Here is a 57,671-nt window from a genome sequence, read left to right as displayed (position 1 = left end):
CAGGAATTAATAGCAGATCTGCAGCATGAGCTCGACCTTCCCTTCGAATACCGTGCACTTGGCAGTATTCTTGTCTGTGACAATGAAGACGAAGCAGAAGCAGCAAAAAAATGGGTGGACACTCAAAATGAAGGTGGTTTGAAGTTTAACTTCCTTAGTAATGCGGACATACGTCAGGAATCGCCTTATTTCGCACATGATATTCCTGGTGGGCTGGAAAGTGAAACTGATTCACTCATAAACCCGTACTTATTTTGCTATTCACTCATTGACAAGGCGAAGCAATATGGATTGAAGTTACAAACCCAGGCTGAGGTCACAGGGCTTTCAAAAAAAGAAGACTTTACTATCGAAACAACAAATGGAACATTTACCGCAAAAAAGGTAGTTAACGCAGCTGGGGTATGGGCTCCTTTTATTGGAAAAATGCTGGATCTTGATATCCCGATTATTCCTAGAAAAGGACATATTATGGTTGGAGCAAGACAAAAACCAATCATGATGCGTAATGTTATGGAATTTGGCTATTTAATGAATAAATTTGGCCGTGCCCGTCAAGTAGACGAACTAACCGAAAAACACGGTGTAGCTCTTGTACTTGAGCCTACAGAAAGCCAAAACTTCTTACTTGGAAGCAGCCGTCAATTTGTCGGATATGATGGCAGTGTCGACATGAACGTGGTTAATACAATGGCTAAGAGAGCCATGCGATTCTTCCCTGCTTTGAATGATTTTAATATGATCCGTACATATACCGGATTCAGACCTTACACAGATGATCATTTACCAATTGTTTCCGCTGTAGATGAAGTACCAGGTTTCTATATCGCAGCAGGTCATGAGGGTGATGGAATTAGTTTAGCAACAGTGACTGGAAAACTAATAGAAGATTTAATTCTTGAGAAAACAGAAACGATTATTCCTGGTGAATCGTTACGATTTGACCGTTTTAAGAAAGTACAAGTTTAAGGTCAGCAGATAAATAATACAAAAGCGGCCGTCTTATTCCTTCGCACGCTGTAATGGGACTTACTATAAGGCGGTTCAATTTTGGTGTGTTCAATAGTAATAGGTCACAATAAAGGAATAGACAATTGTTAATTTGACGAAAAATATCAGTTCATTTATGATGTAACAGGTGATCTGCTAAAAGTAACGAAGTAAGGCATACTAACAAAAACAGACAACTTGGAGGAACTTATGTTTAAAATATTAAAAATTGGTAGCGCTTTTATCGGGATCATCGTCGGAGCAGGATTCGCTTCGGGGCAGGAAGTTTTACAATATTTCACGAGTTTTGGTCACATGGGTACCATTGCAGCAATTGTTGCAACAGCATTATTCGCATACCTTGGTATGACACTAACGTGGCTTGGGAGCCGCATGCAAACAATTTCTCATAAAGATGCTATCTATAAAATAAGTGGACGCTATCTTGGAATTGTAGTTGACGGAATCATTGTATTTACGTTATTTGGTGTCGGTGTAGTAATGATCGCAGGTGCTGGATCCATCCTGAATCAACAGTTTGGATTAAGTCCCTTTATTGGAAGTATGATTTTGACAGTTTTAATTATTTTAACGGTGATGCTTAATGTACAAAGGATTATTGCAATAATAGGAAGTATCACACCAGTTCTTGTACTTGTATTAATTATGATCGGAGTCTATAGCTTGTTCACTATGGACATGTCATTCTCTGAGCTTGATCCAATTGCAAAAGAGCAGGAATCTTCGTTACCACATTGGTTCATTTCAGCAGTCAATTATGTGTCATTTAATATCGCAGTAGGGGCCGCTATGGCGCTTGTGATGGGTGGAACTGTGAAAAATGAAAAGATAGCTGCAGCCAGTGGCTTAGTTGGAGGACTTGGAATTGGGATCCTTATCATTCTTAGTCACCTTGCAATCTTCTCTAAAGTAAACGTAGTGGCAAACTTTGATATGCCAATGTTGAAAATTGTTGATGATATTTCACCCGTTCTAGCCATTTTAATGTCCCTGGTCCTATTCGGGATGATCTTTAATACTGGTGTCAGCATGATCTACGCATTTATTGCCCGTTTTGTTGAAAGAAACACGAAGAAGTTTAACTACGCTACCCTTATAACAGGTGTAGTTGCATTCTTTGCAAGTTTTGCGGGTTTCACAAAGCTCGTTGCATTCTTTTATCCGCTAATCGGATATATTGGTTTGTTTCTTATCGGAGCCCTTATCTATGCACCGTTTAAACTTGCCAAAGATAAAAGAGATGCCCAAAAAGCTACAGGGAACTAGCCAGATTAGAAAAAGAAAAGATTATCCCAAAACGCTTGGATTCAATTCTCATATAAGAGAATTGAATCCAAGCGTTTTAGTTTATATTCTGTGGTCCTTCTAAAATATCTCCTGTTTATTTTAATACACAAAATTAGGAATCAATTTTGTGAAAATGGACAGGATATTTTCTAATAGAGTAAATTAAAGGAGGCTTTTGACTCATGTCTGAAGAAAATAAAAACCGTAATAAAGATAAAAATAAACAAAATAATAAAATTTCCCATAACAGAGAACGAAATAATGCGGAGTTTGGTGTGGAAAATGAATTCAAGGATTTAATTAATAATCGACCGAACCGCAGGAATAACCAAAAGGAAAAATAGTAAAGGCTGTCTCCATGACAGCCTTTACTTAATAGTAGAATAAAATAGGTTCTATAATATTCCGTTATTATTTTGTTGTGCTTCCTGTATATCTTGCCGGGTATCATGCAGTTGCTCATAGGCCTGTTGAAATTGAGAATTCTCTGTTGCTGCTGTTCCTTCCAGGTCTTTCGTTTGCTGCAGCTCCTTTTCTGCCTGCTGAAGCTGTTCCTGCGCTTGGAGCAGGAGTTGCGGATCTGACCCTTGTGCCAATCTAACAGCCTCTTGCGCCTCGGCTATATGTTGACTAATTTGCTGTAATTTCCCGTGTAAGTTAGTTTGTTCCATAGGTTTCTCTCCATTCGTGAAAATCTATAGATATTATTCCTAATATCTTTTGGATTATGTATTCTTAACAAATTATTCACCGCCCCATGTATGTTATCAACGTACTTAATACAATTCTCTTGAATAAAAGTCCTATTTATTTCTCATCCTATAGCTTGAGGTGAGCTAATGTTAAATCGTTCCATACTAACAGCATTAATAGGGATAGGTGCTGCTCAATTTTTAAAGATACCATTGAATTATTTGGATAAAGGCAAATGGGATTTGTCAAGGATCGTTGGTACTGGTGGTATGCCCAGCTCTCATTCATCAGCTGTCGCAGCACTTACCACGTATGTAGCTCTGAAGAAAGGCGTACCTTCGATAGATTTCGGTGTCAGCACGATTTTTAGTTTGATTGTCGTATACGATGCTATGGGTATTCGTAGGCAGGCAGGAGAAATTGCAATGGAAGTAAACGAATTAAATGTACAGTTAGAGAAACTGTCCGACGAACATCCTGGTATCTATCACAAAAAAAGAAAAGAAAAATTAGAAGAGCTGCTTGGACATTTGCCAATCGAGGTAGCTGGTGGTGCGGTGTTAGGTGCAGCAATCGGAGTTGTCAGTTACTTGAAAGAAAAAGAGTAGCACAATGTAGTTGTGACTGAATCTGTAAGAGGTTGGGACAAAAGAGGAATTATTCAGGAAAATCCGAACATTAACGCCTGAGCAAATGTAACGCTTCGATTGTTCGGATTCTCATTCTTCCCATTTAGTTATGTCCCAGCCTCTACCTCTTATCTATTTGCCACATGTTACCTTGTCTGGTCTTCCACTGTAATACTACCGTTATCTGTACTTAATTTAATAATATTATCACCATTACCAACCAACGTATCCCAATTGGATGATCCGAATATAGAGGTTTTTCCATTTCCCACTCTTACATCAAATAATGCGTTTGTTGGCTCTTGTTCCGTTTGTATTTTAATACTTCCATTATCAGTTTCGAAGTCAATTGAACGGTCTAAATCTTTCGTTGTAAGTGATATTGATCCATTATCTGTTTTCCCGGTAATTGCGCCTTCAACCTGATCAAGCACTATTTTTCCATTGTTTGACTTTACATGCAGCGTGTCAGTAGTAATATTATCCATCGTTATGCGCCCATTTTTTGTTACTGCATCTATATTTTTAATAGTAACTTGTTGAGTTTCTAAGCTCCCATTATCAATAGCAACATGTAATGTTTCGTATACTGCTTCTGGTAAATAAACCTTTAATGTTACTGAACCAGTAAAGAAATTAAAATTGAATAATTTGTTGTTTTGGTTAACAGTTTGAATGAATAATGTATTCCCGTTTTGTTCAACAGACAATTTTTCTTTATTATTTTTAATACCTTCTCCTGTAAGTTCTACCCTGGTCGTGGAGCCTTCCGCAGACATAATTTCCACTTTCCCATTGTTTGCTTGGACTTCAACTGCAGTAATCGTTGTACTATCAATTTCTTTCGCTTCAGCAACAGATACAGGTTCATTTAGGTTAAAAATGAGTATGCTTCCGATGCCCCCCACTAGAATGAGCAGAATTGCAATAAGCGCAATTTTTTTTACATTACTCATGTTTCAGACCTCCTTTCACAAGTTTTGCATTAAAGTTTAAATAGCGAATAAATCCATTGGAAACAGCCCGTGTTGCAAATAGCATACCAATTGCAATTAATAGTCCAAGCCCTGTCAGGGCAATCGAAAAGAATAAATCAAAAAACTGAAATGTCCCCGGATAGAGTACAAGGTCAATTAAAACCAGCAGGGGTGAAATAATAAATGCAACACCAGATACCCAACCTGCAAAAATAACGGATACTAGTGCAATAAATGGTCCAAGCACAATAACTAAGTTAAAAAATCCCAAACCTATAACTGCCCACATTGCCCGCAGGATATTACCTGCTGTAGAAGTATCCTCCACCTTTTCCAAATAATGTGCAGCCATTAATTCTTTCGCAATATGATTGGGTGACCCAAGTGAATCCGAAATTTCCTCTTCTGTTTTCCCCTCCACCCTGCCTATCTCAAAGTGCTCCTGGAAATCTTGTAATATATCCTTTCGTTCTTCAGATGATAGGCTTTTTAATGACAGGTTTAGTTTTTTAAAAAACTGATCTTTATTCATCGTTTACACCTTCCTTTATTAAATGATTAACACCGTTAGAAAATTCCCGCCACTCATCAGATAGCACGTGAAGATATTCACTGCCTTTAACAGTAAGCTTATAATATTTACGAGATGGTCCCTCTGTTGATTCCTGTAAATAGGTTGTAACGAAATCTTCTTTCTTCAACCTTCTTAACAGCGGATAAACCGATCCCTCTGAGATGGCAATCTGGTCGGAAATCGTTTGAACAAGTTCATATCCATACCGATCCTGCTTATCCAGTAATGCAAGAACACACAGTTCTAATGCGCCTTTTTTAAATTGTATATTCACGATTTGATCACCTTCATTCTTCATTTTCACTATTATATTATGAACAGTACTATAATATTACAAGTACCTTATTAATGTTACTTTATCATAAACTACTGTTTAATGCAAGGTACTGTAAAAATAGAAAATCATACGCAGAAAAAGAACCCACCTGTTCTTGTACGTATGACCTTCTATAGATTATCATTTTCTTCTAGAATCCATAATATTCTCCTAGGAAAAGACTATAACGGTAATAAGAAATTGAGCTCTCATTATGTGTAATTATAATAAGATGAGGTTTAGACCTAGAGTGAACCCGTGGCTCCAAGGAGATCTTCATTAAATGTTTAAATGATGGCCTTACTACTAAATTTGTCAAATAGGCTGATTGTGAAGCTCCCGGTTTTCTTGCACGATTTAATGTTTCGATGATTTGATCAGCGCTGGCTATTCCAATCCCATGCCCGAAATAAGTGTCTTCTCCCAACACAACAGCATTTTCCCCTCTCCAATGCGAAACGCGTGGATCAACCTCGGGATTCATGAAATAGACAACATCCCCTGGAAGAAAATAGGTTGAGTATGTAGAATCTATTCCAAGATCAGGATCTGTATGCCAGCTGTATATGTAGATATTTTGAAATAATTGATTAAATGAGGTCTCGCCAATTACTTGAAGAACTGCATGATAGTAAATGATGACCTTAGCACCTGCACATTCAAATGCATATAGAGAGCTATTTATGAAAATATCGTTAATTGCTTCAGATGGTTTAACACCTTCCTGCAGTTGAAATCCTCCAAATTCTGTCAAATGCCAGTAAAGAGGATTACAACGGGATAAAGCAAATGTTGCAAACTGAGCATCACTCTGATTCATTAATCTTGCACTTAACATAATATGCTCTCGCAACTTAACTTCAAACAACAATTCTTCTGCAGATTGGTATGAATAAACAACCGGGGAATCCTGCATCACCTGAATAATTCTATATTCCGTACTATCAGTTGGCCCCATATCACTTGAATCAAAAGGTTTTCCTGCTATCTCAATCATGCTGCACCCTCTTTCTATTTTCAGAAGAAGTTGTTCAGTGATATTATAGTCTATTCCAACATTCAGGAAACTTGTTAAAAAGTTTTAAGCGCTACTGATTTGCCATACTCAGTAGCGCTCAGTACCAGGTAGATCCAGGAGTTGCTCACGCCAATAAGAGGTCAGTTACTCGCTGTCTCGTACCTTATATGATTAAATTAATGGAATTTATGTTATTTTGTCGCTTTATCAAGTATTTCTAAATTATAGTTCATTAGAGAAATATAATCCTCCTTATTAGCCAGATCCTCCTCCGTTAACACAGTTATATTGTGAATAATTAACGTCTCTGCTCCAATTTGTTCCTGAATAATTTCTGATAATCGATTTGTACTATTTTGTTCATACAGAATATAGCTTAGATCATATTCTTTCGCCTTTTTAACTACTTGAGTAAGATCCTTTTGTGATGGTTCATCACTCGATGATAAACCACTAACTGCTATTTGACGTACTCCATATCTTTCTTCCCAGTATCCAAATGCTGCATGCGGTACAATGATATGTTTATTTTCTTTTGTTTCCAATAGTTCTATATATCTTTCATCCAATGCCATTAATTCCTTTTTTAATTCGTCAAAGTTCTGAGTATACAAGGCTTCTTGCTCAGGATTTAATGCGATTAGTTCTTCCTTAATAATTTCAGATGCTTCCATCATGCGTAGTGGGTCTATCCAAATATGCGGGTCATAATCGCCGTCATGATCATCAATCAAAATGGTTACAACTTCAGACTCAGCAACCGTATTATGATCATCGTCTAAAAAGGCTGCTTTAATCTGTTGACCATGACTAGTAGCTTTACCTTCATATTTATTCGTTTGTTGATCCGATATAGTCTTCCATTCCTCATCTCCAGGCTCTAATGTATGCCAACTCCAATGACCATGAGTGAGTTCTTCACTAGGAATAGCTGTTAGCTGTACAGCCTCCCCCGAATGATAATGTTTTGACATACCTTCAATTTCAACTGCATCTGTGTCTGCACTGGTTTTATCATCATCGTGATGCACTTCTTCTCCATGGGTATCCTCTTCATGATCGCCATGGTCATGCGCTTCCTCTCCATGGGTATCTTCTTCATGATCGCCATGGTCATGCGCTTCCTCTCCATGGGTATCTTCTTCATGATCATCATGGTCATGCGCTTCTTCTCCATGTCCCTCACGGAAAAGTTCTTCATGCTTACCAATTTCAATTAATTTTACTTTCTGTGATGCTAGTGCAGCAGCTGCACTCTGTGCAAAACCTTCCATTCCAGCTCCTAAATAAATGAATGCATCCCCTTTTGCTATAGCTGTCATGTCTTTTGATGTAGGTTCATATGTATGAGCATCTACTCCAGGTGGATATACCGTCTCAACTGAAACAGTGTCTCCTCCAATTTGTTCAACTGCATATTGAAATGGATAAATTGTTGTGTACACTTTAAGCTCTGAATCCTCCATACTGCTAGAAACTTGTTCTGAGGGTGTACATCCCCATAAAATAAGCCCCGCAAAAAATAAAGTGATAATTTTTTTACCTATACTCAATTCTCGTCTTCCTTTCTATATGTCTTTTAAACTATTTTTATCATATCGTAACTATTACGATTTGTAAATAGTAATAGTTACGATTTATTCTTTATTTACTAAAATTGAATAGGATTGGTTCGACAGGTATCACAGTTTGCACCTGAAACTATTGTTATTTCAATAAAAAAAGCACAGTTCCTTAACAGAACTGCACCTGTTATTGGTAAATAATTTATACCTATATTATTCACCAGCTAATCTACAATTACATGTATGCTATGATTAATTACATAAGTAAAAGCAATCGTTTCTACTTTATTAGCTGGTATGATAATTTCAAATTCTATATGGCTTGCATCCCTTTTTCTATATTCATGAGATGTTTCGCTCATCTTCCAATGTTTCCGATAAATGGGATGTGTTATTATCATAGTAGCAGCTTCATCTTTTTGGTTTTTTAATACATATTCGAATTCATAGTATTCATGCTTGCCCTTCTTATACGTATCCGAACCTCTGCTTTCACACACTATGTCAAACGCATCTCCCAGATATAATTTTATATCTTCTTCCTTCGGTGTATGGTTAATGGTGTCCTCGCCGATGAACTCCAGGCTCGCATCCTCTTCATCTTCACTGTATACTTTCATCTTTCCTTTTGGAAAAGGCAAACCCAACTGATTTGCTTTTGTATTAGAAAAATCTATCATTATACGAGCCTTCTCATCTTCAAATCTGTACTCGTAATATCTTTCATAACTAACGTCGGTGGCAGTCAAAAGACTGATTTGTTTTTCCTGTTGGTTTTTTAATGTAGTTTTTCCTTGAAGACTGTATAAGTGGTAATCATTGAAGCTTTTTTCCTCAAATTGGTTCTCCGAATAGACAATAGGACTGTCTGCTAACATCTGTCGCTCATATACAGGATCAAGATCTTTAACACGGTTGACTTCACCTGCAATCAGTTTAAGCCGTGCATTTTCAAAAGTGGTTCCTGAATTATTCGTTAGCAGGACCCATCCGGTAAGATCCAGTGTTTCTTTGCTTAAATGAACCACGTAATTTGCTTCCCATTTCAAACCTCCCGTAGTATAGGTGACATCAATCTCATCTACTTTCTGGGGCTTTACCTTCCAAATGAGAGACGGCTTTGTTATAAGACCTTCCGGCAATTTTGGCAAAATCAATTCTTCTTTTGGATCAATTACAATTTCATTTGTTTTTAAGTTTTCCAGTACTAATCCATGACTAACACTCAATAAACGATACTCCTTTTTAGTATTTTCTTTCTGATCATAAAGGAATACATTCTGGTCAATATACTTTTTCAACAGCTTAGTCTTATCAACCAAATCATAGTCATAGTTAAGCTCCTGGATTTCCAGCCCTTTTATAATAATAGAATCTGTTTCAATCATTTCCGAAACATCCATGTACTGAACGGATTCCTGCCTGTTATAATCCTTAAACGCTCTTTTCTCTTTCACAACCGCAAAGTCTTCATTATACACCGTAAGTGCTAGATCCGAAGTAGTCTTGCTTGTAGACTTAAATACCATCATTATCTCTCCTTGTTAATAAATGTTAGAATCCTCTACATAATGACTTCGTTACTCGAAGATGGAATTCCCTTTATTTCTCCTTGATTATAGTTTAGTTCAAAAGGTATACATAAATCTGTATCTGAATGCAGAAATCTTTTTTAAACAGATGCCAAAGAAAGCAATGTATTATTATAAAATATTCTTATTATATAATTCCACTAAAAAGATAACAATTAATACCGCCAATGAGATGCCATAAAAAATTGATTTAAAGCTGTAACTCAATGTATCCATCGTGCTTACCATAGCAGATCCTAAAACAATCGATAATACTACCACTAGTATTTATTCTGCAAGATCTTTCCTCCCATAACCTTTATCTATATCTATTTTAAAAATACAATATATTACCATTGCCCAGGGAACATCATCCGCTCCATTACAGCTACAATGATTGTAGTTAGGATATTGACAGATAGGATTATCCCCAACAAATTCCGCTTATTATTTGTGTATTTACTTAAAAAAGAGTAAATGATAGGTAGCTCTATTGCTATTGTGAAAAATAAATAGCCAGATAAAACGATATAATAAGGACCAGATGCGAATGCATCATACCAGGCATTTCCCCACCCTCCTGAAACACCAAGGTGTTCTATTGCTCTAAAGAAATATGGAATTATAAATGAAACGAGGTTGGCTATTGCAATGATACCTACTGTTTTTCCACTTAAAGATAAATCCTTTTTTAGTTTCCCTAATACTAAAATTGCAGTTACTTCTATTCCAATTGTTAGAACTATTGCAAAAGGTAATAATTGCTTTGGACTTGAAGTAAGCCATTGCCAAGATGAATTAGCATAAACGGTCTGTTGATAAAAAGCAGTAAGTAAAAGGAAAGTTATCGGGATAATAAGAAATTGTTTTTTCAACTAATGCCCTCCCCTAACTAGTCGTGAAAGAAGTGAAAGATGAACACTATCATCTCCATTCACTTCTATATTAACATATTATACCAATCGCTTGTGCCAGTATTTAAAATTTTCCGACATATAAGCCCGGAGAAAGTTCTGCAAATTTATTCATTTCTTATTTTATACTACTTCATTCTCTTCCAGATAAAACTTTTTCTTAAGAGACTTAATTACTGCTGCTGAAAAGACTAGTGAAGCAGCAAACATTGAAATTGCGGAAACTGCAATTGTTATCCGCAAAGGAATAATATCAGCTGTAATACCGATACCAAGTATAAACAAGACTTGAAACCCTCCTTGAACCAACTGAAAAACACTTGTCACACGACCCATGATCTCAGTCGGGACATTATTTTATAAAATGTTGTAATTCCTGCATTTAAATAAATAGAAAAAAACCTAAGATAATAAACCCAGTTGCAATAGAATAAAATGTCCATGAAAATGCATAAATAATGTAACCAACTAGATAGGGAGGAATTTATTTGGTAATGAAACATAATTATTACAAAAATAGGTTTCGACGACGCACTAAGGGGTTGAATGAGGAATATAAGTGGTGTTGACTTTATGGAAAGTCATCGTCCAGCTTTAAAATCTGCCGCTAATAAACTAGCGTAGAAAACTATTTGCGGCAGATATGTCAGTATGTAGTTTAGTTGTTAAGTTAATAGGAAGGAAATCGTATGTAAAATATAAAAATCAGATAGCAAACCAGTACAGAATGCTGCCCGGTTAAAAGAAGGGTATTTATCTATAACTCTTGTATCATATAGTCTGGTATTGTAACTTCATTCATCATATCAATAAATATACTCACTAAATTCCCATCAAACTGAGTCCAGGAACATCGCTGTAATTCATTGAATGCCTCTTCATAGCTTAATGTACTACTCTTGTAATTACGTTGGTCAATTGTCATTGCATCAAAAGCATCGCAAATAGAAATGATCCGTCCCTGAACCGTAATTTCATCACCTAACAGCCTTCTTGGATAGCCTTTTCCATCCCATCTTTCATGATGATCGCGAATAAATTTTGCCGCTTTGGTAAGACCTAGATGCTTCCGAACAATTACATTCCCTACATGAGAATGACTTTGAATAATCGTGTATTCCAATTCACTTAATCTTTCTGGCTTCAATAATATATTTCTGGATATACCCATTTTGCCTATATCATGTAACAAAGCAGCTACACGTAAGTCCTCGTCATAGCATCCCATTTTTTTGGCTAATGTACTTGCAAGGAACATAACCCGAAGTGAATGATATTTAAATATGTGAATAATCTCATTATCCTGGGCTATTTCATAAAACAGACTTTCCGGGTCACGCCCCAAGCTATCCAATGTACCCTCTTCTATGGTTGAGAACTCCCTTTGTGAATTTTCTTCTTCTATTAAAGAAGATTCCTTTTCAGTCGGAATTTCTTTTCGTTTAAGAGAAAACTTTTTCTCAACCATATTAAATATATCTTTAAACGATCTTTTTTCTTCTCTTTTCTCTGCAATATACGAGGCTATTTTCTGATCTTCTTCATCATAGATCTTATATCCATTTTCTTCCGGTATATAGTGCCCTATACTCGCTTCCATTTCTTCAAACCATTGGTCTACTATATTAGCATTCTTCTCTATAGTAGCAGCTAATTCCTCTAAACTGTATTTAGCCAATAAGTCCCACCCCCTATATATTGTAAAATCACTAAATTAGACATAAAGTAATGATTTTTTTAAAAATTATACCATATAAATTGTATTTTTTCTTGAATTAAGACTACTTATCGGCTCGATGCTTGTTTTAATGAGGCTGGGACATAAAGAACAAGAATCCGAACAATCGGAACTTAGCGTAAGCAAAATACGCAGATTCCTGTGGGAACAGCACGAGCTGAAGATCCACTGTGTGAAGTGCTCTTCTTCACACAGTTAGCTGAAGCCGTGCCCACTAAAAAGCGAAGTATTTTGCCGAAGCGGTACATTTGCTCAGGCGTTAATATTTTGATTTTACTGAATAATCCCTCTCTTGTCCCAACCTCATTTTACTTTTATTACTACAAGCAATTATTCCTTCTTATTTACTCTATTGGTGCCCCAGTGTTAATACGGCAGCACATAAGGGCAATAATAAGTAGCATAATAAGGAAGAACTAAAACCTTACCATGTATGGGGAGATAAAATGTATAAAGATATAGTAAACAGTACACAGCATCGAAAAAGTCCTTTACCAGAAGGCCAATGGTTGATGGCACAAAAATGGGATCATCTATTATTTATGCATCTGCCAGTTCCACCAGAAATTATGAAAAGACAGCTTCCTAAGGGTTTGGATCTAGATACTTATGACGGCGTTGCCTGGCTGACGATAATTCCGTTTCGAATAAGTGATATGCGCTTTCGCAACATGCCACCAATCCCCTTTTTACATTCATTTTTAGAACTGAATGTTCGAACTTATGTATGTAGAAACGGCATCCCTGGCGTTTACTTTTTTAATTTGGAGGCGGATAAGCTTCTTGCAGTATTAGGTGCAAGGCTTGCTTCATTACCTTATTTTCATGCAAAAATGAAAATGAGAGAGACCAACGGAACTTTCCACTATAGCAGTATTCGTAAAGGGAATTCAAATATCATGTTCCTGGGAAGCTACCACCCGATTTTTGAAGCATATTACCCGAAAGAACGGAGTCTTCCTTATTGGTTATTGGAAAGGTATTATTTATGGACGTCTCGAAACAACTCTTTATTCCTTGGAGGCATTCATCATAAACAGTGGAAAATCCATGACGCAAAAGCTGACATTGTAAAACAAAACATGGCAAATTTCCTACCTGATATTGTTCTGAATGAGAAACGACTTTTCCATTACGCGGTCACATGTCGAGCTCTTTTCTGGCCTATTAAAAAAGTCGATTAAAAGAGCTTCCTACCTATTATAAGGCTACGGAAGCTCCAGGAATTAACGGGCATATTATTCGGTGGATAGGTCAACTACAGTATCTGTTATAACACCTTGTTTAACATATTTTATGAGTTTTGCAGATTCTCTATCCACCCGCTTTCTTCCATAGGGATTCATAAACCAGTTATCTTCTCTTGTTGTCTGATCATTAACAGGACACAAGGAGTATTCAATCCAATTGGGCATATAGGTCTGAAGTGTTAAGTGAAATCTGCGCATATGGATGAAGGCAGTAACCGCAATTATCCGTTTTATATTATGCAAATAGAATGCTCTATCCAATACGATCAACGAAGCAAGTACATTTTCTTTCGTATGCAGTGATATATTCTCAATTAAAATGTCTTCTTCTGGTATTCCTTGCTCAACAGCCTCTTGTCTTAATAATTGAGACTCAGAGAGCTCACTGCCATCCCAGATTACTCCACCTGAAAACAGAATTTTTTTTGCCCTCCCTTCCTTATAGAGTTGTATCGCTTTTGGCAAACGATATTGTACAGCCTTACTGCTTCCTGGAACAAAAATACAATCACCATGCTTATTATCATCTGTTAAATTTTTAAAAAGCAGCTCTGTCTTCTGTAAGTCGGTCAGTTTAACCGCTTCTAACTGAGATATATTTAATAGCATATTTTCACCCCATTCCTAATCATTTAAAGTCACATGACTTCAGGTAATATAATGCTTGTTCTGCATCAAACCTATCATATGTACTGATCAGTCTCATCCCTACTTTTTCTAAGAGCTTCCTAGAGGGGATATTAGCAACTTGTGTTTCAGCAACTAATCTTGGTAACTTCAGAATAGTAAATGCAAAACCAATTATTTCCGTGATTACCTCTGTTGCATAACCAGCACCCCACCATTTCGGGATAAGTTGATAAGATACTTCCATGTCTTTTCCTGTATGGTGAGGATCCAATGAAACTAAACCTATAAAGTCATTTGTTTGTTTATATCTAACACAAAAATACCAAGAGTTTCCATCGCTGTTTAGCATGATGTCTAATACCCCGTCAATTGATTCTTCCCTGACTGTCCCTCCAAGGTACTGCCTTACTTTTTCGTTTAGGTAAACTTTTTTTATGTCCTCATAATCTGACTCTTGAACAGCAGTGAGTATACACCTGTTAGTGATAATCATATAAAGTTCCTCCCAGATTGTTGTATACATAAGTAAAGAAGTTTAGAAAAGTAATTTAAATAATGTCGAGAATATGAAATAGGAAAGAAAGCCTGCCGTGAATATGATTATAGTTCTTTTGTTCACATACCTTTTCATCTGTCTGTAATCACTCCTTGTTCACTTTATCCACATCTTGTATTGATTTTTTATACGTGTAGATTAATTGACTTAGCCAAAGCACAAAAAGAAATGTAGGTACAATTATTTTTTCCCTTACTGTAGGTGCTAAAAATACTATTATTAGGCTTGTTATTATTAACATTGGAATTCCGGCGGATATAGTTCTTCTGAATTTCTGTTAATGGCATTTAAAAAATGTACCATTTGGCAATCGGGCGTATGCAATAAATCCTGTATAAATACAACTTTACATGGAGAAGTGGTGGCGGTAGGCTAATTTGCCAAGCAAGACCAACCCTTGCCCTATTGCCCTTGACCTTTACCACAGAGGCTCCATGTCAAGTTACTTTGGGTATGAATATATATACTGCCATACTTATAATGCCGATTGCCATTTCATACAAAAACTAAATGCCAAATACATGAATTTCTCTTTGTAACTTAAATTGTGATAAAATCTCATATTTTTATATACACCTACTTTTATCAAATTATATATACGATAAGATGGTTAATAAAAAATAGGAAGGTGTTATTTCCCAATTAACTTATGTGAATGTATAGCCATACTCTTATCGTACCAAAGTTCATGACTAAAGAAAGTGAATATATCAATAGTTTCTGAATTTGAAAAATAAATTAGATACATCAACAAATAAAACCACTATTGCTGGTTAACTGAATATGTGTACGTTTTATTGTTAACCATTATATTTTATAGTTGACAATGTTTCTGTCTTTCATTTATTCTTATCTACGAGGAGGAAAAACTATGAAACCAAGAAACTACTGGACACCACTAGATCTTACTGTTGGCAGCATGTTTGTTGCATTAATGGCTGTAGGAGCAAACATTACGTCTATTGCTCCTTTTATGGTAATCGGCGGTGTACCAATCACGTTACAAACCTTTTTTGCTATTTTGTCCGGGCTTATTCTTGGAAGTAGATTAGGGGCTCTATCTATGTTTACTTACATGGTTCTTGGGTTAACTGGAGTGCCGGTCTTTGCACAGTTTAAAGGTGGTGCAGCAATCCTATTGTCTCCCACGTTTGGTTTTATCGTGTCATTTATTTTAATAGCTTACGTAGCCGGTAAAATGGTAGAGAAAAAACGCAGCTTTCCTAGGTACATATCAGCCGCACTAGTTGCAATGGTTATCAACTATATTTTCGGTACGAATTGGATGTATGCTGCTTACATTTTCTGGTTTGACGCACCAGAAGGACTCACTTACAAAATGGTTTGGTATTGGATGGTTTTCCCTCTTCCTAAAGATATTATTCTATCAACATGCGCAGGTGTAGTAGCTTATCGCCTTGAAAAAAGACTGATTGCAAGGAGTAATTTTCGAAAAATACAAAATACAGCTTAAAGGTGTGAGAATATGACAAATTGGAATCTGTTAGCTGAAAAAGTACTGCAAGGAAAAGAAATAAGTGATCAGGAGGCACTTGATGTCCTGGAATGTCCAAATGATGAACTATTGCAACTGTTACATAGTGCTTACCAGGTCCGCAAATATTATTTTGGCAACCGGGTAAAGCTGAATATGATTATCAATACCAAATCCGGATTCTGTCCGGAAAACTGTGGGTACTGCTCTCAATCAAGAGATTCTTCCGCTCCAATCCAAAAGTACCGGATGATGGATAAAGAAACCATTATCAAAGGAGCCGAGCAAGCTCACCGTCTGCAATCAGGTACTTATTGTATTGTGGCAAGCGGCCGTGGACCATCAAAGCGGGAACTGGATATTGTAACGTCAGCAGTTGAAGAAATCAAAAGTAATTACGATATGAGAGTATGTGCGTGTCTGGGTTTACTTAAACCTGAACAAGCGGAGCGATTAAAGAAAGCCGGCGTTGACCGCTATAACCATAATATCAATACATCCGAACATCATCATGACAACATTACTACAAGCCACACGTACCATGACAGGGTAGCTACTGTAAATCATGCTAAGGAGGCCGGAATTTCTCCGTGTTCAGGGGTAATTGTAGGTATGAAGGAGAAAAAGGAAGATGTCATTCAAATGGCAAGAGCCTTGAAAGCACTCGATGCCGACTCCATACCTGTTAATTTTCTACATGCAATCGATGGGACTTTATTAGAAGGAACGAATGAGCTAACACCAGCATACTGTTTAAAAGTTCTCTGCCTTTTCCGATTCATTAACCCGATGAAGGAAATTCGAATTTCCGGCGGAAGAGAGGTCAACTTAAGAAGTCTTCAACCACTAGGTCTATACCCAGCGAATTCAATCTTTGTAGGAGATTACCTTACAACAGCTGGTCAGGAAGGGTCTAAAGACCATATTATGATTGAAGATCTTGGTTTTGAAATAGATTATGTGAATGAAGAAGATTTGGTATAGTGCTATTAAAAAGCTTAAGGAAGCGAAAACTCAGAAGAGCATCGAATCTCTTCTGAGTTCCTTTTTATTTGCAACTTATTCACAGCTGAAGTTCACTGTAGACCGGGAAAATGTCAGGGACAGTTTAGACGACTTTCACCGCCTTTGTCGCAATAAATGTTTTAATATAGTTGTCCAGGACTCTGCGCCCTCCAAAATCATCTTCATAAAATCCGCTAATTACAAAACCTGCGTCTACTTGTCCTTGAATCTGATCTTCTAATGTATGTGCATACTCAATTGTTTGTTTTTGACTAAGGTAGCCCTCTATATCCTCTTTAGCTAAATAATCTAATGTTGACGAAGGGACAGAATGCTTCACCTCTAAATTACCTTTCCTTTCTTCAGCATCATCGAAAATAAAGAGAAGCGGATTGGTAAACCCGGATATAAGAACTCCTTTATTTTTCATTACTCGAGATGCTTCCTTCCATACTGGTAAGACATCTTTTACAAATACATTTGATACAGGGTGAATGATCATATCAAAATAGCCATCCTCGAAATCGTTGAGATCCATCATATCTCCGTGAACCGTCTTCAGTGTTAATCCATCACGTTCAGCCACAATTTCATCTTGTTCCAGTTGTTTTCTTGAAATATCTGTAACCGTTACATCTGCACCGGCCGCAGCGAGAACGGGACCTTGCTGCCCGCCTCCCGAGGCCAGGCAAAGTATTTTCAATCCTTTTAATGTTGCTGGAAACCATTCGCGTGGTACTGGTTTACCTGTTGTTACTGTAATCTCCCATTCTCCAGCTCTGCTTTTTTCAATAATTTCTTTACTGACTGCTTTCGTGTAAGCAGCCCCCTCCTCCACCTTTTTATCCCATGCCATGCTATTATGTTTCGATATATCCATTAGTACGTATCCTCCTGAAATAAACAGTCGATTTAGCCCCATACTATTCCTAATTCGACAACCCAGAATAAATTCCTGCATGTTTATTTCTTTCTAAAGGAGTTCCTGCATGTCAGCTCCCTTAGAACTCCCAACCGACTTTTTTACGAAATTCTTCTTTTCGCAGCTTACTGCGAACCTGCTTTCCCCAGCTTTTCACGGCTTCTGCAGTTGTGTTCTCCTGGATGGCAATGTCCTTTAGTGATTGCTCGCCAATAATATAAAAATATACCCATTTCCACTGGTTTTCAGTAAGTTGAGACTTAAGGTTTCTCCAAAGGTCAGTATCTTCTTCCAGACAATCCGTTAGAGAAACTAGTGGTAATGGCTTTTCATTCCGTCCCACGCGATTGCCGGTATCTGCATGAGATACAACTTCATCAAACAGCTTTTTTTCAGCTTCATTTTCTTTCGTTGCTTTTCGCAGATGATCAATCAGCCGATTACGTATCGTATAATTGAAGTAAGTAGCCATTGTCCCCTTATCTGGTTGATAGGTTTCATAGGCGTTCCACATCGCACATAATCCTTCCTGAAAAAACTCTTGCTGTGGATCATTAATTTTCAGCTTATGTATGTAGAAATGTATGCGTCTTTCATTTTGTTTGTATATCTCTTCAAATGTTTGGTTATTTATTGTTTTCATAGGAAAAGCCCCGCTTCTATAAAGTAGTGAATAGTACTATTCACTACTACTATCGAAAACGAGGCCTATTCAGGGGGCATCTTTTTAAAACTTTTTTATTTTTTTGGTTGATGAAAGGGATATCACATGAATTGAAAAAGAAAAGTTTATCCCGATCGACAAAATTTCACCCAAAACCGGGAAGTGACACCTCCATTTAACTAATTCTCATCGAATCTCCCTCATCTAATCGCACAGGCTGTTTTCGAATTGACTTAAAAGGCTCAATCCCTCGCCTTTGCTGAGTAAATAAAACCAAAATTAATAGTGCTATACCAACTCCATCGGATAATAAACCAGGGTACATGCCCATAAAACCAGCAGCAATCAATACGATCCGTTCTAGTAATACGGTCCTTATTAGTAACCAGCCAATTAAACCTGCTGCCAAAGTAACAACACCTATCAATGCCGTGATGAAAGAAATTATTACTTGTACTAGTGATCCGTTCATAAGTAATGAAGGTTCTAATACAAACATAAACGGAACAATAAAACCAACCGATCCCAACCGGAAAGCCTCTAATCCCACCCGATTGGGATTACTTCCGGCAATCCCAGCTGCCGCAAAGGCTGCTACTGCAACCGGAGGTGTTATCGCTGAGAAAATGGAAAAATAGACGATAAATAGATGTGCAGCCATGTTAGAAACACCTAATTCGATAAGTGCTGGTGCTGCTAACATTGCTGTTAAAATATAAGCTGCCGCTACAGGCATTCCTATCCCGAATATAATACAAATAAGCATGATTAAAAGTAATGTAGGGAGGAGCATTCCTTCCGTCAAACCAAGAACAATACTGGTTAATTTCCCTCCAAGGCCGGTGGACATAATACCAGCTATTACTAGCCCTGCTGCCGCACAAGCAGTTGTAACGGCTATGGAAGATTTTGCTCCTAAAACCATTGCACTGACGATTTCTTTTAGTCCCATTCGTTTGCTTTTACGGAACCAGCTCACAATTACAATGGACAGGATGCCATAAAAAGCAGTTCTCGAAGCACTGTAACCATGTACTAGCAAAAATACTAAAACAATTAAAGGAATAAAATAATACCATCCCTCTTTCAGAACTTGAGTCATTCGTGGAATATTTTCTTTAGTGGCACGCGGTAAATCCAATCGCAATGCCTCAAAGTGAACGAGGGTTATTAACGACACATAATATAGAATACCTGGGATTATTGCAGCGATAACAATGGACCCATATGGCATTTGTGTTACTGCAGCCATCAAGAATGCTGACGAACCCATGATTGGCGGCAATATACTTCCTCCAGTTGACGCAGCAGCTTCTACTGCTGCAGCAAACGATGGCTTATAGCCTGTTCTTTTACTTACAGGAATCGTAAAGGAACCAGTTGTAACAACGTTAGCTGTTGGGCTTCCAGAAATAGAACCAAAAAAAGCACTCGCAAGAACTGCTACCTTAGCTGCTCCACCTTTCGATCTTCCAGCAATGGCTGTAGAAAGTTTGAAAAAAAACTCCCCAGCACCTGCTTTTTGTAAAAAAGACCCAAACAACATGAACATGAATACAAATGAAGCCGCAACTGAAATAGGGGAACCCCAAAGACCATTAAAACTGAAAGCAAGTTCATCCAAAAATTCGATGGGTGACATTTTCCGATGACTCCATAAACCAGTAAGATGATGCCCCCATAAAGCATACGAAATACCGATTAGGACAATACCTATAATAGGAAAACCAATAGTTCTGCGCGCCGCTTCCATACTTAAAAGTACAATTATCAATCCAAAAAAGATATCCAAATTTCCTAATGGATTCATAATAGGGATTCTTTCTGCAATACGCTCTGCATGGATTGTAAAGTATATACCTGCTGCAAGCGCAAGGAAAGCGAAACTATAATCAATACTAGTTGGGAAATTACCTGAGCGATTCTTCTTGGTTTTTTTAGGATAGCCATATAATAAAAAAGTTAGAACTAATATAAACGATAAATGAATTGCCATTTGGTTAATTGGATCCAATTTCCCCCAGACGACAGACCATATCTGGTAGACTGATAATGCAAATGCAACAATAGTAAATAATGGTAAATGAATCCCTGATAATTCACGACGGTTACCTTCTTTGAACCAAGGTGCTAACCTATTCATAATGCCCATAAATCCACATCCCTTCCAAGAACCTACAGTTTGGATTTTAAATTTAATGAACCAATCCTTGATCCTCGAAATACTTCTTTGCACCTGGGTGAAGTGGTACATTACCAACGTTTATCATACTTTCAACCGTTAAATTTTTAAATTCCTCGTGCACCGTACCTAGGTAATCAAGGTTTCCATGAATTGCTTTAGTAACCTGATAGACTTCTTCTTCTGGTACATCCTTATGCACAATTAAAATAGCTGGCGTGTTAACTGTATCTACATCTTCTTCTAAAAATTCATAACTACCAGCTTCAATCGTACCTGGTACCATTCCGAGATCTTCTGATACAGCTTGAATAATTTTCTCATCTATCGATAAAATTTGCAGATCTAGTGTTGTTGAGGCTTCGATAATGTCACTTGAAGGAACAGACACAGCGTCCCCGGTAGCATCGACACGTTTATCACTCATTAATTCAAACGTTTTTGCTCCACCTAAATGATCAACAGATCCGCCCCAAGAAATAATATCTTCATACGTAACACCATACCCCTGTAAAATACTTCTTGTGATCTTTTCACCTGCTGAACCCTTTTGATCGACAGCCAGGCGTAGTGGCGCCTGATTTTCCATCATCGCATCCAAAGAATTATATTCCATATCTGCCCTTACAATAAACTGATAATAATTAGAAGGTATAACTACACTTATTGCCCGAATATCTTCATAAGCCTGATCATAAGGTTCATCCCCACTATAAGCAGCGTAGCCAGTCATTGCATAGGACAAACCATACGGAATTTTACCCGTACCAACAGTAAGTGGATTTTCGACAATTCCACCTGGTTCTACAGTTACAAGTGAATTATTGTTATCCCGACGAATGGACTCTGCGATACCCTCCGTAAATACAGACCATGCTCCTCCTGTACGCCCGCCTATAATCGTTGTTTGAATGGAACCATTTACAGTTGATTCTACTGATCCGGATGCTTCACCGGATACGTCTGTCTTGGAAGGTTTTTCTTCTGGGCCCTTACAAGCAACCAATATTACTAGACCGATCAGCATTAACCCAAGTAGCAACCTAATTCTATACTTACGACTAAGCTTTTCTACTAATCTCACTTTTTTCTCCCCTCTTTCACTTGAAAACTAATATCCAATGCTTGAACAGAATGCGTTATAGTTCCCAGTGAAATATAATCCACACCTGTACCAGAGTAAGCAGCTAAATTATCCAGCGTTATTCCCCCGGAAGCCTCTGTCACAATCGAATCTGGTACACACTCAATAAATTCCTTAATTTCTATTGGTGTACGATTATCAAACATGATTACATCCGCCCCCGCTTCGACTGCCTCCATCACCTCTTCCTTCGTTTCTGTTTCAACCTCTATTTTAACCATATGACCAATTGTTTCCCGAACAGATTGAATAGCTTTTTTAATTGATCCAGCGAAAGAAATATGGTTATCCTTTATCATCACACCATCATATAAACCTTGCCGATGATTTTTACCACCACCTGTTATCACGGCATATTTATCAAACATGCGCAGCCCCGGAATTGTTTTTCTTGTATCACAGATCTGGATGGAAGGATCATTTAGTGCATCCACACATTTAGTAGTGATCGTGGCGATCCCACTCATTCGTTGGATTAGATTTAAAATAACACGCTCACCTGTGAGCAAATGTCTAATTGGACCTTCTACTTCTGCAATTGTTTCACCAGCAGATATCCAGTCCCCATCAGCAAAACATAAGCTAACCTGAATCTGTGAATCAAGTAAATGGTAGGCCTCTTTAATAACCTCTAAACCGGAAATAATTCCTTCTTCCTTAGCAATAAACACACCTTTACCCACTTGGTCGTGCGGAAAAATAGCCTGGCTGGTAATATCATTATCTCCAATATCCTCAAGTAAAAAGGACTGAATTTGAGTTCGTAATTTTAATTGATTCATTTTCTTAACCCCTTTAACGTTTATCATTTGTATTATTTTAAAAATCAACATGTGAAAATATTCACATTAAAATAAATAATTAATGCCTTAGCATTTGTGAACTCACCATCCGCCTCTTGGAACGGTTGATTGTGTAAATCCCTTTATGTCCATCCCTTCTACGTTGATTTAAAAAACTTAGGTATATTCAGTTGTCTTGACATCTATATTTACATAAGACTATTATAATAGCAAGTGAATTTTTATGTGAATTTGACTCTACTGTTGTAACATCATAGGATAAGGTATACAAGATCATAGTATAGATTAGTATTTTTTATACATAGAGGAGTAGATAAACGTGAAAGATCAAGATAAAATGTCTTCGATCAAGCGCCAAAATCTTATCATGAACATGTTAAAAGAAACGGAAAGTCCCATTACTGGTAGTGAATTTGCCAATAAAACGAATGTAAGCAGACAGGTAATCGTTCAGGATGTATCCATTTTAAAAGCAAAAAATGAACCAATCATTGCAACAAGCCAGGGCTATATGCTTATCAATCAGCAACAAAACGAAGATTTACAGAAATTGGTTGTTGTATGTAATCACACACCAGAACAAACGCAGGAAGAATTATATTGCCTAGTTGATCATGGTGTACTCGTAAGAGATGTGATCGTCGAGCATGCAGTGTATGGAGATTTAACCGCGTCAGTTATGGTAAGTAACCGAGCAGAAGTTGACCAATTTGTAAAACGAATAAAAGAAACGAATGCCACCTACTTGTCTACTCTAACTGAAGGAATTCATTTGCATACATTAGAAGCTGATACAATGAATAAAATCAATGCAGCATGCAACGATTTAAAAAAAGCAGGAATCCTGGTACAATAATAAAACCCAATTAAAACTCACGAAAAAATAGGGATCAATGAAAATAATTAGTACAGTCCTTTGTGTAGAAGAACAAAGTGCAGGGCGCCCGGTTATTGCCGTACGACCTGCGCCTGCACATTGCCGGTGGGTCGACGTTGCCGCGCGAAGCGGCGCAGTTAGTCGATCTTCCACTGCCCGTATGAGATTCACTCCAGAGTATTATATTTACTTGACTTTCGCCATTTCTGGCGATAAATCAAGTTCATCCAAAAGAAAAAATGCTCACTTCTGTGGGTATACCGACGCCTGAGCACAAGCCCGGCTTTAATCAGCCTTCCTTATCCCGTAGCGATTCGATGTTGACTTACCGTAAGGAGGGGCCATCCCGTTCGACAAAATTCGCCAAAAACCGGGAAGTTACAAAACTTATAAGGCTCCCATACCACCGTCAACTCTATACTGAACTCCTGTGATAAATGTGCTGTCATCAGAAGCTAGGAATAAAACTAAATTTGCAATATCACTTGATTCTCCATAACGTCCTAATGGAATACTTTTTGCTAATGTTTCTTCTTCTACATTCATTCCCTCTTCTAAAGAACGCATCATTCTTGTATTAACAGGTGATGGATGAATAGAATTTACTCGTACATTTGCGTTAGCTACTTCTATTGCTGCTGCTTTTGTTATTCCCACTACAGCGTGTTTAGATGCAATATAAGGTGAAACGCCTGGACTACCGTTCAATCCCGCTACAGAAGAAGTATTGATAACACTACCATCACCCTGTTTAGTCATGATTGGTAGAACGTATTTCAATCCTAAATATGTTCCACGTACATTAACGCTCATAACTTGATCGAAGTCCTCCATTTTTTGGTCGACAAGAGGAGCTACTTTCCCTTCAATTCCTGCATTATTAAAGAAAACATCGATTTTACCAAAATGTTCAACTGCTTTTTTAACATAATTCTCTACTTCAGATTCTTTTGAAACGTCCGCTTGGACTGTAAGTATTTCACCAAATGAAGCCAGTTCTTCTTTTGCTTTACTAAGTGACTCCTCAAACAAGTCTACTAAAACAACTTTAGCGCCTTCTTTTAAAAACCTTTCTGCTGTTACTTTACCGATGCCACCTGCTCCACCTGTAATTACTGCAACTTTTCCTGATAGTCTTTCCATTGTGTAATACCTCCTAAATTTTACTCTGAATTAAATTATCTTTAATTCATATTAATTATAACCCTACTTTAAAGATTAATCAAAGAAAATGCTTTCGTTGTATCTTTCCCTTCACATACCAGTTTTATTGCTTTTTAAAAATTTGTAAACCTACGTGTCCCTATTGAACAGAGACGTCAAAAATTCATGTCTTACACTCCAAACAGCAGTAGTTAATCAGCCTCTGTTTTAATCAAGGTACAGTTAAAAATAGTAAAGACACCATTTACTAGAATGGTGTCTTTACTATTTTCTCAGTATATTGTTTTGTACTACTTAATTAGAAACAATCCTCTACGCAAGTCCTTTAAACATGTTTCCACTAGAATGCTGTATCTGGTAAAAATAATGCAATATTAGGAAAGATATAGATAAGTGTAATCAATAAAAGAATAGGGATAACGAATAGGAATGCTCCCTTAAAAATATCTACTAGTGATAATTCATCTGTTACTCCCTTTAAAACAAAACAATTCATCCCAATTGGAGGCGTAATGAGTGCCATTTCGATGAGTAGCACAACAATTACCCCAAACCATACTAAATCATATCCCATCATCTCAACCACTGGTAGTACGATAGGTATAGTTACAACAAGCATAGCTACCGTATCCATAACAGCTCCCAAAACAATATACATACATACTATTAGTAAAAAAATCATAAGTGGTGACAGGGCTGATGAAAATAAAAAGTCTGCTAATGAGGAAGGAAGACGAGTAATCGTCAAAACGTAATTCAATACAAATGCTCCCAGTATTACTGCGAATAAAAAACCGGTAGTTTTTATTGTTCCTAATACCGCTTCAGCAAAGTTCTTTTTATTTAATTTCCGACTACCTATTCCAATTAGAAATGCTCCAAAAGCTCCAACAGCAGCTGCCTCGATAACTGTAAGAAAACCTATGTATATTCCACCAACTACTATTATAAACAATAAAATAATTGGTACGTTACTTTTCAGGGAGATAAATTTTTCTTTCCAACTAACGTTGCTTTCCATATCCTGGGGTTTAGATATTAAACCTGGTTTTACTAGTACACTAATATAAATGGTAAGCATAAAAAAAAGCGTTAATAAAAGCCCGGGAATAATTCCTGCTAGTAGAAGTCTACCAATTGACGTCTCTGTTATCATCCCATAAATAATAAATGTAGTACTGGGAGGGATTAGTATGCCTAACGCTCCACCCGCGACAATCGATCCGCCAGTTAAACTTTTACTGTAACCTCCCCGCAACATTTCTTTGGTTGCGATTACCCCCATTGTCCCTGTAGTCGCTAAACTCGAACCAGACGATGCCCCAAACATGGCAGATGATCCAATCGTAGCTAAACCCAAGCCACCTTTAAACCTACCAAACCAATTCCGAAAAGTTTTAAACAAATCGGAACTGATTCCTGCGGCGTATAATAGTTGTCCCATTAATACAAATAAAGGTATCGTACTTAATGTATAGTTAAAACTTTGCGTCCATATAATACTGTTTATAACTGTAGAAAGCGTTTCCCATCCCCTCAAATATAGTATTCCTATGCAGGCAGGAATTGCCATGGAAATTACAATTGGAATACGTAAAAACAGTAAAGTAAACACAGAAAGGATTACTATTAAACCAACCATTTCATTGTACAACTTAAATCCCTCCATTTACTTTAGTGAATTAGTTTCTTTATAGATTCTAAAAATTTAAGTATGGCCTCTAGTCCCCAACCGGCGAAACCAATTACAATGAGTATATAGAAAGGGTAATAAGGAATCCCCAGCAACATGGAAGACTCCAAAAAATTCATTTTTATAATAAACACCCAACAAATAATAAAACAAAAAGCAATAGTAAGGGATTGAGCAATAATATCTATAATTGTTTGAAAAAAAGATGGTAGTTTATCAACTATGATCCCAATAGAAATATGTGAATTTGTTGATTCAGTAAATGCTAAGGAACCCATAATTATAAGAACCATGGAAAATTGAACAAGTTCAACATCTCCTAAGACTGGGTATCCTAGACTTCTTGATATCGCAAAAAATGTTACTAGGGGCATCAATAGTACCAATGTAGAAAAAACTACCCATTTATTAATTTTAGTAATATAGTGAGTTAAGTTAATAAAGAAACGCATTGCTTTTCCTCCTCACAATCCAGCAAATACAAACGTTTTATTTATCGATAGAGTTTTATAGTTTTCAATTACTCAAACGGGATATCCATTTCTTCCTCTTCTAGTAATTCTTTAAAATAGTTCATCATTTCTTCACCAGGATATCCTTTCTTATTTGCTTCCTCTACCCAATTCTCCCATACCACTTCTGATGAATCTTTAAATTCTTGTAAGTCCTTGTTTTCTAAAGTTGTTACATTACCTCCCTGGGCTTCAAACTCCTCGAAGGCCTTTTGCTCTTCATTGGTATACATCTCAGCTGTTAATTCTGCTAACTTCGGACTTAACTTTTCTAAAAAAGTTTCTCTTAAATCTTCTGGCAATTGATCCAAAGACTGTGAATTTACCATATAAACAAAATTCATAGCACCCATATCTAATTTCGTTAAATTTGGAGCAACTTCGAATAACTTGTACCCCACTGCCCCAATTCCCAGATAAATTACTTGGTCAACAGTTCCTCTCTCAAGGGCTTCATACATTTGACTCAAGCCTAAGGTTACAGGGGCCCCACCCCATGCATCAACCAAATCAGCCCTCTCGTTTCCAATTGCATTTATCTTTTTACCTTCTACATCTGAGAATGACTCGACAGGTTTTTTACTAACTAATTGATAGGAATCTGATGAGACAACAGACATAAAAGTGGTACCCTCATAACTATCTGATACGTACTTTTCATTAAATTGCTCCAGTATTTTCCTCCCTTTGAACGAATCATTGATAGCGAACGGTAATTCCCCTATTGTTAATGGGAAAAGCTCGGTATCACGCTGAAGACTTGGATTAGCATAACCGATATCATATACTCCACCTTTGATATCTTGTAAACTTGTTTCATATGCACCGAGAGCTCCACTGGAAAAAACATTTATCTTGATTCGACCATTCGTTTCCTCTTCTACAAATTCTGCCCACGGTTCTACAGTATCTGTATTGAATTTATGATTGGGTGGGGCCTGAACATTAAAATCAAACTCATATACTTCTTTACCACTAGTACTTCCTTCTTTACCACAGCTAGCCAATACTAGTACAGCTACGATGATAGTAACTATCACTACACTATTTTTTTTCATATTATTTTTCTCCTCCTTTAAAATAACGATCGACTTTTCTTTCCTCATCTACTATCCTCGTAATCTTAGTGTCTTCTCTTGTGCCTAGATAGTTATTTCAAAAAAGATGGTTACTTTTGAGCTCGTTTCATAAACTTATCTACTTTTTCCTTTGTTTCTCCTGATGTTATTACTCTTTCTGCTAATTCGGGTTCATTAATGAAAACATCACCTACGTTTGCCATAATAGAAGCATTCACCAACTTTTTTGTCATCCGTATAGAATAATATCCTTTCCCTCTAATTTTCTCGATGAGCTGATCCACCTCATTATCCAGTTTTTCTGTCGACACAACTTTATTAACAAGGCCCAAGTGACTGCATTCGTCGGAGGTAATATCTTCACACAGCATAATTATTTCTTTAGCTTTTAAAGCCCCAACAGCCTTAACCAGCCTTGGCGTACATCCCCAATTTAAAAACAAACCTACATTGGTTTCCGGCAAGTTGAATACTGTCCCATCCGCCATTAGTCGAAAATCTGTAGTCATTGCTATAGCAACGCCACCACCATAAGCGGAGCCACGTAGTGCCGCAATTGATATCTGTTCAAGATTTTCTAATTTCCTCATCAATTCCTGCCCTATAATTGACATGGATCTAATAAATTGAGGAGCTTCATCTTTATTTTCAATCTCTTCATTAAAATTATATAAGTCAAATCCTGCAGAAAATAGTTTCCCTTTATTTGTAAAAACCACGAACTTTATCTCACTTTCTTCTCTTAACCAATCTGCTAATCCAATTAATTCCTTCATCATTTTTAGGTTAATTGTACTAACTTTGTTTTCCCGATTTAACCATACCCATAAGACGTCATTCTTTTTCTCTAAATGAATGGTTTCAAAGTTCATTTTTTTTCACCTAACCTCATTACTAAATTTGTCTTACTGCCGAATCCCAATATGGTGCTCGAATTACTTTTTTATCCACTTTCCCATATGGTGTCAAAGGTAAAGATTCAACTAAATGTATTACTTTTGGTTTTTTATACTTTGAAAGTGTCTGATTGCAATATTCCTGTATATCTTCAACAGTTACACTTTCATTTTTTGGAATAATAAAAGCTGTTACCGCTTCTCCCCAATCACTATCCGGTATTCCAATAACTGCAACTTGTCGGACACCGTGATGCTCTTGAATAACATTTTCTACTTCGGAAGAATAAACATTCATTCCTCCGCTAATAATCATGTCTTTTTTTCTGTCTAATAGATAAAGGTATCCTTTTTCATCCATAACACCCATATCGCCAGTGTATACCCACCCATCTTTTAATGTCTCAGCCGTTTCGATAGGCATATTATGATACCTAATCATATTTGTAAGAGATTTGACTGCAATTTCACCTTTTACGCCACGAGATACCTCACAACCGTTCCCATCTACAATTTTAATCCGGCTAAAAAATGTTGATTTCCCGCAGCTTGACAACAGATGTGAATATTCTTCATCCGTTCGATGATCTTCTTTTTTAAGCCATGTCACGACATTTTGTGTTTCCTGCTGACCATATGCTTGAATAAAAACCTGACCGAATATATCTAATGCTTGCCGTAGACGCCCAACTGTTATAGGCGCAGTTCCATATTGAATGGTACGTATTGAACTGACATCAACATTCTTTCCTTCCATGAAATCAAGCACTCGATAAATCATTGTCGGAACTAAGCTAAGAAAAGTAATTTTGTTTTTTTCAATATGCTCCAGCAACAATTTCGTATCAAACTTACTTTCAATAAAAACTTCAGCTCCTCTTACTAATCCAGCCATTAAATAGAGTCCTGCAGCGTGTGGTAATGGAGTCATTAAAAGGATTTTCTCATCTTCCCGTATATTTACTTCATCCATCATTGAAATATAAGTTAAAAAGGTTGTTTTGTGACTGTCCACAACGCCCTTCGGCAACCCAGAAGTTCCTCCACTATATATAATTTTTGAGTTGTTTTCGGGAGTAATAGAGATATCTATATCATGATCTGGTTGACTACTTTGAAAATCGTCCCATGTAATAAAATTAGTAGAAGTAGTTTTTTCCGAATTAGTAATACCTACAATTGTTGTTAGTTCTGGTAGATCTGATTTGATATGTTCAATATTTGAAAAGAACTGTTCTCCTACTAGTAACACTTTAGCCCCGGAATCCTTCAAAATATGGTAAATATCTTTCTCACTCAACATGTCATTCATAGGGACAAGTGTTCCTCCGGAAAAATAGATTCCCAACTCGCTGGCCACATATTCAAGACTGTTAGAAAGCAGTAGAGCTACTCGTGTATTTCGTTCTACCCCATGTTCTATCAAAGCATGTGCCACCTGATTTGCTGCACGATGTAATTCACGATAGGTCATTTTTTGTGACCCAAAATGTAATGCTGTTTTTTCGCCGTGATTACGAAATGAATTCGTAAATAATTCGTTTAAAGTTAAAAGAGATTGACTCATACTGATACCTCCGACTAATACGTTATGTAACTTTCAAAAACTTACTTAACACGCCATAATTTCCCTTGTTTATTCAGCTGTCATTCCATGATATAACGCCTCCTATTGTTAAAACTCTCCTGAATAAACAATTAAACACATAGGAATACTTCAATATAAACAAAAATAAAACCTCTCCTAAGTAAGAAGAGGTTTGAAGTACATTATATACTTTCTCTTCTTATCTTCAAAGCTTTCGCTTTCTGGATTTGGCACAGTACTAAATAGTCTGTTGCCGAGGTGTCATAGGGCCAGTCCCTTAACCTCTCTTGATAAGAAATAAATATGATATTGACAATTACATTACCTTATATAATTTTAATTGTCAATATTATTTTCTGGTGTTTTCTAAAAAATAATAAAAATTTGATAGTTATTAAGAAAAGAATTTAAGAAGCAATTCTGTTTAACCCGGTTGATGGAACATGGAACACGTCAGCTTTTTTTGTGGTTTTATAACCATTCCATTTCCGGCAATTACTTCCCCAAAATCTCTCTTGTTCTTTCTAGTATTTCTTCGTCTTTAAGGCGGAATTTGAATTCTACTCGGCGGGAGTCCTCGGCACTGTACTCTCCGTTTTCATCGCTTCGGAAATCGGAAAAGGACTTGCTGTTTACTGTTAATTTTTCTTCTAAATGGCTTTGAATATTTTTATACGGAAATTCCTCACTCAGAATATAAGAGGCAACACTGTATGACCTTTCTTGAGAAAGCTGCAAGTTGTATAAATAGCTGCCGTCCCGATCAGTATGTCCTTCAATAATTATCTCGGCAATATATTCTTCGTATCCGCTTTGCAGCAGGATGTCCAAGTATTTAGGTATAAACTCATCCAAAAATTGAAAAGACTCCGTCTTCAGTTCAGCATTATCATATGTGAATAATATCTCCGTGCTGAATATGATTGCACCTGTCTTATCATCCACCTCAACCCCCAAGGAAGAGCCACTGAACTCCTCTTTTAACTCGCTTACAAGCTCAGCTCTTACTCCCATAATTTGATCGATTGTTCGTTTCATCTCTTCTATTTGCAGTGATTTAATGATCATCATAATAATGAATATTAACATGAAGCATAGTAGGATGACTGTCAGCAAGTCGGTAAAAGAAGGCCAGAAATGTCCTTCCTCTTGATCATTTTTAAAAAGTCGCTGGTATTTAGTATTCATTTTGATTCAACCTTGGTCCAGTATTCCATTTACCCGCCAGCTGACCAAGTGAATTCAGCTGCTGATTTAACGTTTGAATTTCCCGATTGAGCTCCTGTAACATTTGTTGCGTATACCTGGCATTGCTTTGCTGGGTTTCCTCGGTTACTCGGCGTATTTCTCTGAATTCCTTAGCTATTCCCTCATTTGTTATTTCAACGGAATTTGCAATCTTTCCAGCCACTATATCCAGCTTCCCTCCGAGCGTTCCTTCGAGGTTAGCTACGTAATTTGCAAGCGTATCTTTCAAGATACCTACGCTGGCTTTCATCTGGTTTTCCCGTTGAGTAAACGACTGAGTCATTTGCGATATTGCTGCATTTATCTCATAGATCAGCTGATTATTTTTTACTCCTACCTGTTCGTACGAGTTTGCAGCATCCTTCACTTGTTTTTCAAATGCCTGTGAATCTTTGCTGTGGGCATGGAGGTGATTACTAAATGTTCGGTTGAACTCCTTTAGCTCCTGAAAACGATCCGACAAGAGGTGCTTGTATTCGGCTTGTGTTTGATTAATAACATCCAGTGCTTGGGGCAGTTTAACAATCGAATCGCCCATCTTATCGAAATCACCTGAAAGCTCACGTAAATAAGTCATAATTCCAGCAAGCTTTGAAGTAAGGTCATCACCGAAAACCTGTCTGAACTCCTTATTATGTGATTCCATTTTCTCCACGAGATCATTGCTTTTTTCGTTAATTTTCTCAAATGTAGTCTGAACCGACTCTTGGCTATCCAAAAGAGAAGAGGTGAAATTTTTTAAATCGACTACAGAGTTCTCAAATTGATGAAGTGTTTCCATTTGCGTATTGGAAACCTCCTGCATTTTCTCATAGGTATTTTCAAATGCCTTGGCCATCCGCTCATTTCTTCCATCCATTTTTTTAAAATAGGTAAATAGCGCATCAAAGTTTTTGTTTAGCTTGGCGGTTCCTATTCCAAACCCATCTGTCACTTCTTTCATTGAATAGAACAGCTGGTGAAATTCCTGCAGATTATCAGAAAGACCTTCATTGAACAGTGCCAAATCCTTGGCCGACTCCTGTAATCCTGCTGTGTATTCCTGAAATCCTGTAAATGCTGCTTCAATTCCCTGTAAAGATTGCTGATTCGTTTCCTGAAGATGAACGATGGACTGATTAATCGTTTCCGACACATCAATCAGCCGACTGATACCGTTTTGTTCTTGTCCTTCTAGCAATGACTCTGTTTTCAACATAATATCGGTCAGCATATACTCTGTATTAAGTGATTTAATGAGTACGGTCATAATTAATGAAAAGCCCATCCCAACAATACTTGTATAAAAAGCGACATCAATCCCCGATAGTACACCAGCTACATTTTCAACCAATTGATCTCCATCAGAATTAATACTCCCCAAAGATATTGTCAGGCCAATAAACGTTCCAAGTACACCGATCAATATGAATATAGATACAGTCATTTGTATCATTTTAATCAGACTGACGACAGGCATATGATACACGCGCCAGCTTGAGAACTTCTCCTGCACGAAGGTCTCCACTTTCACGGTCTCTGTCTGCTGTTTTTTGTCAAACTGTTCTTTAAACAAATTTAATGGATCTATATCCATTCGATTGGTCTCTTTTACGTAATTCCTGATTTTTTTTAATTTGCTGAACAAGGTTACATGTAGCAACAGTGTGACGGCAAATGCAACAAACAATATCATAAAAATAAACTCAATCATCGGATTTGCTAAAATAGCCTCCGCTTTTTGCTCACTTGTGACTAATCGTAAAATTGACTCCACCATCAGGCTTCCCCCTATGTAAAGATTCCAAGTGCCATGCATTGTTGTCAGAAGCGACCACTAGTTTACAGCCCCTATCTTCATACATATTCCAAGCATGTCCAAATCATGAATAGAAAAATATACGAACAGTGCACTGTTCAAATCTGTAATTTATGTCGATAGTTTGAACAATGCAATGTATACCTGAAACGAGCAATAGATTAATGATATTATTAACAGGAAATACGAAGGAGAGGTGCTTTGATGAAAACAAATAAATCGCCCTTAAAAACAATCGTTATTATTACGCTGGCTGTTGTTGTTTTAATAGTGGCATTAGTCATGATAGTTAATAGCAATTCTGAAACTGGTGAAGGTGATTCCCTGGTTAAACAGCCGCCAACAGAAGGACAACCTACCTTAGGTGACAGTGATGCTCCTGTAACAGTTGTAGAATTTGGAGATTTTAAATGTCCATCCTGCAAATTATGGGGGGATAACTTCTTTCCGCAATTAATAGAAGACTATGTGGATACCGGGAAAGTACAATTTGCTTATATTAATGTTCTTTTTCATGGTGAAGAATCAAAATTAGGGTCATTAGCAGCTGAATCGGTGTATAAGCAAAATCCGGAGGTATACTGGGATTTCCATAAAGGCATATACGACAAGCAAGCAGGCGGCCATGATACAGAATGGCTGACAATGGAGACCATTCTTGAAGTTGCCGACGGTATATCCGGCATTGACACAGAACAATTAGAGTCCGATGTAAAAAATAACACTGAAATAGATGAAGTAAACAAAGACACTGAATTAGTAACCGAATTTAACGTAGAATTAACTCCAACCATTATGGTTAACAACATAATGATTGAGGATCCATTTGACTATGATGCCATTGCGAATGCGATAGAAAGTGAATTAGAAGGTAACTAATATGAAGAATTTGGATAGCAGACAACTTTTCTTATATGCTGCCTGGCTGGTCTCCCTCGTCGCAACATTAGGCAGCCTTTACTTTAGCGAAGTACGTGGGTTTATTCCATGTGAGCTTTGCTGGTATCAACGAATTCTTATGTACCCGCTAGCATTGCTTCTGGGAATAGGCACATTTCAGAGTGATTTTACAGTTAAGAAATATGTGCTCCCATTGGCAATCATCGGCTGGGCTGTTTCTTTATTTCATTATTTGGAGCAGAAGATACCGGGATTTGCTAAAATCAAACCATGCGCGGACGGAATACCATGCAGTGCAGAATATATTAATTGGCTTGGGTTTATCACTATCCCCTTTCTGGCATTTACCGCATTCAGCATGATTATTGTGTTGATGCTACTTATCAGAATACCAAGAGCAAAATAGCATACCATTTTATTCATTATGAGCTACCGTTCTGTTCTAAAGTATGAGCGGTAGCGTTTTTAAATGCTGAATCGTATCATCTAGGACTTACTAATCTATTTTATATAAATCATAAAAATGTATTGACTAATCTACTCTGAATCATTACAATTTATCTTAATTTAAAAAATGAATAGTTTGTTTTCTTATCGAGAGAAGCGGAGGGACTGACCCTTTGAGGCTTCAGCAACCAGTAATTGATTACATGGTGCTAATTTCAGAAGAATACCCCGGTATTCTAAAGATGAGATGAATTGGAACGTGTTGTTACTAATTTATAATCAACCTCCTCTCATCTTAATTGAGAGGAGGGTTTTTGTTTTTAAGAAGAAACCAGTAGCTGTTTACTGACATAAATACGACTATTCACATTACTTAACTTTGATTTATAAATGGGAGGCAGAATAACAATGACATCATATGGCTGGTGGTTAATTTCATTTGCTATTGTATACACATTCGGATTAATTCTTGCTGGGAATATTTCCAGAAAGAAAGCTGCAAAGGATAATGGGTATTTTGTTGGAGGGCGCGGTTTTAATAAATGGATAGTAGCGTTTTGCATTACAGGATTATTTTCAGGTTCCACGTTTATTTCTATTGTTGAACTATCTTATTTATCAGGGATATCAGCCATTTGGTATGGTGTTGCCGAAACGGTCCAAGTATTACTAATTGCCTTTATTATTATTGGACCCTTCAGAAAAAAACTTGTAGTTACAGTATCTGGGCTGATCGGGGAGCGCTATGGTAGAGCAGCACTTGGTATCGGTGGAGCGATAACAGCTTTTGCCTTTCCCATGTGGTCTGTTGCAACAGCGATTGCCTTTGCTTCGGCTGTACACGTCTTTACAGGGATTTCATTGTCACTATCCGTTGCCTTTACCGCTTTACTGCTGTACGCATACTTGAAAGCGGGTGGGATGTGGTCTATAGCCTTCACACAAACGATAAACATATTTATCTTTATTATCATGTTTGCGATAGGAATCATTGCATTTTTTATAAATCCTGGCATCGATGGTTTACGTGAATATGCAGCAGTGAATCCGAAAATGTTTGAATTAAATGGTGTTGGAACACAAATTATTGTTGCTTGGTTTGGAACATTCCTGGTAAATGTAATCCTGGCGCAAGCGGCCTTTCAAATGGCTTTGTCATGCAAAACACCTGAAGAAGGACAAAAAGGACTGAAATTAGCTGCCGTTTTTGGCATCCCGTTTATCATACTAGGTATTCTGTTTGGAATATCTGCGGCTATCGTGGCGCCTGATTCTGGACTTGGACTGGTGGCATTACCACAATACCTAATGGAGGTGCTGCCTGCACCACTTGTAGCATTATTCTTCCTTGGCATTTGGGCTTGTGCACTTGGCTGGGGAGCGCCATGCCAATTTTCTGGGGCTACAAGTCTGGGGAAAGACGTAGGGAGTGCGCTAAATCCTTCTGCTACATCGGAACAGCTTATTAATTATACGAAAAAATCATTACTTATTCTTACAGGCCTCATGATTATATTTGGATTAACGAGAACAGAGCAATCAGCATGGTGGAATATCTTAGCATGGACAATGAGGAATTCTGCAACCTTTGCTCCAGTCGTAGCAGCTTTATTCTGGAGGTTGGCGACCAAGGAAGCGGTGGTAGGTTCTATGATTGCTGGGTTTTTATCTGGAGTTACCTGGTACCATATTGGTGGCTGGCTGCCAAATGAATTTTATTTAAATATCCACCCTGTTTGGGTAGGAATGTCAGCAAACATCAGCACACTCGTCCTAATTACATTGGTGCAAAATGCATTCGTGTTGAAATTCAACTTATTCTCTTCAAGCGCAAAAAAAGGACATTATGCACTGGGGTTTGGAGCATTGATTAGTCTGTTTTTGAGTTTAAATTTTCAATCCTTACACGAACAAGGTTTAATTGGAATGTTCATATTCACTATTTTAATCAGTCTGTTTATTGCTGCGATTATCTTTATACCGTCAACAAAAAAAGAATATCATGAGGAAATACTGGGTATAGAGCACAAAGCTGCTGATGGAAGATAAAGTGGACGCAGGGGGTCATCTCCCTTCCCCTGGCGCCCTTTACTCTTTGTTTGATTGGATATATTATTGAATTAGCATACCTGCTTAAAACCGTTGCGATCATACCAAAGTAATCCTGGGAAGCAAAAATATTTCTTTAGAAACGATGCATTTGGGTCCTCGGACCAGACGGCGAAATGCGGGAAGCAACAGGATCTAAATACCAAAAGGTAATGTATCGGAGGTAAAGTTTCCTTCAATACCTCTTTTATGGAGAAAGTAATCTTTGACTTCCTCTTCGTTTAACCCAAGCTCAGTTAAACCCCTGCCGATAGTAGTTATATAGGCTTCCGATGGCTTCGAGAATATTGCTTCATCCATTGGTGTGTTAGCTGTAAATGTGAACATCGGAAAACCAACCTCCTCGCCCAGGTAAATGATCGTTCCGTACCAGCCTTCCGTTATCGTTAAACTGCCTTCACGTATTACACGTTGCAGATCTATTTCCAATCCCGGCTGCTTGTTCTCCTGAGCAACAATTTCAGAGAACTGTTCGTCCGTAATAAGATATTTCCTGCCGAGCGTTCGTTCACTTTCAATTGGGTCATGACCGATAAAGGCTACCCCACCTGTTCCCCATTTGCTGCGTTCTTTGGCAAAGTATAAAGGATAAGGTAACTCAGCCAATACACTTCTTTTCGGGGCAGTTTTGTCTATACACCCTAGTTCCCTTGTTTCCGACCCGTGGGGAATATCACCATTGATGTAACACATAAATCGATCCTCACAAAGATTGGAACCATAACTTACATACCATACATCCATCTTTATCCCTCCTGAAATATAGTTTAATATTACCTGATGTACAATGATAATTCTAGTGAACCTCTCTACCTAAATCATAGATTTTTACGGAGCATCCCTTATCTTAAATACAGTACAAAACTAGCGGTTAAGCCATCTTCTGCGCCGGAATAAGATAAATTAATGAGGATAAGGTCTGTTGTGTTCTCTTTGACAACCCAAGAACTTGCCTGGAGAGCCACCACTTCTTTTCAGAAATGGGTTTTTGGATTCTTCGAAATAAAATACCGCACCCCAAAATCCCCTCTCATTTCATCTTACCGAGGTATTCGAATACAATAACGTCACAATTGTTTTCATGAGCATTCCTAACAATTTCATGCGATGTATTATTGACGATATGTTTTTGAAGTCCGTTCACTTTTTTTGTCGGGTGGCACTCTTACTTCCGATAAGTGACTGTCGTAAAATCCATGCCACTTTCTTTTTCTGGTATTCTCTTATCCTCTAGTTGATTTCAAAAAACGGTAAGATAGATATTAATAACTTCCACTAAATTATTCGCTGCTCCCTTTTTAAAGAATTCTTATATTTTTAATTGCAGTAGACATAATAAGTCTAAATGATAAATGTAAAAAGACTCAAGAGAATCAGCAGAAATAAGGGTTAAAATAAAAAGTAACAGGGAATTACACCACAGAAACTAATTTTTAAAGGAGGATACAAATGAATAGGAAAAAATTCTGGTTAGGCTTTGTATTGTTTATAGCTGCCCTCCTTTTAGGGGCATGTGGTGGTGACAGTGAGAATGAAACGGATCCGAAGAACGAGGAAACTCAGGAAGATACTAGTATGGAGACTGAACCTGATTCCGATCATTCGAATGAGGATATGCACGAACATATGTCAAGTTCTGGTGAAGTCCCTGAGGATTTGCAGGAAGCAGAAAACCCAACCTATGAAGTTGGAAGTACAGCCATCATTGAAGTAAAACATATGGACATGGAGTCAATGGATGGGGCCGAAGCAACCATTGCTGGCGCTTATGACACCACTGCTTATTCTGTATCCTTTACACCCACCACTGGTGGAGAGCCCGTAGAAGACCATAAGTGGGTGATCCATGAAGAATTAGAAGATCCTGGTGAAGCACCGTTAGAACCAGGAACCGAAGTTACAATGGAGGCATCTCACATGGAAGGGATGGAAGGTGCAACCGCAGTGATTGATTCATCTGAAGAAACGACAGTATACATGGTGGACTTTACTCCAGAATCTGGTGGAGAAGAAATTAAAAACCATAAATGGGTCATTGAAAATGAATTGGCCCCTTCCGAGTAGATGTAATAGTAGAATAGAACGTTAAAAACTGCTGAAAGAGGTTAGGTATTAAGTGCTAACTTACGTATTTCCCATCAATTAAGGGTATACGATTTGTTTGACTAAAGAGAAGTACCGTTCTGGAATGAACGGTACTTCTCCTTTTTGTTTTATTTGGTCTTTGATACATTCGACAAAAAGCGGGGAGGGACCTAATCCCGCACGTTATGGATCCATGCTCTGTCTTCGTCCATCATTTTCTTGGCGGCGTAGATGGTTAAGAACTGGATAATGATAATTGGTAATCCCATGAGTCCGGATAGTACTTCCAGGGGAGCCAGTCCTCCTATTCTCATCAAAAGTAGGGCCACTACAGTGATGATGGCAGCAACAATAATTCGTAAACTTCTTGATGGCTCGGCTTTACTCATATTCTCTGTGCCTGTATAGGACGCTATTGTATAGGTTGTTGAATCCAGCGTCGTAGTCAGAAAGACCATTGCAATAATCACAAAAACGACAATCGCAATTGTTGATAAAGGCAGTGATAACAATATTTCTGGGATAACTGCCATTTCGTCCTGCTCTTGCACCATGTTCAATACATCAATCTCACCAGTAAGAAACCTGTGTACACCAAGACCTCCAAGGACACCTGTTGCGACCCATGAAATAAGAGTGGGTGCTAGTAAATAAGTTAAGATCATTTCTTTTATAGTACGACCACGGGATATCTTTGCCGCAAATACACTGTGCAGCATGGCCCATGTCGCACTGTAGGCAAACCAGAAGACAGTGTGGCTTTCAATATGGGTCGTGCCTTCCATATCCAGTGAGTTAGTATAAAAAGACATATTCATATAATTAGATAGTAAAAAACCAACACTATCCGTAAAGTAATTTAAAATAAATATACCAGGTCCTACCAGCATAATGAATACAGCAAAAGCCGCAGCAAGGTACATATTAAAAGTACTTAATCGTTTAATACCTCTCTCAATTCCCAAATAAGCACTAATAGAAAATAAAAATACCCAGATAAGTGTCACAATTAACGTTAAAGTAAACGTAACTTCAATGTTAAATAATTCAGCGAGGTTATAGGTTATAATCGGTGCTCCCAAACCCAGTGTAACAGCAGCCCCAGATAGGATACTTACAAGGAAAATAACGTCAAGTACTTTTCCACCTAATCCATCGGTAAATTTATCGCCAAAAATGGTACGGCATGCTTCGGAAATTCGCATAAACGGTTTCTTCCGAACGTGGAGAATATACGCCATCGCAGGTGCTGCCATCACAAAGATCGCAAACACCTGGAAGCTCCACATAAACATTGCATAGGAATTCCCCCACAGCAGCGCCTCTGTAGACTGGGCTTCCACTCCAAAAGGTGGATCATTTGCAACAGCTGTCCACTGCACCATACCAGTTCTCATAATCGTAGAACCAAGTCCCATAGCAATTAAGATCGATGCGTATTCAAATAATGTGAACCTCGGCTTCTCCAGCGGATCGCCCAGTACTACATTTCCATACTTTGAAAAAGATAGAAATAAACCCGCGGCAACAAGAATGATTCCATACCAAATATAGCCCCATTTAAAACCTGCTACAATTTTATCGAAAATGCTATTTAATAATTCCAGCGATTCCTTCTCATACAAAGAAAAAGGAATGCTTATGGCAATAATAATTAATAGAGACGGAGTAAAAATCCGATAATCTATCAGTCTCCTCTTGTTTGACTTCTCTCTCTTTTTAAGCATTACAAGAAACCTCCAATTATCATGTGATGTAAAATCTACTCTATCTTATTACCGCTTGCTTGCTTTATTAAACGCAAACTAAGCTTATTTTTACGGGACTTATGGATTGGAATTTCTGAGCTGTTATAGTTTTTAAAAAATAAAACAGTCCAGATGGGTAAATTTACCGATCTGGGCTATTTCTTATATTTGTTTCTTTCGTTTTTATAGACCTGTTGATCCAAATAGACCTCTACTAACTCATAACATCTTTCTTTTGTAACTTCTGCTTGTTTGTGCAGCCGTATATTGATAAGACTCCAGCGAACCGCCTTTAAATTGTAATGCTTCCTCTTCTGCCACTTCATCTCTGTGTTTTATCCAATCTCGCTGTTTTTACCTTAACGCATTCATTTCGCTTGCAGTGAGTTGTTTCTCCAATACTCCATAGACCTCAAACGATATAGTTATTAGTATCAATATTATATCAACTAGCAACCAACTACTTTATCTCACCTTCCTGTTGTTAATCCATTTTTCGGTTTTCCATTGGTCACTCATATATTCTTCAGATTCACCTGTATTTGCATTGATCATAAACACTTTTTTAAATGAACCCTCTTCTACTTGTACCTTCCATATGGGTAAATGTACAAGGAACTTTTCTACTATTTTGTGCTCTGGTTTTTTTAATACATACGAACGATTGATTTGCGTATGTTGGATATCTTTAATATATTTTTGTACTTCCTCTGACTTATCAATTCGTGGTGCTATTACTTTGGTCGATCCTATTGGGTGGTCTGTAGTTTTTGGTACAGTTGTGAGTAATCCACGATATCCAGATACAGCATCGACAAAGCACATCATAGGAATCTTCTTTGGTTTAAATGGTTTTCTATCAGCGATTACCAATAATTTTGCTAACCAAATCGGATGATATATCAACTCTTTACTATGGATATTCCTTTTCAGGAAATCGGTGTTGATTCCCTTCTTTACCTTCATGGACCAATTTAGTGTCTTGTACATATACTTACACAAATTTTCTTCCTGAATTAATGTATTACTTCCTAACAGCACAATATCTTCTCTTATTAGTTGTAATTCTGCCATCGTATATTCACCTCTATTTAGCTAGTCTTTTGCTTTTACCTAGCCGGAATGGTAACTGTCTACTTTAGCCTGTATTTCTGCTGATGGAGGATTAGTTAGTAAGCTCACCACGACCATTAAAACTAGGGATACTGGTGCAGCAATAATAGGCTCAGCAACTAATGCGAGTGGTTTGGTGATAACTAAAATTAAAAATGTAATCGATCCACCAATCATTCCCGCCAAAGCTCCAGCCGTGTTAGCTCTATTCCACCAGATTCCCAAAACGAGTGGAAATCCAAAAGCAGACAAGAGACCACCACCAACCCAACCAACCATGATAGCGATTAATTGTGGTGGATTAATTGCAATAATTATTCCAACAATACTTGCTACAATCATTACAACAAACCCTATTTTCGTTACCGTTTTCTCCGAGGCTTCTTTGTTTAGATATTCTTTGTAAATGTCGCGAGCAACACCTGCCGAAATGGCTAATAACATAGCATCAGCAGACGACATAATAGCTGCTAATAGACCTGCAAACAGAATACCTGCCAAAATAGGTGACATGTAATGTTCAATAACGGAAACAAATATCATATCCTGATTGGCCAGACTATCAATAATACCTAACGCTGCCCCACCCGAAGCAATAACTAAACCGAAAACAAATACCATTAAATAAAGCAAACAGGCCCACATCGCTGACCTACGTGCAGTCCTTGCATCCCGTGAAGCAAAATTTCGCATAACAGCTGAGGGAGAAACAATTCCGAACCATAAGAATGCTAGAAATAATCCAAAGTAGGACATCCATGGCTGGGTTATTTCACCAAAAGTTGGGTTAACTGCTAAAGCATCTTGAATTAGAGATGCGAAACCATTATGCTGCGTTAATATAATGAGCGCCAGTACGAGCATACCAATTAACATAACTGCTCCTTGAATAAGGTCCGTGTATGTAATTGCCCACATGCCACCAAGTGCCGCGTAAAGGGTAAACCCTATCCCCAGAACAATTACCGCCGTCGTATAATCAATTCCTAACACATAGGAGCCGATGAGTCCAGATGCCGTTAATTGTGGGACCATATAGAACGTCATACCAATTACAACAATTACGACAGCGATGATTTGAACCGAATTACCGAATCGCTGTTTAAAAAATTCTGGTAATGTGCTGACACCAGATCGCCTTATTTGTCCTGATACTAAAAACAGAGTAAAAGGCAGAATGGCCACTGCACCAAAGCCGTAAGCGAAAAGAAATGGAACTCCGAGTGCTACACCTGAACCAACCGCACCCATCAACGAGCTGGAACTAGCTAAGGCAGCAAACAGTGCAAAAGCCCCAACAAACGTATTAATACTTTTACCTGCAGTCCAATAATCACTTTCCGATGAATGCGCGCGTTTTGTAAAATAAATTCCTATTAATGTCATTCCAAGAAGGTAAATTCCCAATATGACTGCTTCCATTACTTGCATATATCTTTCCCTCCAATTCTCTAAATTTTTTTAGGTATGGATTTCAAAGACTAACTTTCCTTTTTTTCGAGTTTTTCTATCCAGTAAACATAGACAACAGCCAAGGCAAACCATACGACATAGCTGAAAAACATCAGCCATCCGGCTAAAGATATCCCCATCAAATAGACATCTGTTGGCCACCAAATCAATACAATCCCTGCAAAGAAAAGAAATACACCCAATAAAATTATTCCAGGATCTGAAAGCTTGGATTTAGATTTCATACGTAAATCTCCTTTCATTTATGTTTTATTCTTAATTCCTATCACAATGACAGTTTGGTTCCAATCCCTTTCCCCTGTGCCTGCTCGTAAATTAAATTTGCTACAACGACATCAAATAAAGCCATACCTGTTGATTTAAATACAACGGTACTCTCCTTGTCGATTGCCATTTTCGTCTCTGATAAAAGGTAGGTGGACATTTTTTGTATGGAATCGTGCGTGATCCAACCTTCCTTCAGTGGTGTGGCAAGGTCGCCTGACTCCTCAATAGCATGGTCCGTATCGATAAATATTTGGTCAGTCAATTGGTAAAGTGATTTAGGAAATTCTCTCATGGTAGGTTGAAAGGAGCCGACTCCAATAATAAGTTTATTTTCAAGTAGGCCTGAATTGTCTGGGAGAACGGGTTCTTTGGACGTTGTGGCAGTAATAACTATTTCCGCATTGGATACAGCTTCTTCAACGGATTCGGTTGCATGGAGCTGCACAGTTGATCCAATCCATTTTTCTAATGTTTCTTTGAAAGCAGGTATTTTTTCTGGTGAACGATTATGCAGATAGATATCTGTAATAGATCGTTCTGCACATGCAGCGATAGCCTGATAGAGACCCTGAACCCCTGTCCCAATTATCGCTAGCTTAGTAGCATCTTCTTTTGCTAAATGCCTTACTGCTGATCCTCCGATAGCTCCTGTTCGCATTCCAGTTAAGAATGTTCCATCCAATATGCTTTTTACGGCACCTGTCTCACTATTATTTAATACGACTAGGCCATGAAGTGTCGGATGCTCTTTATTATTTGGAAATAAGGTTACCAGTTTGGTTCCGATAGCATCTTTTGTTAAACATGGCATTAATAATAGCGTATTATCTTCATCGTTAACTTGCATTCGTGTAGGCATTTGAAATTGATTCAATTCATAGACTTTGTATGCCTCATCAATAGCATCAATAACATCCTTCATGGTAACAGCCTCTTTGATAGCGCTTTCATTTAAAAATAACATAATAGTTTACCTCCATTATTGATGTAAGTACCATTCAGATTATAAACATCCTCGAGCAACATAATTCGATAATTCCTAATATTACATCCTATTAGAACTGTAATTATATTATTCAGTAAAATCCATGGTCATTTTAACTAAAAATTAATGACCTATTGGTAGCTGTTTCTCGTTATAAACATGATCTGCTACAGAAGAATACTATAGCGGCGGAGCTCATCCATAATTAAGATGTTCGTGCACACTGCACAAAATGAATATTGCCATTGAAATGAACCACCTGTGCCATAAAATTGATCCACTTAGGACATCATTTTGATCCTCCTCTGCCATGAAGAGATCCAGTACTATTGACCTGATATAAAAATTTGGAAACGGTCTTAACAAGGAGAAGAGGTAATGATAGGCTTTCATGCCAGGCAAGCTCCTAGCTGCCGTTTATTGCCAAAAATTATTACCACAGAGGCTCCTTGTCAAGACCCCCAAATAGGCCTGCAAACCTATTTTCAACAATCTATCTTAGTGGATCAAAAAGATGGCAGGGCTGGATCTACATGATGGCAATATTCACAAAAAGATGAGTCAGTTAATTGTCTGCTCTACTTGTTCTGTAATCTATAGAAATTAAACCCAAAAAAAAGAATGCTAACTATGAAAACTAAGTATTCCGATAACGTGGTGATAATCCAAATTATTCACAAATATAATTGCTCTAACCATCGGATAAATGACTAAACTTAATGAAAAGCAGATGACCAGAGGGATGTTCTTCCAATCCATAAGCATCCCAGTACCTTCAGTTACAAATAATATTATTTCTTAGCAGACAACTAAACTAAACTAAAATAAGAGTCACCCTGATGCCTTTTTAGATAGATAATCTTCTCTTTCATCTTGGTCTTAAATTTCTGTTCTTCCATTAGCTATGTAATTAAACAAATATGTAATTAAAATGGAAAAGAAAATAATTGTATCAAGTCTTAATTCACCATTAACAAACCATTTATACAGTCCAAAATACGCAATTTGCATTTAAAGCAACAATATTACATAGATAATACTTCTATTTTTCATAATAACATCTATTTCCCATCCTTTTATTTTGTCTTTTCCTCATCCTCAAAAATAAATAACTCATCAACCGTTGTACGAAGATTACGTGCTAAGTTAAACGCTAATGATAGTGTGGGGTCATATTTATTATTTTCAATAGCATTAATTGTTTGGCGTGTAACATTACACTGATTAGCTAAATCCTCTTGCGACAATTTCAAAGATTTTCTACTCACTTTTATATTATTTTTCAATAATCTTTAATCTCCTTTATCGCCTCAAAATGTATAAAACATTTTACATTTCCAATTATAAAGGAACCAACAAATATGTCTAATACTTTTTACATTTTTGTTGGTTTCTTCTTAAAGTATTCTCCTTCTTAGCACAAGAAGCGATTGCACTTGTTCCGCAATCGCACATTTAGTTGAAGAAGACCTTTATCACCAACCATTTCTTAACTTTTTACCAAAATAGGCTATGAGAGAAAGGAGAATGGAGGCAGATAAAAACATAAAGTATGTGTTTAAATTAAAGTATTGCTTATTAACGTGTATAGACAAAAAAGAAGTGATGCTCTCAATATACTGCCAATCCACAAATCCAAAATCTTTTTTGTAAGTTTCCGTCAAAACATCTCGATAATTTAGAAAGGCATTTCTTTGATATAAGATTGAAATCACTATGTGAATAAGGGTAATTGAAACTCCAATAGATAATACAAGAGGTTTGATAGTGTAATCATTTAAAATTTTATTCCATAAATACACTAGACAGCAAAACATAATTAAAATAACACCTAATAATAAAATTGCAGGGTTCCCATTCCCCGATGTTTGACCAGGTGCTGGGTTCATTATATTACATATCCAAAATATCGGTATCAAGATAACACTGATTACTATTGCGAAAATTTTTTCTTTTTTAATAAAAGATACCCCCTATCCATTATCATACAATACTGCTAGTTAGCTTAATAAGAACAGGTAGAAAATCACCAACACCTTATCAAACTCTTGCACCCGTTTGTTGAATGAGAACCTTTTTTTTATTCCATATTGCTTTTGTATAAGCTATACTTAATCCTGCTCTTTCCATATTATTTTGACTGACGGAACCAAATTTCGCTTGTCCCACAATTAAATCACATTCTAGTTGATTAGCTTGAAGGATTCGGTGTTCAATTAAAGCAGCGTGTATTCCTTTATTTCTTAAAGATGGAATGGTAGCCGCCGCAGCGAGAGTAGCTATACGGTCGTTTACGAACAAAACCCCTATCCCAGCAGGTTCGTTTTCATAGCTAGCTAAATAAAATGTCCAATTTTCACTATCATAAAGTATTTCATTATTTTGAGCTATTCCGTCTTTTAAGAAAGGCGGCATTTGAAAACCTTTTATATAGATTTCAGCAAAAGTACCAAATTCCTGTCTTTTTAATTTACGGATTGTAAGTTTTTGTTCATTTAGCTTATTAATAGTTACCAATTCTCTTGAGAGTTGAGTATAAAGAGTTGTATGAAAATCGTTATGATAATAGCCTGCTTCACTTAGACAAGTTAGCAATTCTGAAGAAGTATGTGCTGGAGTTAGTTCAAACCGAACAGGAATCTCTTTTTGTTTATAAAAATCTATTATCTTTTCTATATGTTTTTCATCACCTGCATTTAACCCTTTTACTGTATTAAAAGATGGACCTGGTATGTTCTTTACTGAAAATGCTGTTGCATTTCCAAACTTTTTAATCTCCACACTCATTGGGTTTCTATCAATTTTTTGTATCTCTGTTAGTCTAGAACTCAAAGCGTCTATTTCTGCATTTTCCAATCTCTCTGCTAATTCTTTTTTTACAGCTATGCTCACTTTGTCACTCCCCAATCAGAAGTTACTTACTGGTTCAACAATGAATAAATTTTTTCTTCTTCAACTATTTTGCTGCGTTAGCTCAATAACATATCTTAATTCTAACATTAAATTCTACTCAATCCACCCGAATATTTTAAAAACTTATTTTATTCAACTTAGTGGTAAAGATGTTGATAATAATATTTTAGGGAGTGAGCAGTTATGTTATTATCGGATGCTGCAATGAGTTATGAGGCAGATAAGAGAATTGAGGGTTTTTCAGCACAAACTTTAAAAGCTTATAGGCTGCAAGCAAAGCTACTTATGGATTACTTTGGAAATATCAATATAAGTAAGATAACAACCATGGTATGTCAACACTAAATCAAACAACTTTTTTAAGGGCTAAATTTCGATATGTTACCGGACTTAGGTAACCAAGTGTGCTGTGTGATCGGATATTATTGTACCAATTAACATAATCAAAAAGTTCAAGAGCGAGCTGTTCAAGGGTAAGAAAGTGCGTTCCGTTGATTAATTCTGTTTTTAGTATCTTAAATGTCGCTTCGGCCACCGCATTATCATAAGGATTCCCTTTATGGCTCAGAGAGCGTTTAATCTGATAGTTACTTAATAATTCATCGATACCAACGTTCTTAAATTCAGATCCACGATCTGTATGAAATAATTTCACATTTCCTAATGGACGTTTGACTGTCGCAAAGGCACGTTGAACTAAAGCTGCGTCTTTGCGCTCACCAGCGCTGTAACCAACTATTTCTCTATTATATAAATCTATTAAAAAACAGACGTAGTTCCAATGTTTGCCTACTTTGACATAAGTTAAGTCACTGACCAACACAGACATCTCTTCATCTACTTGAAATTCCCGGTGTAACACGTTTCCAATGGATTCTTCATTTGGTCGGGAGATCATTGGCTTGTAGGACGCTTGTGCATATTTCGATTGAATCCCAAGTTCCCTCATGAACCTACCTATGCGATGTCTGGAGACCGTATGACCTGCTTTAAATAGGGCATCTTTAATTTTACGAGTTCCGTATACTTGACGGTTTTTGTTGAAAATCAATCGTATTTCTTCTTTTAATTTTTGTTCTTCTGCAGCTTTTTTATGTTTTTTTTGGGCTGCTATTTCTGTTTCATAGTAAAAAGTGCTCCGAGCTAATTGAAGGACTTCGCACAATGCTGATACCGAATATTTCTGTCGATTTCTTTCAATCACATCTATTTTCGTCCCATGATCAGCGCGGCTTGCTTTAAAATATCGACTTCCATTTCTAGCTGTTTATTTCTTTTTTTTAATTCCATCAACTCTTGCTCTTTAGGGCTTCGATTGTCCTTTTCTTTAAAAGATCCAGACTGTTGAAATTGCGCAATCCTGTTAATGGCATTTAAAAAATGTACCATTTGGCAATCGGGCGTATGCAATAAATCCTGTATAAATACAACTTTACATGGAGAAGTGGTGGCGGTAGGCTAATTTGCCAAGCAAGACCAACCCTTGCCCTATTGCCCTTGACCTTTACCACAGAGGCTCCATGTCAAGTTACTTTGGGTATGAATATATATACTGCCATACTTATAATGCCGATTGCCATTTCATACAAAAACTAAATGCCAAATACAGCAATCCACCTATCTAAAGCAGATGCAGTTAATTCATATTCACTGACAATATCTTGGCGACTTTTCCCACTTTCATATAAAGCTACCACTTGCTTTTTGAAATCAGTTGTAAACGTTCTTCTTTTTTGGGACATAGTAGATTCTCCTCACTCATTGTTTATAATTCTACTTGCCCTTATTTTTTCTGTCCAACTAAGTGTAACCTATCCTCCATACAACTGAAGAATTATTTAGCTGAATCAAGTAATAATTTAAAACCTTCAAGTTTGTCACACCGTATTAGATTTATACGTTCCCTATTTCGTTGGCTACACGAAGAAGGGATCATTGAGTTAAATCCTGCTAGTAAAATAAAGGAACCAAGAGTAGGAAAACGCATTCCGAATTTTCTTACTGAAAGAGAAATCGAATATTTAAGGGACGCTTGCTTTTCTCCAATGGAAAAAGCCTTATTTGAATTCATGTTTTCTACTGGTTGTCGAATAGGAGAAATTGTTTCTTTGGATCGAAATAGTATTAATTGGGGAAATCAATCTGCTATTGTTCGTGGTAAAGGAGATAAGGAACGAGAAGTGTACTTTAATATCCGTTGCGATATTTGGCTTAAGAAATATCTAGATAGCAGATTCGATAATGATCCAGCAATCTTTGCTACAGAACGCTCTCCACATAGAATGAGCATTGCTCAGATGAGGTATATAATTAAACGAATATCCAAAAGAGCAGGAATAAATAAAACCATTCACCCTCACCAGTTAAGGCATAGTTACGCAACGCACCTGTTAAATAATGGTGCCCCACTAGAAGTTATTCAAAGTCTGCTAGGTCACGAAAAAAGTGAAACTACAAGAATTTATGCAGAACTAAGTGGTAGACTACGGCAAGAGTTTTATAGAAAATATTTCTAGAATATTAAAGAGCAACGCATATTATAACAGCGTTGCTTTTTTCAACTATTGCACCATTTAATTGAATAAGATCTTCTCTAACAGTTTCGTGAAAACAAAACTAATAACGCCGACACCAAAAGAAGTCGTTCCCCAAATAAACTCATAAGCACCTTCTAGACTATGAGGACTGTCCAGAAACCTTATGAAAAAATACAGCGTTAGAAGAACAGGAAATATAGAAAATAAGTATTTTAGCTTGTTAACAAATTTATATAATATTAAATTAATGATGACGATAATGATTACAGGTATTACTCCGTATGTTAACCAGAACATATTCCCCACCTCCTGAATAACCTTTATTATCTAACTATCTCAACTAACCTTCGACATTAACGTAATAAGGGTGCTGTTCCTTTTTTCAAGAAAAGCACCAGTTAGTTGAAAACTGATTTAATAATGTATTCCCTTATTAGAAAACACATTTATTTCATATTTTGCTAAATCATCTTTAGATAAATTATCTTCTAGGTACTTCTCAACTTTTGGTATATCATTTTTATCATAAACATCTACGAAAATTGCAGGTTCTCTTTCACTAGATTCCCCAAATTCACCAACTTGGGTACTTTGCACTTTATATTTACCCCATACAGAATCAACAACTCCATCTAGACTGTATGGCTCTTTTTGTGCAAACCCAATAAACGTAAAAGCAGCAGTACACATTAATACTAATATTCCTAACTTCCTTTTTATACCCATTTTTCAAACCCTCCGTTACTTATTACTATAAATAGTATTTCATAAAATGCCCCTGATTCCCATACAATTCTATTCCATTATTGCACCAGTTAGTGGATTAGTTGCATTTTGGTTGGTCTAATTCAATTACTTTTCCATTTTTCACTTTCTTTCCAATTTCTACCCATTTACCACCCACTCTCTTAAGTTTTACCATTACATTATTATGAGACGTGTCTTTATACAATAGATAAGAATATTTTGGTTCCCCAAAAAAATAAATTCGACGTTCTCCCATACTTTTGCCAATAAAAAACTGATTCAAACTATCAATACTTTCATTTGATTCACCAATTAAAGTGATTATATGAAATAGGTCCTCCATAGTGAAATAAAATACATTGTCATCATCTTTTTCCGTATTCAAATACTTATAAGTATTTAATACATCATCAAACACACTATCGAGAAATTGATTATGTCTTTGCTCGATTTCTTCTTTACAATCAGCAGATAGTGTATATTCTTTAGCAATGGTATTATTCGGTTAAACATTCAACATAGCAACTAAACTAACTATTATAACCGCATACTTCTTCAATTTTAACCACCTCGTCTTTATATTTCCAACTGATAAAGGAGTTTATTCATTGTATTTAAGTATTAATAAAACGCTCATTCTGGTACTTATTCTTATTCAAAAAAACTGCCTCGTTACTAAAAAAACGTCACGACTTATTGTAGTAACGCACCCGTTAGTCATTCATGTAGCGCAAGACCAGCGCTACACCACAGAGAATGAAAATGATTCGCTGCGTCGATACTGATTCTACGGCTGGATGAGGAAGGTCGATCAACTATGGTGCGTGAGAGCCCATCCGTTAGTCTGACTCCTTCGACCACGGTGCATCACTGACTGTCGCTCCCTTTCGGGAAGCACTCATGGTAGATTAATCCCTGTTCTGGTTGTTGCACCAGCCTCCAATAATATATGCCGTAGAAAGGATGTTTTTTCAATGGATATAATCATTGAAAGAGCCTGTGGTATGGATGTCCATAAAGACAACATTACTGCCTGTATCGTAACTCCAGAAGGAAAGGAGATTGAAACATTTTCTACTAAGACGTTGTTTCTTATTCAGATGATTGATTGGATCAAGGAGCATAGGTGTACCCACGTTGCTATGGAAAGCACGAGTGTTTACTGGAAACCAATTGTTAACTTACTAGAATCAGAAGACATAGAGTTTCTTGTCGTAAATGCTCAACACATTAAGTCTGTTCCTGGAAGAAAAACGGATGTCAAAGATGCAGAATGGATAGCGAAACTACTCCGTCATGGTTTACTAAAAGCTAGTTATATCCCTGACAGAAACCAGCGAGAACTTCGTGAACTTGTTCGGTATCGTCGAAGCATTATTGAAGAACGTGCTAGGCAACATAATCGAATTCAAAAGGTACTAGAAGGAGCTAACATTAAATTAGGTTCTGTTGTTTCAGACATCATGGGTGTTTCTGCCCGGGATATGCTTAATGCGATAGCTGATGGTGAAGATGATCCGGAAATACTTGCGAACTTCGCTCGACGTACTATGAAAAAGAAAAAAGATGAACTCCAATTAGCACTAAAAGGCTATATCAGCCCTCATCAAAGGCTCATGATAAAAACGATCTTAAAACACATTGATTTTTTATCAGACCAAATTGAGATGTTAGATCAAGAAGTAGCTGATAGAGTATGCAAATATCAAGATGATATTGAGAGATTGGATTCTATTCCTGGCATTGCAACTCGGATGGCTGAACAAATGCTAGCTGAACTTGGAACAGATATTAAGAACCAATTCCCTAGTGCATCTCAGATGTGTTCATGGGCTGGATTAGTTCCTGGAAATAACGAAAGCGCAGGAAAAAGGAAAAAGTCTAAAACCAAAAACGGAAACAAATACTTAAAATCAGCTTTAATCGAAGCAGCCCATTCTGTAAGGGGATCTAAAAACTATCTTGGCGCACTTTACCGACGAACCGCAGCACGGAAAGGTAAGAAACGCGCAGGAATCGTAGTGGCACACGCCATTCTACGTATCTCCTATTATCTCTTAACACGTAAAGAAATGTATGTAGACTTAGGCGAAGACTACTTTGATAAACAGAAACAACAATCCATTGTTCGACATTCCTTACGTCGACTTGAAAGTCTAGGCTATACAGTTACAATAGCAGAACAAGAAGCATCTTAATGCAATTTTCTGTACAATAGATTAACGAATTAAGGCGCTCTCCTTTTTTTTAAAAAAAGAACGGGCTGCGTCTACTTAAGTATTGCCTTTTTACCTATATTACAGAAGTGAATTTTCATGGTAGTTGAATAAAGAATTAATATGACCTCACTGGCGATATTAAGTGAAGGTGTGTGTTATTTCCAATAGGATAAATTAATATAGGTCTCATTGATCCACTAAAACTTATACAAACCTCATCCTCTTTTATAACTTTTAATGCATCCATCACATACTTTCCATCAAGAGATACGCCTAATTCTTTTTCACCTTGTATAGTGTTAATATTTTGCGTTTCTTCTATTTTTCCTACCTCTGTCGAATCCGAAGAAATTCTCATCTTATTTCCATTAATTTCCATATATATTATTGTTTTTCCATTCATTTGCGAATAAGCACGCCCTATCTATACCTTTTAGTAATTGTTTTGTATCCAAAGTAATCGTTGTTTTAGATTCTTTAGGAATTAAATCTGAAACGTTAGGATAGTTCCCTTCTATTAACCTTGAATATAAAACGGTAGTATTTGATTTAAATACTATGTGGTTATTTGTTATGGATACATCTATTGTAGCTGAATCACTATCAAATAACTTAGTAAGTTCATTTAGAGCTGTACTTGGAACGATGCAAGAACTATTTATTTTTGAGCTTATTTTATGTTTTCTTAATGCTAATCTATGGGAATTAGTTGCTACGGATGTAAGTAGATCTTCCTGAAAGGATATGTGTACTCCCGTTAGTACGGGTCTCGTTTCGCTTTTTGAAACTGCGAATAAAGTTTGTTTAATTATTTCAATTAATTCATTGCAAGCGATTCTAATGTTATTACTATTATCAATTGTAGGAAGACTTGGATACTCATCAGAATTAAATCCATTTAAAACAGTTTTTATTTCATCGGACTGAATTCTAACTATATTACTTTCACTAACATTTAGATGTATGTCATTAGGGAGTTTCTTAACGATTTCACTCAAATATTTAGCTGAGATTACTACACTCCCTGTTTTATAAACATCTAACACCTTTATTCCATTTATTTGGTTTGGAATGTTCTTTTCAATAACAATGTCTGAATTACTTCCTATAAGTGTTAAGTTCTCTTTATTAGCAATAATTTTAACACCAGTTAATATAGGAAGTGGTGTTTTTAAAGATACCGCTTTACTTACTTCTGAAATTGCCTTATTTAAACAATCATTATTTATTGTAATTTCCACAAATAAAACTCCTCTCAAAAACATTAGTAAATCACTTCGTTGTTCCACTAACCTGCTACGTTAGTGGAACAAGTAGGTTAATCTCCTAACACCATATTTTCTCTTTCGATGATTTCCCCTTTCATACTAATTTCGTACCAGATATTCGGAGAGGCATCTTCGTGTGGAGGTTGTAAGGAACTCACCATTACTCTCCAACCTTCTTCAATTTTTTCTGTTTTATAAACTTCAAATTTACTATTATTAGGCTTGAAATTGGGTGCGTCTTCTAAAGCAATTGTTTCTACTTCTCTTTGGTTATTTTGTCAGTAACTTTACCGGAGGCACATCCACTAGCTAAGATAACCAACACAATAGAAACCAGAATTAAGAACTTTTTACTCAATTTAACACCCTCCATTTAATTACATAAATAAGGTTTTAACTCTGCGAAAGTAAAGCACCAGTTACTTAAAAATTAAGTAACACCTTTCTTATCATTTTCTAAGTCATCAACTCTTTTTTCAAGAATAGAAATTTGTTCTTTTAAATCTTCAGTTGGACTCTTAATTCTATTTGTAATCCCTCTAATAATCGAAACTATAGCTATAATAAATACAATAATTCCTGATACATACATAAAAATTATCTCCATCAAATACCCTCCTTTTATGTCCTTTATCTACTTTCACTAAACTCCCAGATAGCTCAACAGCCTTTTATTTAACTTTAACATTAACATAATATTCCTAACATTATTAGCAAAAGAAAAGACAATCAAATTTGGATTGTCTTATTCTACTCTTTCACCAGTTTGTTCAATAAGCTATTTATTTAATGTAGGTAAGATTGTTTGTAGTTCTGTTAAATCATCAATTACCATATCAGCCTGAGAAAGTTCATCTTCTCGTGCAAAGTCAAAGTTACATCCTATCGAAACCAAACCATTATCTTTAGCTGCATTTATATCAGATAATCGGTCTCCAACTACAGCTCCTTTCGTAATACGATATTTTTTTATAATACTCTGAACTAAATCAGATTTATTTAACGATTCAATTTGTTGGATACTAAATGTTTCCGTAACCCAATTATCTAAATTATAATAACTGATAATCGCTTTTAAATATGCTGTTAAACCATTGCTTGCTATGTATATGGAACAATTATTCTCATTCAAATAACTAAAAACTTCTTTTACGTTAGGATATAAAGCACCTTTCCCATTTCTAATATTTTCAATTAGTCTCTCCAGAAAATAAGTATTGGTTTGTTCTCTTACCTCATCAGAATGATTAGGTAATAAGGTCTCCCATACTTTTGGTAAAGGTACACCCATAATTTCACGGTATTTTTCAATAGGGGTTACTGTAGCCCATTTATCTTGTGACCGTAAATGGTTAAATGTATCCTCAAGAGATAATTCTAAAATTTTATCTGTTTGAAATAGTGTTCCATCCATATCGAAAATTAGTGATTGCGACATTATTTCTCTCTCTCTCTTCAAATGACTGATTTGTTTTAAAGTTTATTAAAAAAGTGAATATAAATTAACTAACGCTTCTTAAACTAATTCCAGTGTTGGTGGAACAAAGAGTGCAGTTCCTTATTCAAGGAGTCGAGTAGAAGGGAACCTCTCTACCTAGCGGTAGATTGTATTCCTCCCCCCTCACAGAACCGTGCTTGCGCTATTAACGCACACGGCTCCTCCTAGTTACCATTCACAAAATGTAGTTAATTTCCTTTCTTAAGTCGTATATATTAACCTTAACTCTTACGTAAGGTAATGGATATTTATTAAGAAAGAGTCTGAATTTATCCCAAGTAAAAGATTTCCTTTGACTTCTTCTATTGAGCCATTTAAACAGTAAGTTACCGATTTTGTCTCTGAATTTGTTAACACTTTGGGTGTTATCTGTGATGCAATAATAGTTGTAATAACCTATAAGTGAGCGTCTAAATCTATCCATGATTATATGGATACCTTTATTTCTATTGACCTTCAACCATTCTTTCGATTCTTTGAGCTTGCCTTGGACTTTCTTCCTGCTAGTTTTCCGTTTCACTCGGAATTTTCCTTGTCGGCTTTTTCCACAATAATGTGTGAAGCCCAGGAAATCAAAAGTTTCCGGTTTGCTATTTCCTTTTCGTTTTGCCTCTTTCTCTGCAAACTTTCCGAAAGGAATGATTTTAGTTTTATCCTCAGCTATCTCTAAGTTAAATTTCTTTAATCTCAATTTTAATGATTGAAAGAATTGTTGAGCTTCACTTTTAGATTGAAAGCAACAGACAAAATCATCTGCATATCTCACAATGAATGCTTGTCCTTTGCACTGTTTTCTAACCCTCTTCTCGAACCAAAGGTCGAGAACATAATGGAGGTATATATTGGCTAATACTGGAGAAATCACTCCACCTTGCGGTGTACCAAACTCTGTTTTGTGTTTCTTGCCATCCTCCATATATCCACCTTTAAGAAACCTACCAATAATTCTTAGTAAGTTGGGGTCAGCTATTCGCAGTTTTAAGAACTCCATCATCCATGCATGGTCAACGTTGTCAAAGAATCCTTTAATATCTACATCTACTACATAATTTATTGACCTCTTTTCAATATAATGGTTCAATATTTTCAATGCATCGTGGCAATTACGATTTGGACGGAATCCAAATGAGCAGTCTAAGAAATCATTTTCATAGATGGTATTTAGTATTTTCGTAACGCTTCTTTGAACAATCTTATCTTCATGTTCTGGTATACCCAATGGTCTTTTCTTGTTTGAATTGAGCTTTGGAATATACATTCTCCTTACTGGAACAGGGCGATAGCTTTTGCTTTTAAGCCTACTTACTAAATCCTTAATGTTTTCTTTTAAGTTTTCACCGTATTGCTCTTTAGTCGTTCCATTAACCCCAGTTGCCTTTTTGTTTGGTAATTCATGATGACATCGAATTAGTGATTGCTCATTTAATAAATGTGCAAGAGATGTAAATTTCATTTTAGGATCAGCTTTTGCTAATTCTACTATCCTTAGTAGTTTTGTTTCCATTTATTATCCCTACCTCTGTGTGTAGTAAATGTATCCCTAGTAAGGGTGATAACTAGGTA

General features: G+C 36.8%; 58 protein-coding genes, 1 pseudogene and 2 riboswitches (1 of these 61 only partly in view). Of the genes and pseudogenes, 16 read left to right on the top strand and 43 right to left on the bottom strand.

The genetic code is table 11. The annotated features are described in order from the left end of the window. The 3 genes from QGM71_RS15110 to QGM71_RS15100 form a co-directional block, all read left to right on the top strand. A protein-coding gene (locus tag QGM71_RS15110; protein ID WP_327608392.1) for an NAD(P)/FAD-dependent oxidoreductase crosses the window boundary here: on the top strand, window positions 1-969 show its 3' portion. The gene continues 207 nt to the left of window position 1, outside the view; only the last 969 of its 1,176 coding nucleotides appear in the window; its start codon lies beyond the left edge, outside the window; it ends in the stop codon at window positions 967-969. Window positions 970-1,200: 231 nt separating this feature from the next. Then, the gene (locus QGM71_RS15105) at window positions 1,201-2,277 is read left to right on the top strand and encodes a YkvI family membrane protein (protein WP_327608391.1); all 1,077 of its coding nucleotides are present in this window, start codon (window positions 1,201-1,203) and stop codon (window positions 2,275-2,277) included. A 203-nt stretch (window positions 2,278-2,480) separates the two neighbouring features. Continuing rightward, a complete protein-coding gene (locus QGM71_RS15100; RefSeq protein ID WP_327608390.1) occupies window positions 2,481-2,642 on the top strand; it encodes a hypothetical protein in 162 nt (53 codons plus the stop codon). Between the two features lie 51 nt (window positions 2,643-2,693). On the opposite strand, the gene QGM71_RS15095 is transcribed toward QGM71_RS15100, so the two are convergent. Continuing rightward, on the bottom strand, window positions 2,694-2,969 hold the full coding sequence (locus QGM71_RS15095) for a hypothetical protein (RefSeq protein ID WP_327608389.1): 276 nt from the start codon (window positions 2,967-2,969) through the stop codon (window positions 2,694-2,696). Window positions 2,970-3,137: 168 nt separating this feature from the next. Between QGM71_RS15095 and QGM71_RS15090 the strand changes: the two genes are divergently transcribed. Next, complete coding sequence (locus QGM71_RS15090) at window positions 3,138-3,599, top strand: divergent PAP2 family protein (protein WP_327608388.1); 462 nt, start codon at window positions 3,138-3,140, stop codon at window positions 3,597-3,599. A 167-nt stretch (window positions 3,600-3,766) separates the two neighbouring features. Here QGM71_RS15090 and QGM71_RS15085 read toward each other — a convergent pair whose 3' ends face one another. The 9 genes from QGM71_RS15085 to QGM71_RS15045 form a co-directional block, all read right to left on the bottom strand. Then, complete coding sequence (locus QGM71_RS15085; protein ID WP_327608387.1) at window positions 3,767-4,576, bottom strand: DUF4097 family beta strand repeat-containing protein; 810 nt, start codon at window positions 4,574-4,576, stop codon at window positions 3,767-3,769. Beyond that, window positions 4,569-5,129 carry an HAAS signaling domain-containing protein gene (locus QGM71_RS15080; RefSeq protein ID WP_327608386.1) on the bottom strand — a complete coding sequence of 187 codons (561 nt, stop codon included), beginning with the start codon at window positions 5,127-5,129 and terminating at the stop codon, window positions 4,569-4,571. Before QGM71_RS15080 ends, QGM71_RS15085 begins: the two co-directional genes overlap by 8 nt. Next, on the bottom strand, window positions 5,122-5,445 hold the full coding sequence (locus QGM71_RS15075; protein WP_327608385.1) for a PadR family transcriptional regulator: 324 nt from the start codon (window positions 5,443-5,445) through the stop codon (window positions 5,122-5,124). The genes QGM71_RS15080 and QGM71_RS15075 overlap by 8 nt, the downstream gene beginning before the upstream one ends. Window positions 5,446-5,638: 193 nt before the next feature. After that, the gene (locus tag QGM71_RS15070) at window positions 5,639-6,484 is read right to left on the bottom strand and encodes a protein-glutamine gamma-glutamyltransferase (protein WP_327608384.1); all 846 of its coding nucleotides are present in this window, start codon (window positions 6,482-6,484) and stop codon (window positions 5,639-5,641) included. Window positions 6,485-6,696: 212 nt separating this feature from the next. Beyond that, complete coding sequence (locus QGM71_RS15065; RefSeq protein WP_327608383.1) at window positions 6,697-8,058, bottom strand: metal ABC transporter solute-binding protein, Zn/Mn family; 1,362 nt, start codon at window positions 8,056-8,058, stop codon at window positions 6,697-6,699. Window positions 8,059-8,294: 236 nt separating this feature from the next. Next, a complete protein-coding gene (locus QGM71_RS15060; RefSeq protein ID WP_327608382.1) occupies window positions 8,295-9,599 on the bottom strand; it encodes a DUF4139 domain-containing protein in 1,305 nt (434 codons plus the stop codon). A 392-nt stretch (window positions 9,600-9,991) separates the two neighbouring features. Further along, window positions 9,992-10,516, bottom strand: a complete 525-nt coding sequence (locus QGM71_RS15055) for a hypothetical protein (RefSeq protein WP_327608381.1) — start codon at window positions 10,514-10,516, stop codon at window positions 9,992-9,994. Between the two features lie 162 nt (window positions 10,517-10,678). Next, window positions 10,679-10,840, bottom strand: a complete 162-nt coding sequence (locus tag QGM71_RS15050) for a hypothetical protein (RefSeq protein ID WP_327608380.1) — start codon at window positions 10,838-10,840, stop codon at window positions 10,679-10,681. Window positions 10,841-11,312: 472 nt separating this feature from the next. Further along, entirely contained in the window at window positions 11,313-12,233 is a 921-nt protein-coding gene (locus QGM71_RS15045; RefSeq protein ID WP_327608379.1) for an HD-GYP domain-containing protein, read from the bottom strand. 506 nt (window positions 12,234-12,739) lie between these two features. Between QGM71_RS15045 and QGM71_RS15040 the strand changes: the two genes are divergently transcribed. Beyond that, complete coding sequence (locus QGM71_RS15040; RefSeq protein ID WP_327608378.1) at window positions 12,740-13,477, top strand: YqjF family protein; 738 nt, start codon at window positions 12,740-12,742, stop codon at window positions 13,475-13,477. A 54-nt stretch (window positions 13,478-13,531) separates the two neighbouring features. Here the strand turns inward: QGM71_RS15040 and QGM71_RS15035 are convergent, their stop codons facing one another. Both QGM71_RS15035 and QGM71_RS15030 read right to left on the bottom strand, forming a co-directional pair. Continuing rightward, the gene (locus QGM71_RS15035) at window positions 13,532-14,152 is read right to left on the bottom strand and encodes a YdcF family protein (RefSeq protein ID WP_327608377.1); all 621 of its coding nucleotides are present in this window, start codon (window positions 14,150-14,152) and stop codon (window positions 13,532-13,534) included. A gap of 19 nt (window positions 14,153-14,171) precedes the next feature. Further along, window positions 14,172-14,666, bottom strand: a complete 495-nt coding sequence (locus tag QGM71_RS15030) for a GNAT family N-acetyltransferase (protein WP_327608376.1) — start codon at window positions 14,664-14,666, stop codon at window positions 14,172-14,174. 934 nt (window positions 14,667-15,600) lie between these two features. Between QGM71_RS15030 and QGM71_RS15025 the strand changes: the two genes are divergently transcribed. Both QGM71_RS15025 and bioB read left to right on the top strand, forming a co-directional pair. After that, window positions 15,601-16,203 carry a biotin transporter BioY gene (locus tag QGM71_RS15025; RefSeq protein ID WP_327608375.1) on the top strand — a complete coding sequence of 201 codons (603 nt, stop codon included), beginning with the start codon at window positions 15,601-15,603 and terminating at the stop codon, window positions 16,201-16,203. A 12-nt stretch (window positions 16,204-16,215) separates the two neighbouring features. Further along, the gene (bioB, locus tag QGM71_RS15020; protein ID WP_327608374.1) at window positions 16,216-17,208 is read left to right on the top strand and encodes a biotin synthase BioB; all 993 of its coding nucleotides are present in this window, start codon (window positions 16,216-16,218) and stop codon (window positions 17,206-17,208) included. Window positions 17,209-17,332: 124 nt separating this feature from the next. On the opposite strand, the gene QGM71_RS15015 is transcribed toward bioB, so the two are convergent. The 5 genes from QGM71_RS15015 to nadC form a co-directional block, all read right to left on the bottom strand. Next, on the bottom strand, window positions 17,333-18,109 hold the full coding sequence (locus QGM71_RS15015; RefSeq protein ID WP_327608373.1) for a class I SAM-dependent methyltransferase: 777 nt from the start codon (window positions 18,107-18,109) through the stop codon (window positions 17,333-17,335). 121 nt (window positions 18,110-18,230) lie between these two features. Further along, window positions 18,231-18,794, bottom strand: a complete 564-nt coding sequence (locus QGM71_RS15010; RefSeq protein ID WP_327608372.1) for a sigma-70 family RNA polymerase sigma factor — start codon at window positions 18,792-18,794, stop codon at window positions 18,231-18,233. Between the two features lie 196 nt (window positions 18,795-18,990). Further along, window positions 18,991-20,967 (bottom strand): TRAP transporter permease, encoded by a 1,977-nt coding sequence (locus tag QGM71_RS15005; protein ID WP_327608371.1) that lies wholly within the window; start codon window positions 20,965-20,967, stop codon window positions 18,991-18,993. A gap of 43 nt (window positions 20,968-21,010) precedes the next feature. Then, complete coding sequence (locus QGM71_RS15000) at window positions 21,011-22,081, bottom strand: TAXI family TRAP transporter solute-binding subunit (RefSeq protein ID WP_327608370.1); 1,071 nt, start codon at window positions 22,079-22,081, stop codon at window positions 21,011-21,013. Further along, window positions 22,078-22,923, bottom strand: coding sequence for a carboxylating nicotinate-nucleotide diphosphorylase (nadC, locus tag QGM71_RS14995; RefSeq protein ID WP_327608369.1), 846 nt, complete (start codon window positions 22,921-22,923; stop codon window positions 22,078-22,080). Before nadC ends, QGM71_RS15000 begins: the two co-directional genes overlap by 4 nt. Before the next feature lie 334 nt (window positions 22,924-23,257). On the opposite strand from nadC, the gene QGM71_RS14990 reads away from it, so the two are divergent. Next, window positions 23,258-23,800: a transcription repressor NadR gene (locus QGM71_RS14990; protein ID WP_327608434.1), complete on the top strand. Its 543-nt coding sequence runs from the start codon at window positions 23,258-23,260 to the stop codon at window positions 23,798-23,800. A gap of 408 nt (window positions 23,801-24,208) precedes the next feature. Here QGM71_RS14990 and QGM71_RS14985 read toward each other — a convergent pair whose 3' ends face one another. The 8 genes from QGM71_RS14985 to QGM71_RS14950 all read right to left on the bottom strand — a co-directional run bounded on the left by QGM71_RS14985 (window position 24,209) and on the right by QGM71_RS14950 (window position 33,760). Beyond that, window positions 24,209-24,964, bottom strand: coding sequence for an SDR family NAD(P)-dependent oxidoreductase (locus QGM71_RS14985; RefSeq protein WP_327608368.1), 756 nt, complete (start codon window positions 24,962-24,964; stop codon window positions 24,209-24,211). 361 nt (window positions 24,965-25,325) lie between these two features. Continuing rightward, window positions 25,326-26,639 carry a TRAP transporter large permease gene (locus tag QGM71_RS14980; protein ID WP_327608367.1) on the bottom strand — a complete coding sequence of 438 codons (1,314 nt, stop codon included), beginning with the start codon at window positions 26,637-26,639 and terminating at the stop codon, window positions 25,326-25,328. A gap of 20 nt (window positions 26,640-26,659) precedes the next feature. Continuing rightward, on the bottom strand, window positions 26,660-27,130 hold the full coding sequence (locus QGM71_RS14975) for a TRAP transporter small permease (protein WP_327608366.1): 471 nt from the start codon (window positions 27,128-27,130) through the stop codon (window positions 26,660-26,662). Between the two features lie 68 nt (window positions 27,131-27,198). Next, on the bottom strand, window positions 27,199-28,248 hold the full coding sequence (gene dctP / locus QGM71_RS14970) for a TRAP transporter substrate-binding protein DctP (RefSeq protein WP_327608365.1): 1,050 nt from the start codon (window positions 28,246-28,248) through the stop codon (window positions 27,199-27,201). Window positions 28,249-28,358: 110 nt separating this feature from the next. Continuing rightward, window positions 28,359-29,141 (bottom strand): enoyl-CoA hydratase/isomerase family protein, encoded by a 783-nt coding sequence (locus QGM71_RS14965; protein ID WP_327608364.1) that lies wholly within the window; start codon window positions 29,139-29,141, stop codon window positions 28,359-28,361. Between the two features lie 22 nt (window positions 29,142-29,163). Continuing rightward, window positions 29,164-30,732 carry a class I adenylate-forming enzyme family protein gene (locus QGM71_RS14960; RefSeq protein ID WP_327608363.1) on the bottom strand — a complete coding sequence of 523 codons (1,569 nt, stop codon included), beginning with the start codon at window positions 30,730-30,732 and terminating at the stop codon, window positions 29,164-29,166. Between the two features lie 217 nt (window positions 30,733-30,949). Then, a riboswitch (SAM riboswitch) is annotated at window positions 30,950-31,050 on the bottom strand. A gap of 198 nt (window positions 31,051-31,248) precedes the next feature. After that, complete coding sequence (locus QGM71_RS14955) at window positions 31,249-31,941, bottom strand: OmpA family protein (RefSeq protein WP_327608362.1); 693 nt, start codon at window positions 31,939-31,941, stop codon at window positions 31,249-31,251. Next, entirely contained in the window at window positions 31,931-33,760 is a 1,830-nt protein-coding gene (locus QGM71_RS14950) for a MotA/TolQ/ExbB proton channel family protein (RefSeq protein WP_327608361.1), read from the bottom strand. Before QGM71_RS14950 ends, QGM71_RS14955 begins: the two co-directional genes overlap by 11 nt. Window positions 33,761-34,003: 243 nt before the next feature. Between QGM71_RS14950 and QGM71_RS14945 the strand changes: the two genes are divergently transcribed. The 3 genes from QGM71_RS14945 (at window position 34,004) to QGM71_RS14935 (ending at window position 37,195) form a co-directional block, all read left to right on the top strand. Next, a complete protein-coding gene (locus tag QGM71_RS14945; protein ID WP_327608360.1) occupies window positions 34,004-34,678 on the top strand; it encodes a DsbA family protein in 675 nt (224 codons plus the stop codon). 10 nt (window positions 34,679-34,688) lie between these two features. Further along, on the top strand, window positions 34,689-35,105 hold the full coding sequence (locus QGM71_RS14940) for a disulfide oxidoreductase (protein WP_407703039.1): 417 nt from the start codon (window positions 34,689-34,691) through the stop codon (window positions 35,103-35,105). A 182-nt stretch (window positions 35,106-35,287) separates the two neighbouring features. Beyond that, a riboswitch (SAM riboswitch) is annotated at window positions 35,288-35,395 on the top strand. A 159-nt stretch (window positions 35,396-35,554) separates the two neighbouring features. Further along, window positions 35,555-37,195, top strand: a complete 1,641-nt coding sequence (locus QGM71_RS14935; protein WP_327608358.1) for a sodium:solute symporter family protein — start codon at window positions 35,555-35,557, stop codon at window positions 37,193-37,195. 195 nt (window positions 37,196-37,390) lie between these two features. Here the strand turns inward: QGM71_RS14935 and QGM71_RS14930 are convergent, their stop codons facing one another. Next, the gene (locus QGM71_RS14930; RefSeq protein WP_327608357.1) at window positions 37,391-37,999 is read right to left on the bottom strand and encodes a hypothetical protein; all 609 of its coding nucleotides are present in this window, start codon (window positions 37,997-37,999) and stop codon (window positions 37,391-37,393) included. 705 nt (window positions 38,000-38,704) lie between these two features. Here QGM71_RS14930 and QGM71_RS14925 point away from each other — a divergent pair. Next, complete coding sequence (locus QGM71_RS14925; RefSeq protein ID WP_327608356.1) at window positions 38,705-39,319, top strand: YdhK family protein; 615 nt, start codon at window positions 38,705-38,707, stop codon at window positions 39,317-39,319. 191 nt (window positions 39,320-39,510) lie between these two features. Here the strand turns inward: QGM71_RS14925 and QGM71_RS14920 are convergent, their stop codons facing one another. The 5 genes from QGM71_RS14920 to QGM71_RS14900 form a co-directional block, all read right to left on the bottom strand. Continuing rightward, the gene (locus QGM71_RS14920; RefSeq protein ID WP_327608355.1) at window positions 39,511-41,067 is read right to left on the bottom strand and encodes a BCCT family transporter; all 1,557 of its coding nucleotides are present in this window, start codon (window positions 41,065-41,067) and stop codon (window positions 39,511-39,513) included. 486 nt (window positions 41,068-41,553) lie between these two features. Continuing rightward, window positions 41,554-42,162, bottom strand: a complete 609-nt coding sequence (locus QGM71_RS14915) for a hypothetical protein (protein WP_327608354.1) — start codon at window positions 42,160-42,162, stop codon at window positions 41,554-41,556. A gap of 39 nt (window positions 42,163-42,201) precedes the next feature. Beyond that, window positions 42,202-43,632: a sodium:solute symporter family protein gene (locus QGM71_RS14910; RefSeq protein WP_327608353.1), complete on the bottom strand. Its 1,431-nt coding sequence runs from the start codon at window positions 43,630-43,632 to the stop codon at window positions 42,202-42,204. 50 nt (window positions 43,633-43,682) lie between these two features. Further along, the gene (locus QGM71_RS14905; protein ID WP_327608352.1) at window positions 43,683-43,898 is read right to left on the bottom strand and encodes a hypothetical protein; all 216 of its coding nucleotides are present in this window, start codon (window positions 43,896-43,898) and stop codon (window positions 43,683-43,685) included. Window positions 43,899-43,939: 41 nt separating this feature from the next. After that, window positions 43,940-44,905 (bottom strand): ornithine cyclodeaminase family protein, encoded by a 966-nt coding sequence (locus QGM71_RS14900; RefSeq protein WP_327608351.1) that lies wholly within the window; start codon window positions 44,903-44,905, stop codon window positions 43,940-43,942. Between the two features lie 399 nt (window positions 44,906-45,304). Between QGM71_RS14900 and QGM71_RS14895 the strand changes: the two genes are divergently transcribed. After that, window positions 45,305-45,463 carry a hypothetical protein gene (locus QGM71_RS14895; RefSeq protein WP_327608350.1) on the top strand — a complete coding sequence of 53 codons (159 nt, stop codon included), beginning with the start codon at window positions 45,305-45,307 and terminating at the stop codon, window positions 45,461-45,463. Window positions 45,464-46,002: 539 nt separating this feature from the next. Here the strand turns inward: QGM71_RS14895 and QGM71_RS14890 are convergent. From QGM71_RS14890 to QGM71_RS14880, 3 genes are all read right to left on the bottom strand, one after another. Continuing rightward, on the bottom strand, window positions 46,003-46,212 hold the full coding sequence (locus QGM71_RS14890) for a helix-turn-helix transcriptional regulator (RefSeq protein WP_327608349.1): 210 nt from the start codon (window positions 46,210-46,212) through the stop codon (window positions 46,003-46,005). A gap of 189 nt (window positions 46,213-46,401) precedes the next feature. Continuing rightward, window positions 46,402-46,815: a hypothetical protein gene (locus tag QGM71_RS14885; protein ID WP_327608348.1), complete on the bottom strand. Its 414-nt coding sequence runs from the start codon at window positions 46,813-46,815 to the stop codon at window positions 46,402-46,404. 151 nt (window positions 46,816-46,966) lie between these two features. Beyond that, on the bottom strand, window positions 46,967-47,818 hold the full coding sequence (locus tag QGM71_RS14880; RefSeq protein WP_327608347.1) for a GNAT family N-acetyltransferase: 852 nt from the start codon (window positions 47,816-47,818) through the stop codon (window positions 46,967-46,969). 204 nt (window positions 47,819-48,022) lie between these two features. Here QGM71_RS14880 and QGM71_RS14875 point away from each other — a divergent pair, with 204 nt between their 5' ends. Then, complete coding sequence (locus QGM71_RS14875; RefSeq protein WP_327608346.1) at window positions 48,023-48,184, top strand: tyrosine-type recombinase/integrase; 162 nt, start codon at window positions 48,023-48,025, stop codon at window positions 48,182-48,184. A gap of 1 nt (window position 48,185) precedes the next feature. Here QGM71_RS14875 and QGM71_RS14870 read toward each other — a convergent pair whose 3' ends face one another. Beyond that, window positions 48,186-49,049, bottom strand: a complete 864-nt coding sequence (locus QGM71_RS14870) for an IS3 family transposase (protein ID WP_327608433.1) — start codon at window positions 49,047-49,049, stop codon at window positions 48,186-48,188. A gap of 382 nt (window positions 49,050-49,431) precedes the next feature. Continuing rightward, window positions 49,432-49,581, bottom strand: coding sequence for a transposase (locus tag QGM71_RS14865; protein WP_327608345.1), 150 nt, complete (start codon window positions 49,579-49,581; stop codon window positions 49,432-49,434). A gap of 78 nt (window positions 49,582-49,659) precedes the next feature. Between QGM71_RS14865 and QGM71_RS14860 the strand changes: the two genes are divergently transcribed. After that, complete coding sequence (locus QGM71_RS14860) at window positions 49,660-50,355, top strand: tyrosine-type recombinase/integrase (protein ID WP_407703038.1); 696 nt, start codon at window positions 49,660-49,662, stop codon at window positions 50,353-50,355. Window positions 50,356-50,412: 57 nt separating this feature from the next. On the opposite strand, the gene QGM71_RS14855 is transcribed toward QGM71_RS14860, so the two are convergent. From QGM71_RS14855 to QGM71_RS14845, 3 genes are all read right to left on the bottom strand, one after another. Continuing rightward, window positions 50,413-50,673 (bottom strand): hypothetical protein, encoded by a 261-nt coding sequence (locus QGM71_RS14855; RefSeq protein WP_327608344.1) that lies wholly within the window; start codon window positions 50,671-50,673, stop codon window positions 50,413-50,415. A 117-nt stretch (window positions 50,674-50,790) separates the two neighbouring features. Further along, complete coding sequence (locus QGM71_RS14850) at window positions 50,791-51,102, bottom strand: hypothetical protein (RefSeq protein ID WP_327608343.1); 312 nt, start codon at window positions 51,100-51,102, stop codon at window positions 50,791-50,793. A 97-nt stretch (window positions 51,103-51,199) separates the two neighbouring features. After that, the gene (locus tag QGM71_RS14845) at window positions 51,200-51,508 is read right to left on the bottom strand and encodes a hypothetical protein (RefSeq protein ID WP_327608342.1); all 309 of its coding nucleotides are present in this window, start codon (window positions 51,506-51,508) and stop codon (window positions 51,200-51,202) included. Window positions 51,509-52,097: 589 nt separating this feature from the next. Between QGM71_RS14845 and QGM71_RS14840 the strand changes: the two genes are divergently transcribed. Further along, window positions 52,098-53,321, top strand: a complete 1,224-nt coding sequence (locus tag QGM71_RS14840; protein ID WP_327608341.1) for an IS110 family RNA-guided transposase — start codon at window positions 52,098-52,100, stop codon at window positions 53,319-53,321. Between the two features lie 136 nt (window positions 53,322-53,457). On the opposite strand, the pseudogene dnaN reads toward QGM71_RS14840, so the two are convergent. The 4 genes and pseudogenes from dnaN to ltrA all read right to left on the bottom strand — a co-directional run bounded on the left by dnaN (window position 53,458) and on the right by ltrA (window position 57,612). Further along, a pseudogene (dnaN, locus tag QGM71_RS14835) lies at window positions 53,458-54,583 on the bottom strand (DNA polymerase III subunit beta). A gap of 457 nt (window positions 54,584-55,040) precedes the next feature. Beyond that, window positions 55,041-55,217, bottom strand: a complete 177-nt coding sequence (locus QGM71_RS14830) for a hypothetical protein (RefSeq protein ID WP_327608340.1) — start codon at window positions 55,215-55,217, stop codon at window positions 55,041-55,043. A gap of 171 nt (window positions 55,218-55,388) precedes the next feature. Next, a complete protein-coding gene (locus QGM71_RS14825; RefSeq protein WP_327608339.1) occupies window positions 55,389-56,048 on the bottom strand; it encodes an HAD hydrolase-like protein in 660 nt (219 codons plus the stop codon). A 235-nt stretch (window positions 56,049-56,283) separates the two neighbouring features. Beyond that, on the bottom strand, window positions 56,284-57,612 hold the full coding sequence (gene ltrA / locus QGM71_RS14820) for a group II intron reverse transcriptase/maturase (protein ID WP_327608338.1): 1,329 nt from the start codon (window positions 57,610-57,612) through the stop codon (window positions 56,284-56,286). Between the last annotated feature and the right edge of the window lie 59 nt (window positions 57,613-57,671).

Source organism: Virgibacillus tibetensis (genome assembly GCF_036026595.1).
Lineage (GTDB): Bacteria > Bacillota > Bacilli > Bacillales > Amphibacillaceae > Virgibacillus_P > Virgibacillus_P tibetensis.
The sequence above is the reverse complement of the archived record's forward strand: the minus strand, read 5'-3'. Positions and strand labels throughout refer to the sequence as shown.

What these genes read in the sequence shown, in the direction of transcription:
- QGM71_RS15105 (WP_327608391.1), top strand. Translation starts at nt 1,201, where the DNA reads ATGTTTAAAATATTAAAAATTGGTAGCGCTTTTATCGGGATCATCGTC.
- QGM71_RS15100 (WP_327608390.1), top strand. Translation starts at nt 2,481, where the DNA reads ATGTCTGAAGAAAATAAAAACCGTAATAAAGATAAAAATAAACAAAAT.
- QGM71_RS15095 (WP_327608389.1), bottom strand. Translation starts at nt 2,969, where the DNA reads ATGGAACAAACTAACTTACACGGGAAATTACAGCAAATTAGTCAACAT.
- QGM71_RS15090 (WP_327608388.1), top strand. Translation starts at nt 3,138, where the DNA reads ATGTTAAATCGTTCCATACTAACAGCATTAATAGGGATAGGTGCTGCT.
- QGM71_RS15085 (WP_327608387.1), bottom strand. Translation starts at nt 4,576, where the DNA reads ATGAGTAATGTAAAAAAAATTGCGCTTATTGCAATTCTGCTCATTCTA.
- QGM71_RS15080 (WP_327608386.1), bottom strand. Translation starts at nt 5,129, where the DNA reads ATGAATAAAGATCAGTTTTTTAAAAAACTAAACCTGTCATTAAAAAGC.
- QGM71_RS15070 (WP_327608384.1), bottom strand. Translation starts at nt 6,484, where the DNA reads ATGATTGAGATAGCAGGAAAACCTTTTGATTCAAGTGATATGGGGCCA.
- QGM71_RS15060 (WP_327608382.1), bottom strand. Translation starts at nt 9,599, where the DNA reads ATGGTATTTAAGTCTACAAGCAAGACTACTTCGGATCTAGCACTTACG.
- QGM71_RS15040 (WP_327608378.1), top strand. Translation starts at nt 12,740, where the DNA reads ATGTATAAAGATATAGTAAACAGTACACAGCATCGAAAAAGTCCTTTA.
- QGM71_RS15035 (WP_327608377.1), bottom strand. Translation starts at nt 14,152, where the DNA reads ATGCTATTAAATATATCTCAGTTAGAAGCGGTTAAACTGACCGACTTA.
- QGM71_RS15030 (WP_327608376.1), bottom strand. Translation starts at nt 14,666, where the DNA reads ATGATTATCACTAACAGGTGTATACTCACTGCTGTTCAAGAGTCAGAT.
- QGM71_RS15025 (WP_327608375.1), top strand. Translation starts at nt 15,601, where the DNA reads ATGAAACCAAGAAACTACTGGACACCACTAGATCTTACTGTTGGCAGC.
- bioB (WP_327608374.1), top strand. Translation starts at nt 16,216, where the DNA reads ATGACAAATTGGAATCTGTTAGCTGAAAAAGTACTGCAAGGAAAAGAA.
- QGM71_RS15015 (WP_327608373.1), bottom strand. Translation starts at nt 18,109, where the DNA reads ATGGATATATCGAAACATAATAGCATGGCATGGGATAAAAAGGTGGAG.
- QGM71_RS15010 (WP_327608372.1), bottom strand. Translation starts at nt 18,794, where the DNA reads ATGAAAACAATAAATAACCAAACATTTGAAGAGATATACAAACAAAAT.
- QGM71_RS15005 (WP_327608371.1), bottom strand. Translation starts at nt 20,967, where the DNA reads ATGGGCATTATGAATAGGTTAGCACCTTGGTTCAAAGAAGGTAACCGT.
- nadC (WP_327608369.1), bottom strand. Translation starts at nt 22,923, where the DNA reads ATGAATCAATTAAAATTACGAACTCAAATTCAGTCCTTTTTACTTGAG.
- QGM71_RS14985 (WP_327608368.1), bottom strand. Translation starts at nt 24,964, where the DNA reads ATGGAAAGACTATCAGGAAAAGTTGCAGTAATTACAGGTGGAGCAGGT.
- QGM71_RS14975 (WP_327608366.1), bottom strand. Translation starts at nt 27,130, where the DNA reads ATGCGTTTCTTTATTAACTTAACTCACTATATTACTAAAATTAATAAA.
- dctP (WP_327608365.1), bottom strand. Translation starts at nt 28,248, where the DNA reads ATGAAAAAAAATAGTGTAGTGATAGTTACTATCATCGTAGCTGTACTA.
- QGM71_RS14965 (WP_327608364.1), bottom strand. Translation starts at nt 29,141, where the DNA reads ATGAACTTTGAAACCATTCATTTAGAGAAAAAGAATGACGTCTTATGG.
- QGM71_RS14960 (WP_327608363.1), bottom strand. Translation starts at nt 30,732, where the DNA reads ATGAGTCAATCTCTTTTAACTTTAAACGAATTATTTACGAATTCATTT.
- QGM71_RS14955 (WP_327608362.1), bottom strand. Translation starts at nt 31,941, where the DNA reads ATGAATACTAAATACCAGCGACTTTTTAAAAATGATCAAGAGGAAGGA.
- QGM71_RS14950 (WP_327608361.1), bottom strand. Translation starts at nt 33,760, where the DNA reads ATGGTGGAGTCAATTTTACGATTAGTCACAAGTGAGCAAAAAGCGGAG.
- QGM71_RS14945 (WP_327608360.1), top strand. Translation starts at nt 34,004, where the DNA reads ATGAAAACAAATAAATCGCCCTTAAAAACAATCGTTATTATTACGCTG.
- QGM71_RS14935 (WP_327608358.1), top strand. Translation starts at nt 35,555, where the DNA reads ATGACATCATATGGCTGGTGGTTAATTTCATTTGCTATTGTATACACA.
- QGM71_RS14930 (WP_327608357.1), bottom strand. Translation starts at nt 37,999, where the DNA reads ATGGATGTATGGTATGTAAGTTATGGTTCCAATCTTTGTGAGGATCGA.
- QGM71_RS14925 (WP_327608356.1), top strand. Translation starts at nt 38,705, where the DNA reads ATGAATAGGAAAAAATTCTGGTTAGGCTTTGTATTGTTTATAGCTGCC.
- QGM71_RS14920 (WP_327608355.1), bottom strand. Translation starts at nt 41,067, where the DNA reads ATGCTTAAAAAGAGAGAGAAGTCAAACAAGAGGAGACTGATAGATTAT.
- QGM71_RS14915 (WP_327608354.1), bottom strand. Translation starts at nt 42,162, where the DNA reads ATGGCAGAATTACAACTAATAAGAGAAGATATTGTGCTGTTAGGAAGT.
- QGM71_RS14910 (WP_327608353.1), bottom strand. Translation starts at nt 43,632, where the DNA reads ATGCAAGTAATGGAAGCAGTCATATTGGGAATTTACCTTCTTGGAATG.
- QGM71_RS14905 (WP_327608352.1), bottom strand. Translation starts at nt 43,898, where the DNA reads ATGAAATCTAAATCCAAGCTTTCAGATCCTGGAATAATTTTATTGGGT.
- QGM71_RS14900 (WP_327608351.1), bottom strand. Translation starts at nt 44,905, where the DNA reads ATGTTATTTTTAAATGAAAGCGCTATCAAAGAGGCTGTTACCATGAAG.
- QGM71_RS14895 (WP_327608350.1), top strand. Translation starts at nt 45,305, where the DNA reads ATGATAGGCTTTCATGCCAGGCAAGCTCCTAGCTGCCGTTTATTGCCA.
- QGM71_RS14885 (WP_327608348.1), bottom strand. Translation starts at nt 46,815, where the DNA reads ATGAACCCAGCACCTGGTCAAACATCGGGGAATGGGAACCCTGCAATT.
- QGM71_RS14875 (WP_327608346.1), top strand. Translation starts at nt 48,023, where the DNA reads ATGTTATTATCGGATGCTGCAATGAGTTATGAGGCAGATAAGAGAATT.
- QGM71_RS14865 (WP_327608345.1), bottom strand. Translation starts at nt 49,581, where the DNA reads ATGTCCCAAAAAAGAAGAACGTTTACAACTGATTTCAAAAAGCAAGTG.
- QGM71_RS14855 (WP_327608344.1), bottom strand. Translation starts at nt 50,673, where the DNA reads ATGTTCTGGTTAACATACGGAGTAATACCTGTAATCATTATCGTCATC.
- QGM71_RS14850 (WP_327608343.1), bottom strand. Translation starts at nt 51,102, where the DNA reads ATGGGTATAAAAAGGAAGTTAGGAATATTAGTATTAATGTGTACTGCT.
- QGM71_RS14840 (WP_327608341.1), top strand. Translation starts at nt 52,098, where the DNA reads ATGGATATAATCATTGAAAGAGCCTGTGGTATGGATGTCCATAAAGAC.
- QGM71_RS14830 (WP_327608340.1), bottom strand. Translation starts at nt 55,217, where the DNA reads ATGGAGATAATTTTTATGTATGTATCAGGAATTATTGTATTTATTATA.
- QGM71_RS14825 (WP_327608339.1), bottom strand. Translation starts at nt 56,048, where the DNA reads ATGTCGCAATCACTAATTTTCGATATGGATGGAACACTATTTCAAACA.
- ltrA (WP_327608338.1), bottom strand. Translation starts at nt 57,612, where the DNA reads ATGGAAACAAAACTACTAAGGATAGTAGAATTAGCAAAAGCTGATCCT.